Below are 57,671 nucleotides of genomic sequence, written 5' to 3' on the forward strand. Positions count from 1 at the left end.
TCGCGACCATCGCGGGCATCACGGGCGGGCTCGCCGGCCGGCGCGGGGGTCGGCATCGGGGCCGGTGCCTTGATGAGCTGCGTCGGCTGGTCGGTGGGGGACGTGTCGGAGGACGACGCGTCGGAGAGGGAGTCCTTTCCTTCACGGCCGTCCGCGGTGGACCGGGACGCGGCCCCGGAGTCGCTCCGGGACTCACCCTGTGAGTCGTCGTCCGAGTTCGCCATCCAGGCGGCGACGGCGGCCTTGAGACGGGCGTCGCCCGGCGGCACCCGGCCCGCACCGGCGGCGCCGGACTTTGCGACCGCATCGGCTTCCGCGTCCGTCTCGGGGGCCGCGTCGGAAGCGGAGTCGGTGGCTGCCTCGTCGTCGGAAGCGTCGGGCTTCGCGCCGTTCCCGGACGCGCGCCCACCGTTCACCGCCGGCCGCCCGGCCGCGGAGGCCGAGGAACCGCCGGAGACCGAAGAACTGCCGGAGGCCGAAGAACCGCCGGAGGCCGAAGCCGACGAAGCGCCGGACGGCGTGGCGGCACGCGTCTCCCCCGCGGCCCCGCCGGCGTCCCCGCTGTCGTCGCCGTCGGCGTTGCCGTCGCGATCGTCCTGCTCCGCGCGGGGACGGGTGCCGCCGGCCACGGCCACGGCCGCTCCGGACTCCTTGTGCACCCCGAGCCTCGGGTCGCGCTCACCGCCGGCCGCCTCCCCCGACGGCTTCCCCTGCTCAGACTTGTCGGGGGACTCGCCCGCCACCGATGCCTCCTCGTTCCCACGCCGTACGCCGGGGCGGAGCGCCTCGCGCTCCGCCGTTCCGGACATTCTCAACGTCTACCAGTGTGCTCTGCCCTCGGCGTGCCACCGCGCGACCGCTCGACAAGCGGCTTCCCCGGCTTCACCCATGTGCAAGACGAGACGACATACCTACCGGTTCCCGCCCGAAGCCACCACGCACTCTCGACAGACCAATGTGAGAGGGGTCACCCTGTCACTCATCCACGCGGGGAGGCATGGATGGGCAGGAGCCGCAGAACAATTCCGGAGGAGCTTCTGCTGCTCGCCTTGGACCCGGCCACCGGGACCACGGCGCAGCCGCAGTCGCTCGACCTCGGTCTCGCCGGAGCCCAGCTAGTGGAGCTGGCTCTGGCCGGACGGATAGCCCCAGACGGGGATCGTATCGCCGTGGTGATGCCACGGCCCACAGGAGATCCGACCCTGGACACCGCGCTCGAACTGCTGCGCCGCCGCGGCAGTCCGGTCCGCGCGGTCCACTGGATCGGCGGGCCCCGGCTGGGGCTGCGTCAGACGTACCTCACCCATCTGGAGCGGTGCGGCATGGTGCACGCCGTCGCCGGCCAGATGTGCGGGGTGCTGCCGACCACCCGGTACCAGGCGACGGACACGGCCATCAGCCGGGAGATCAGGGCCCGGCTGGACAGCGCGATCCGCACCGGCGTGCCGCCGGACCCGCGGACCGCGGCGCTCGCCGCCCTGGCCCACGCGGTCGGCCTGGGCAAGCACCTCTATCCGGGCAACGAGGGCCGCTCGTCGCGCTCCAGGCTCCGGGACCTCATCCGGCACGACCCGATGGGCGGGCTGGTGGCGCACGCCGTGATGGACGTCCAGAACGGCGTCGGGGCACAGCCGCGCCGGGCCGCGGCCGTCGCCGGCGGCGGGAACGGCGGCTCGGGCCGCCGGACGGCAGCCGTCCGCAGCGGCGTCGCACCTGCTGAAACCGTTCCTCAGCAAGCGGGGCACCGTGGCGGGGTCATGGCACGCGCGGCGGCCTCGTGACGCCTCGGCAGGGAGCACCGGACGGGCGACGCGCCGCGCTCCGATGACACCCGGCACGGTGAACGCGGGGCGTCGGTGAACGGCGGGTGTCAGTGAGCGGCAAACGTCGGTGAGCGGCAAACGTCGTGAGTGGCGGGTGTCAGAGCGGTGGACGTCGGTGACCGCCGGGTCCGGCCGTTGGCGGACACGTACGACCCGACGGACACGTACGGCCTGTCGGACACGTACGGCCCGACGGACACGTACGGCCCGACGGACGCGTACGACCCGACGGTCACCGTGCTCCTTGTCGCCGCACGCCGCCGTCACCCCACCCGTCGTCCGTGTCACCCGGGCCACGACCCACGTGCCACGTGCCACGCATCACCGCCGCTTCACCGGCCGCCGTCGCCACGACGACGGTGGCGGCAACGACGCCGCGCCGCCGCACCACCGGGCGGCGCGGCACCGGCGCGGCACCGGTGCGAGGCCGACGCGACACCGGCACGGCCGGAGCGGTCAACTCCGGTCACTTGTGCGCCGCTCCGGTGAGGTGACGGGCGCGGCGAGGGGCTGACCGCGCGGGCGCGGGGAACGCCGAAACGGAATCGCGCCTTACGGCGGGACCGGGCACCCCCGCGCACCCCGGGGCACAGTGGGCGCCCCGCCGGGCGCATCCGGCGGGGATGTCGCCGTCGTGACCACGGTCACCGCGAGCGGATCCTGTGTCCGCGTTTTCCAGCGCCGCCCCGGCCGGTGGTGGCAGGCTGCGTGAGCAGGAGACAGCAGCATGACGGAGCCGGAGGTGCGTCCCGTGGCGTCCAGTGTCAATCCCACCGTAAGGCGGCGCCGCTTGGGGCAGGAGCTGCGCAAGCTCCGTGAGCTCAAGGGGATGACGGCCGAGGAGGTCGCCGAACGGCTGCTGGTGTCGCAGTCGAAGATCAGCCGGCTCGAGAACGGCCGCCGCAGCATCAGCCAGCGCGACGTCCGCGATCTCTGCGGGGTGTACGGGGTCGAGGACCACCGCATCGTCGATTCGCTGATGCAGATGGCCAAGGAGTCGCGCCAGCAGGGGTGGTGGCACGCGTTCGGCGACATCCCCTACAGCGTCTACATCGGCCTCGAGACGGACGCGGCCTCACTGCGCATCTACGAGGCGTCCCTCGTGCCCGGGCTGCTCCAGACTCCCGGGTACGCCGGGGCCGTCACCGAGGGCTCCTGGCCGGAGGCCACCGCGGCGGAGGTCGAGCGCCGGGTGCAGGTGCGGATGCGGCGGCAGGAACGCATCAGCGACCCGGACAACCCGCTGCGCCTGTGGGCGGTCATCGACGAGGCGGCGCTGCGCCGGGTGGTCGGCAGCCGGGCCGTGATGTGCGAACAGCTCGAGCACCTGGTGGAGTTCAGCCTCCAGCCGCACATCACCGTGCAGGTGCTGCCGTACGACGTGGGCGCGCACCCCGGCATGTACGGCAAGTTCTGCATCCTGGAGTTCCACGACCCGCAGGACGCCAGCACGGTGTACCTGGAGGGGATCACCAGCGACCTCTACCTGGAGAAGCCGAACGACGTCCAGGCGTACAGCGTGATGTACGAACATTTGCGGATGCAGGCACTCAACGCCGAGCACTCACGGCAGTTCATGCTCCGCGTGGCCGAGGAGTACCGGTCCGTCGACGGCACCCGTCCCTGACCCCTGCCGCCGCCCTCCTGCGACGCGGAGGCGGAACGGTACACCTGCCGCGGGCTCCGGGGAAGAGGTGCCTGGAATATGCCATCCGGTCGGGTGAACAGCCAGCTCAGCATCTGATGTTGGCGCGTACCGTCGGTTCCACCTCGGGAAACCGGCGTTTCTGACCACAGGCAGCACTCACAGGCAACGGAGCAACACCATGGCCATTCAGCAGGGCAAGTCCACCTGGCGGAAGTCCTCCTACTCGCTGGCGCACGGCGACTGCGTGGAGGTCGCCTCCCCCCTCCCCCGCGCCATCGCCGTCCGCGACTCCAAGGACCCCAAGAGCCCGGTGCTCGGTTTCACCCCCGAGGCGTGGAGCGCTTTCACGTCGACCGTCGTGGATGGCGAGTGACGCTGCGAGACGACGCTACCGGCGCGCGGCGCGGCCACGCGTGACGGAGCCGCGCCCGACGCGGTGACGCACGGTGGAGCGACGCGCGCTGTGGCGGCGCGGCGCCGCGCGCCGGCCACCGGCCCGGCGTATCACGGCGGTTCGGACGTGTCCGGGCGCGATGGGGCACGATCGGGCGATCGGTGCCACCCGGGTGTCGTCAAGCGCAGCCACACGCCACCAGGAGCCGCCAGCAGCCATCAGACGGGGATCCGGGATCGGGCGGGATCGGCCGGAATCGATGCCATCGGGCGCGGCACGGTGACGCGTCTGCCGCGGCCTCGAAAGCCGCGGCTCAGCCCGGTGCACGTCACCGGCGGCAGGTCACCGGCGGCAGGTCACCGGTGGCAGTTCACCGGCGGCAGTTCGGCAGGCTGCCACTCGGGACGGCTGCTGACCGAGAGCTCCCGTCCCGGGAAGGTGCCCGGCTTCCGGGTACGTCCGCCTGCGGAAAGCCTGCCCGCGGGGATTTCCGGCGGTGGCCCCGCCGGGCCCACGCGGCAGACCCGCGGCAGGACATGCGCGGCGGGCAGCGCGCGGCGGGAGTGCCGACGGTGACCGCCCCGGCGACGGCGGCCCGGCTCGCCTCGGCGACTCCCAAGGGCCACACCCCTCCGAGCCCCTCGGGTGCCACGCCGACTGCCGACCGCTGTTCCCGGACGCCGCCGTCAGGCAGCGGCACGGTCCGGCCACCCGAGGGGTGGCACATGAACGGCCCCACCCGATGTTCCCGGGCGTCGCTGTCAGGACAGCGGCGCCCTCCACGACCGCCGGGAAGGAATGCCCACTTCGGCACTCCCCACCCATCGACCCGCAGCTCCGGTCGGCCGGTCGCTCCGGTCGGCCGGTCGCTCGGTGACGCCGGACGCCTCGGTGGCGCCGGGCAACTCCGTGACGCCGGGCGGTCGGGTGGTCGGTCGGGCGGCCCGGCGGGCGGACGGACGGACGAGGTGACGTCCGAAGCACGGACCGTGGCGTCAGTGTGCGGCGGTCGGCCGGACCGTCTTCATGATCTCGTCGATCCGCGCCTCGGACAACGCGTTCGGGACGCCCTGGTCCGCGTAGATCACCCAGCCGTGGAACGTGCCGTCCGGCAGCTTCTGCGCGATGCTCTTCACGATCGCGGTGGGCGGTACGCAGGCGCTCGGCCGGTGGGTGACCGTGACCTTGGCGGTCGCGGTGTAGCCCTCGATGCCGTTGCGCTTCCACGGCGTCGCCTGCCCGACCTCGATCTTCGGTTTGTGCGCGCCGACGCCGCCGTAGGCCATGACGCCCCAGTTCCCGGCCCAGTTACGGGCGTTGGTCCGGAGGTCGCCGTCCTTGCCGCCGCCGGTGGTGCCGACGGTGGCGAGCTGGCCCTTGCCGGCCTCGCCGAAGGTGTCGGGGTTGGGGTTCGACGAGCAGCCGCCCTCGTGGAAGTCGGATGTGCCGGACATGGCGACGATCGGCTTGCCCTTGTCGGTGTACGAGATCATCGTGTCACCGGGCAGGACCTTCCACTTGTCCTCCTTGCCGGGGACGTCGTAGGCGAAGCCGTGCCGCTCGTAGACCTGCGTCTGCCAGCCGGCGGGCGCCTTGTAGCCGCCGTCCGCCGGCTTGTCGGCGCCCGGTCCGCCCGGCGCGGACGCCGAGGCCGACGCCTGCGGGCCGGAGGGGTCCTTGGGTGCGGCGGACGCCCCCTTGGCGTCCTCCTTCTTGTCGTCGTCCCCGGTTCCGCCCTTCAGCGCGAACGCGATGCCGCCGCCGATGACAGCGAGGGCGACGACGCCGCCGACGATGGCGAGCACCTTCTTGTTGCCGCGCTGCGGCGACGGAGGCGTGGGCCCGGGCATCGGCGCCACCCCCGGCCCCGCGCCGTACGGACCGGGGGCACCGCCCCCGTACGGACCGGGGGCACCACCGGGCACCGGGCCGGGCGGCGGCGGTACGGAGCCGCGCCCCGGCGGGGGCGGCACGGAGCCGTGGCCCGGCGGCGGGGGCGGCGGTGGGACGGCCGGCTGACCGCCGACCATCGTCGGCTGGGCGTGGCCCGTCCCCTCCGGGCCCCAGGTCGGCGGCGGGCCTCCGAAGCCGCTGCCCTGCGGGGCGTGCGGGGGCTGCGGCTGCTGGGGCTGGTGGGGGTTCTGGGGTGAAGACATGCGGGACACCTTATGCGGGAGAGTGTTGCCGTCCGATCGAGTGTGTGCGACAGGTCGGCAACACGCGGGGTGCCCCTGCGGGGGGCTGTGCCCCGGTCCCTCCCCCAGAGGGGGCACCCTCACCCCTCCGCCCCCAACACCGGCAGCAGCCGCGGCAGATGCCCGTCAGAAGCCGCCGCAGCCCGCAGCCGCTCCTCCGACACCTCCCCGTAAAGCGTCGTGCGCGCCCGCGCCGGCCGCCCCGCCGCCTCCGCGATGGCGACGAGGTCGCGCACCGAGCGGTAGGAGCCGTAGGAGGAGCCCGCCATCCGCGAGATGGTTTCCTCCATCAGCGTGCCGCCCAGGTCGTTGGCGCCCGACCGCAGCATTTCGGCGGCCCCCTCGGCGCCCAGTTTCACCCAGCTCGTCTGGATGTTGGTGATGTGCGGGTGGAGCAGTACCCGGGCCATCGCCGTCACGGCCCGGTTGTCACGCATGGTCGGACCGGGACGGGCGATGCCGGCGAGGTAGACGGGAGCGTTGGTGTGGATGAAGGGCAGGGTCACGAACTCGGTGAACCCGCCCGTCTCCTTCTGGATCTCCACCAGCTTCCGGAAGTGCCCGAGCCAGTGCCGGGGCTGGTCCACGTGCCCGTACATCATCGTGGACGAGCTGCGGATACCGAGCGAGTGCGCGGTGCTGACGACCTCCACCCAGTCCTTGGTGGGCAGCTTGCCCTTGGTGAGCACCCAGCGGACCTCGTCGTCGAGGATCTCGGCGGCCGTGCCGGGGATGCTGTCGAGCCCGGCCTCCTTCGCCGCGGACAGCCAGTCACGGATCGAAAGGCCGGTCCGCGAGGCGCCGTTGACGACCTCCATGGGCGAGAAGGCGTGCACGTGCATCCCCGGCACCCGCTCCTTCACCGCCCGCGCGATGTCGAAGTAGGCACTGCCGGGCAGGTCGGGGTGGATGCCGCCCTGCATGCACACCTCGACGGCGCCGACCTCCCACGCCTGCTGGGCCCGGTCGGCGACCTGGTCCAGCGAGAGGGTGTAGGCGTCGGCGTCCGTACGGCGTTGCGCGAAGGCGCAGAAGCGGCAGCCGGTGTAGCAGACGTTGGTGAAGTTGATGTTGCGGGTGACGATGTAGGTGACGTCGTCGCCGACCGTCGCCCGCCGCAGGTCGTCGGCGATGCCGCAGAGGGCGTCCAGGGCCGGTCCGTCGGCGTGCAGGAGCGCGAGCGCCTCGGCGTCCGTCAGGCGCGTCGGGTCGTCGGCGGCCTGCCGCAGCGCGGCCCGGACGTCACCGTCCAGCCGCTCGGGGGCCATGCCGGGGGCGGCGGCTTCGCGGAGCGCCTCCCAGTCGCCGTAGACCTCGTCGAAGTCGGCCCGCCGGTCGCCGGTGCGGCCCTCGCTGTCGATGGTGCGGTGGAGGTCGGTGCGACCGGTGGGGACGAAGACCTCCTCCGGCTCCTGCCAGGGACGGCCTTCCACCACCGCGTCCTCGCGCGCCAGCCCGGTCTCCGGGTCGGCCAGCGCGCGGACGTGCGGGAGGATCCGCGGGTCCAGCCACGGTTCTCCCCGCTGGATGAACTCCGGGTAGACGGCGAGACGTTCCTTCAGCTCGAAGCCCTCGGCGGCGGACCGCGCGGCGAGCTCGTCGATCTGCGGCCAGGGCCGCTCGGGGTTGACGTGGTCCGGGGTGAGCGGCGAGACGCCGCCCCAGTCGTCGACGCCCGCCCGGATGAGCCGGCCGAACTCCTCGTCCACCAGGTTCGGCGGCGCCTGGAGGCAGGCGGACGGGCCCATGATGTGCCGGGCGACGGCGACCGTGGCGACCAGGTCGTCCAGCTCGGCGTCGGGCATGCCGCGCATCGCCGTGTCCGGCTTGGCGCGGAAGTTCTGCAGGATGAGCTCCTGGATGCCGTGGTACGCCCGGGAGACGCGGCGCAGCGCGAACAGCGACTCCGCGCGCTCCTCCACCGTCTCGCCGATCCCCAGCAGCAGCCCGCTGGTCAGCGGCACGGAGCTGCGGCCCGCGTCCTCCAGGTGCCGCAGCCGGACGGCGGGCTCCTTGTCGGGCGAGCCGTGGTGCGGGCCGCCGGGCTCGCTCCACAGTCGCTGCGACGTCGTCTCCAGCATCAGGCCCATCGACGGGGAGACGGGCTTGAGTCGCTGGAAGTCGGTCCAGGACATGACGCCCGGGTTGAGGTGGGGCAGCAGCCCGGTCTCCTCCAGGATCCGGATGGAGATCGCCCGGACGTAGGCGAGCGTGTCGTCGTAGCCGTGCGCGTCCAGCCACTCCCGCGCCTCGGGCCAGCGGTCCTCGGGCTTGTCGCCCAGGGTGATCAGGGCTTCCTTGCAGCCCATCGCCGCACCCCGGCGGGCGACGGCCAGCACCTCGTCCGGGGACATGAACATCCCCTCGCCGGCCCGGCGGAGCTTGCCGGGGACGGTGGCGAAGGTGCAGTAGTGGCAGCGGTCGCGGCAGAGGCGGGTGAGGGGGATGAAGACGCTCTTGGAGTAGGTGATGACCCCGGGCCGGCCCGCGGCCTCCAGCCCCGCGTCGCGGACGCGGGCGGCCGAGGCGCAGAGGTCCTCCAGGTCGTCCCCGCGCGCCTGGAGCAGCACGGCCGCCTCGGCGACGTCCAGCGCGACGCCGTCCCGGGCCCGTTTGAGCGCGCGTCGCATCGCGTTCGCGGTCGGCGGTGGCGAGACGGGCCGTTGTGCGCTCGAAGTCATCCCCCGAGCATACGAGGGCCAAGCAAGGACGCCAGGGGGCATTCCGCCAGGGGTGATGTGCCGATCCTCACGTCTGACGGGGCGTAAACGGAGGTATCCTCCGGTGGATTTGGGGCACTCGGTTCCGGGTACTGACGGAAGCCCCCGCGGCCCGGCGGGCCGCACCCCTACGGGCGGTCCCCGCCGCTCACAGGAACTCCGCGTGCGCGTCCAGCGCCCGCAGCACCTCGCCCTCGCCCGCCGCCGGCAGCCCGACCACGACCTCCTCGATGCCCTGCTCGGCGAGGTGCGCCAGCTTCCCCGCCGACGGGTGGACGGCGTACGGCACGACGGCCGGCTCCCCCGGCCGGCCGGCGTCGGCCCAGGCCTGCCGCAGCCGGGGCAGCGCCTCGCGCAGCCCACCGCCGCCGACGGGCAGCCAGCCGTCCGCGTACTCCGCGACGGCCGCGAACAGCGCCGGGCCGGCGGCCCCGCCGATCAGCGTCCGGGGCCCGACGAGCGGCCGCGCGCCGACCCGCTGCCGCGGGGGCGTCACCGGCTTGGGATACGCCCAACTGGCCCGGACGGACGCGAACTCGCCGTCGTACGCCGTGGGTTCCTCCTCCCACAGCGCCCGCATCAGCGCCATCCGGTCCCGGACCAACCGGCGCCGCGTCCGCCACTCGACACCGTGGTCGGCGGCCTCCTCGACGTTCCACCCGTAGCCGATGCCGAGGGTGAACCGGCCCCCGCTGAGGTGGTCCAGGGTGGCGGCCTGCTTGGCGAGGACGACCGGGTCGTGCTGGGCGACGAGGGCGACCCCCGTTCCCAGGGTGATCCGGTGCGTGACGGCGGCGGCCTGGGCCAGCGCGACGAACGGGTCGAACGCCCGGCCGTACTCGCGGGGCAGCGGGTCGCCCACGGGGGCGGGCGTCTTCCGCTCGACCGGGATGTGGGTGTGCTGGGGCAGGTAGAGCCCCGAGAAGCCGCGTTGTTCGAGCTCTCGGGCGAGCCGGACCGGGGTGATCGTCTCGTCCGTGAGGAAGACCGTGGTCGCGATCCGCATGCGGGGAAACCTCCGTCTGTCGCCTGTACCCACGGTAATCCCTGCGGGGCCGCCCGTGACCCATGTCGAACGGGCGACACACGACCGTCATCCGCCGTCCTCCGCACCGCCCGTTCCGCGAGGCGCGCCGGTGGCGTAGAACGGTGGGATCCGGTCCGCGAGGCCGCGGGGCGGGGGGCGGGGCCGGGCTGGACGGGGGCCGGGCGGCGGTAGGGGCCGGGCGGCGGTGGGGGCTGAGGGCCGGGACGGGGAGGGACGGCACGGCGCGCACGGCACGGCACGCACGCCACGGCACGCACGGCGCGCCCACCCCGCACGCCAGGGCACGCACGGCACGTACAGCGCACACGGCACAGCCCGTACGGAACAGCACGGCACGCACTGCACAGCATGCACGGCACGTACAGCACACACGGCACAGCCCGTACAGAACAGCACGCACGGCACGCACGGCACAGCACGGCACGAGACGACGGCGCCGGAGGTCCGGGTGGAGCGGCAGGTGGCACGACGCGGTGTCCTGAAAATGGCGGCTGTCGCGGGAGCGGCGGGTGCCCTTACGCTCGAGGGCGTGACGTTCGCTCACGCCGCCGGCCCGCCGGGGCGCGGCGGTGCCGGCACGACGGAGACGCGCAAGGTGACCGGCAGGCTGCCGGCCGGCGCGCCCGACTTCGTCTTCCTCCCCGTGGAAGTGCCGCGTGGCGTCCGCGAGATCGCGGTCTCGTACACCTACGACCGGCCGCCCGTCCCGCCCGGTGTGCCGGGCAACTCCTGCGACATCGGGATCTTCGACGAGCGCGGCACCGGCCCCGACGGCTTCCGGGGCTGGTCGGGCGGCGCCCGCACGGAGTTCACGGTCGGCGCCGAGCGGGCCACTCCCGGCTATCTGCCCGGGCCGGTCCGGCCGGGTACCTGGCACGTCCTCCTCGGCCCGTACACGGTCGCACCGCAGGGGATGGCATACGAGGTGACCGTGACCCTCCGGTACGGTCCGCCGGGCACGCCGCCGAAGCCGGTGTACCCGCCACGGCGGGCGAAGGGCCGCGGCCGGGCCTGGTACCGGGGCGACGGCCACCTGCACAGCGTCCACTCGGACGGCCTCCGCGCCCCGGCCGACATCGCGGCGGCGGCGCGCGCCGCCGGGCTCGACTGGATCGTCACCACCGAGCACAACACCACCTCCGGCCACGCCGCCTGGCAGGGCCTGTGGGGCGACGACCTGCTGATCCTCACCGGCGAGGAGGTCACCACCCGCAACGGCCACGTCCTGGCCCTGGGCACCGAACCCGGCACCTTCGTCGACTGGCGCTACCGTGCCCGCGACGACGTCTTCGCCCGGCACGCCCGGGCGGTCCGGCGCGCCGGCGGTCTCGTCGTCCCGGCGCACCCGTACGGGACGTGCGTCGGCTGCTCCTGGAAGTTCGGTTACGAGCACGCCGACGCGGTGGAGGTGTGGAACGGCTCGTTCACGCCGGACGACGAGGCGGCCGTCGCCACCTGGGACGCCCTGCTCGTCACCGCCGCCCGGGAGGGCGGCCGGTGGCTGCCGGCCATGGGCAACAGCGACGCCCACCGCGAGCCGCAGCCCGTGGGCCTCCCCCAGACGGTCGTCCTGGCCGACGAACTGTCCCACGACGCCGTGCTGGCGGGCATCCGCGCGGGCCGGAGCTGGATCGCCGAGTCGAAGGCGATCGGCCTGTCCTTCGCCGCCACGACCGGTACCGGCGCCCACGCGGGCATCGGGGAGCGGCTGCCGGCCGACCCCGGCACCGAGGTGACGGTCCGGCTCACGGTCACCGGTGCGCCGACGGGTTGCACGGCGGCGCTCGTGACGGACCAGGGGACGCTGTTGTCCGTACCGCTCCCGCCGGACGGGCGGGTGGAGTGGCGTACGACGCCCGGGCGTTCGGCGTACGTACGGGCCGAGGTACGTCGCCCTGCCACGGCCGCCGGGTCGCCGGGGGCGATGGCGGCGATGACGAATCCGGTGTTTCTGGGTCGAGTTGAGCGTTGAGGGGCGTTGAGACAAACGTTGACAACACCCGAAGGGCGAACAACTCACGTGACACGCAAGGGACGCACGAGACGCGTGTTACTCGTGCGGCTTGCTCCCGCCCCCGACAAGCACCGGACCCCGCCCCACCGGCGGCGATGATCACAGCACGCCCGCCGCGCCCTCCCCGCACCCGGCCTCCGAGGCAAGCGGAACGCGTCGCGCGTCACTCGGCCGGGTGAGTGCAGCGTGTTAGCGTGCACGCCACGTCAAGCGGGCGGCGCCGTCCACCTTTTCCGGAAGAGGCGGCTCCGTGCCGTGCTACGAAGGGGGATCGGTGAACGGCGACCCGTTCGCGGACTTGCATCAGGTCCGGGACCATATTCTGGGCATCCAGCGGCTCATGTCGGACATGCGGGAGCGCATACCGAGCGAGGTGACCGGCAGCGACCCGCAAGGCGCCGTCACCGTACGGCTCTCGGCGGACGGCCTGCCGGAGCGGGTCGCGCTCGTCACCGACTGGCAACGGCGGCAGACGCCGGAGGCCCTGCCCGCCGCCGTCACCGCGGCCTACGAGGCCGCCCTGCGGCAACGGCTGGAGAGCTGGTCGCGGTCGCTGGAGGAGACCGGCTGGGAGCGGCGGGCCGAACAGCTCGACGCGGCCTCGCCGTTCACCGCCGAAGCCCCCAAGGCCGGAGCGGCGGCCGCGGGCGCGACCTTCGCCGGACCGGCGTCCACCGGACCGACGCCCGCGACCGCCCCTCCCGGGATGCCGGAACTCGACCTCCGGTACGTCCTCCCGCGCCCCCTCGACGAGGTGACGGAGGAACTGCTGTCCCTCTTCGACCTCGACGCGATCGCCGGCCCCGCCCCGGCCGAACCCGAGACGTTCACCGGGAAGTCGGCCGGCGGGCAGGTGGCCGTCACCGTGGCCCAAGGGTCGCTCGTCTCCTGCTCCGTCGACCCCGCGTGGGCGGACGGCCGGTCGGCCGTGCGGTTGAACGAGGCCCTCGCCCAGGCCCTGGCCGACGCCCGCGACCGGCTCGTCGCCGACTCCTCGCGCGGGCCGTCCGGGCCTCAGCTCGACGGCCTGTTCAAGGAAGCCATGGCGATCCTCGGCGACCCCGCGCGGTTCACCGGCTGAACACCGGCTCGCCGCAGACCCGCCCGCCGCACACCGGCCGGCCGCACACCAGCCGGCCCGCACACCACCGGAGGCAGCAGCCCATGGGCGACCCCGACCTCAAGGTCATCACCGACGGCATCCGCACCGACGCGCGGATGTGGGACCGGCAGAGCGCCGCGCTCGGCGGCATCCACAACACCGTGGAGGGCCTGCGCATGACCCGCCTGGAAGCCGGTCTGTTCCAAGTCCTCGTATCGGCCTACACGGACGCGGTGAACCAGATCTCCTCCCGGACCGCCGAGGGCCGGGACCGCACGAAGGAGGTCGCGGACGCGCTGGCGGTCAACGCCCGCTCGTACGACGACCACGAAGTGGACACCACGAAGAGCGTCTCCAAGGCGTACTGACCGACGGACCGACGCCGGGGACCACGGCCCGCGCAACGCACAGCACACACCACACAGCGCACACCACACAGCGCACAGGGCACAGGGCACAGGGCACACCACGGCACCACGCCACATCACGGCACCGCGCACCACCACCGCACGGCAGCACAGAGCGACACCACGGCACAGCGCACAGGGGGAATCGTGGCATTCAACGCCGCGCAGTACACGGCGACCATCGACAAGCTGAACTCCGGCCTGACCAGCCTGACGACGAAGCTCAACCAGGTCGGCCCGAAGGCGGAGTCGACCGCCAGCAAGTGGTACGTGCCCGAGTTCATCGGCAAGGCGCTGATCTGGTGCGCCAACAAGCTCGTCGAACTCGGCAAGTGGATCCTGAACAAGATCGGCGAGCTGCTCAAGGGGGCCGCCGTCCCCGTCACCGCGTTCAAGGACGCCTGGACCTGGCAGCACGACGTGCGCGGACACGCCACCGACGTGGCCGGCAACGTCGCCGCCGACGCGCTCCGGGCCCCCAAGCAGTGGAAGGGCGACGGCGCCACCGCCTACACCGCCGCCGTGAAGCTCCAGCCCACCGCGGCGACGCAGATCGCCACCAGCGCCGACAAGATCGCGACGGCGCTCACCCTCTGCGCCGTGGCGGGCCTCGCCTTCTATGTGGCCCTCGGCGTCATCCTGGTCAAGTTCATCGCCGCCATCGTCGCCGCCATCGCCGCGCTGGGCTCGGTGGTGTTCTCTTGGGCCGGCGCGGCCATCGTCGTGGAGGAGGCCGGCGTCAACACCGCCCTCGTCATCACCGCCGTCACCACGCTCGTCGCCGCGCTCGGCGCCCAGGCGCAGCAGATGACGGCCGTGGAGGGCGAGGCGAAGGACAACCGGGCGTTCCCCGGCGGGCAGTGGCCGGTCGCCACGGCCTGATCCGCCTGCGGGCCGTCGAACCGCCGCCGGTCCCGGCGGGCACGCCAAGAGGCCGCCGCCGGACCGGTACCGGACGCCGGACAGGCCACCGCCGGACCGGCACCGGACGTCGCACAGGCCACCGCCGGAGAGGCGCCGGACGTCGGAGAGACCACCGCCGCCGCCGCACGAGACCGGACATCGGAGAGACCACCGCCGCACAGGGCCGGACGCCGGAGAGACCACTTTGGAGAACCGGCTCCGCGCGTCGGTCAGCACAGGAGGCATGCCGCTCATGACCATCCCCCGCCTGGCCCTGTGGTGCGGCGCGGCCGTCGCCTTCGTCCTGGCCGTCCTGGCCTACGCCGGCCGGAACCTCTGGGCGCTCGCCCTCTGCGCCGCGCTCGGGACCGTCCTCGCCGGAGCGGCGGAGGTGTACGCGGACCGCAGGAGGAAGCGGGACTGGTACGCCCGGACCTTCGCCTCCTTCGACGAGCTGCGCGCCGCCGTGGACGTGCCCGCCCTGCGCCGGGTCCGCGACGAGCGGGGCGTGCCCGAGGCGGTGCGGGCGCTCCGGAGCACGTACCCGTCGCTGCCGCTTGCGGTGGCGGCGAAGCTGGTCAGAACGTTGTGAGCAGACCCCGGCCGGGGCTCAGGACGTCCGCCGGGCACGGGTGGCGCGCGGGAGGCGGAGGAAGCCGCGCAGCCACAGCACGGCCAGGGCCACCGGCAGGGCGACGGCGGGCACGGGCCAGGGCAGGGCGCCGAACGCCGCCAGGGCGCAGCAGGCGGGGAGGGCCGTGAGGAGGAGCGGGAGCAGCGGGGTCAGGGCGCGGGCGGCACGGGCGCGGGCGGTCATGTGCGAAGTCCTTTCTCTCGCGGTGGGGTTGACGTCCTCGTGGCGATGCGCGTTCAGCCGGCGCCCGCCCGGCGGGCCGCGTCCAGGTAGGCGGAGAGGTCGCGCCAGTCGTCCGCCGGGGCGTCGGGAGTGCCGGAGAGGGCGGCGGGGTCCTCGTCCCACGCCTTCCGCACCGCCGCCGAGGTCTTCCGGTCGCCGCCGGTGAACAGCGTGCCCAGTTCGTCCATCCGGGCCGCCAGCCGCCGTACCCGCGGGTCGCCGGGCGGCACGCCGTCCGTGCGCAGCCATTCCGCCCGGCGGTAGAGCTCGGGCCACTCGACCTCCAGGAGGTAGGGCGCGGCGGGACCGAGTGCGGCGCCGCGGGCGCGCAGCGCCCCGACGGCGTCGGCGTCCAGGTGGCGGCGCAGCTCGCGCTCGCCGTGGGCGGCGACACCGCCCGTCGCGCGCAGGGCGTCGAGCAGCGGGGCGATCGTGGAGGGGGCGGGGAGCGGGTTGGGTGCGGCCGGGGCGGGGCGGGGAGCGGGTTCGGGTGCGGCCGGGGTGGGGGCGGGCCGGGCGGCCGGTTCGGGCGCGGTCCCGGCCGCGTCCGAAGCAGCCTCATCGGGCGGCCCCGCATCCGTTCCACCGGCCGAGCGCCCACCCGCCCCAGCAGCCGAGCTCCCGCCCACCCCACCGGTCGAGCGCCCACCCGCCCCACCGGCGGAGCTCCCACTCGCCCCACCCGACGGCTCCGGCCCGTCCGCCCCGTCCAGCGCGTCCCGCAGCCGGACGAGCCGGTCCCGCAGGGTGCCGAGGCGGGTGAGCGACGCCTCCACCTCGGCCAAGTGGTCGCGGACGACGCGGGCGGGGTCGACGCCGGAGCCGAGGCAGAGTCCGATGGTCTCCAGGCCGAGTCCCAGCCCGCGCAGCGCGAGCACCTGGTACAGCCGGACGACGTCGGCCTCCGTGTACTCCCGGTGCCCGCCGGCGGTACGCCGGGACGGGCTGAGCAGCCCGATGTCGTCCCAGTGGTGCAGGGTGCGCACGGTCAGTCCGGCGGCCTCGGCCAGCGGGCCCACACGCCAGGTCGTGGAAGCGGTCATGGCACCACGGTGCATCCTCACGCGGCGTGAGGTTCAAGTCGGCCCCGTCCGGGAGACCTCCGCGGCCTCGCCGGCCGCCCTGCCGGAGCCTGACGGAACCTGCCTGGGCCTGTCAGGACCTGTCAGGACCTGTCAGGACCTGTCAGGACCTGTCGCGACTTTTGCGACCTGTTGCGACCAGCCGAGGCCTGTTGCGGCCGCCGGGGCCTGTTGCGACCTGCCGGGGCCTGCCGAACGGGAGAGCCGCGCGCCTCCCCGGCCTGGCGGATCCGCCGATCGGCAGATGGTGGCGCCGCCGCGCCGCCGGAAGAGTGGTGATCACCAGCGAGGGACCGGCCGGGCCGGGACGAGGGGAGTTCACCATGTGGGGCAGCAGAGGACGCGGGCACGGCGGGGGATCCCGGCACGGCGGTACCGCGGGCCGGCGGCGCGGGACGGTGGCGGCGGCGCTCGCGGTGGCCGCGGCCTGCGCCGCAGTCTCCGGCCTCGGCCCCACCGCCACGGCCACCGCGTCCGGCTCCCCGACGGCCGGGACCGCCGCCACGGCGGCCAAACCCTCCCCGACGGCCCGCGTGACCGGATCGGCGCGCATCGACTTCTCCTACGCGCCCCGGGACGTCATCCGCTTCTCGGTCGACGCGCGGGCCGTGCCGTTCAGCCGCCCGCTGCCCGGACCCGACCTGCGGCACGGCCTGCCGACCGACGCGCGCGGCACGGTCACCTGGTCGCACTGGCGTGCCGACAACCACGAGACCCGCCGGGCCGAGGCCTCCGTGGACTGCCTGGTCACGGGCGGGGACACGGCGACGTTCACCGCCGTCGTCACCAAGTCCGCCGACCGCTCGGAGATCGGCAAGCGGTACGGGTTCAGCGCCAGGACCGGAGGGCCCGGCAAGGGGCGGTTCGGCTTCCACTGGCCGGTGAGCAACGTGGACGTCGTCAAGGGCGTTCCCGTCGCGGCACGCGTCGGTACCTGCATGGCGCCCGCCCCGTTCACACCCGTGAAGTCGGGCGGCTTCACCGTCCGCCACACGGAACTGCCCCCGCTGCCCCCGCCGGACAACGGGCGGGAGCGGGGCTGAGACCACCGCCCGGTCCCGGATCCGCGCACCTGACGCGACGGACCGGCAGGACCGGTGGACCGGTGGGACCGGCAGGACCGGTGGGACCGGCAGGACCGGGCGGCCGGAGGGCGCGGGACCCGGGGCGCGGAGGGGGAGCCCCGGGCCCGGCGCCACCGCCTTCCACCGAGCCTGCCTGCCGGCAGAGGCAGTCCTGGGCGTCACCCGGCCTTCCGGCGCCACCGCTTCCGGCACCAACGCCCCCGCCGGCGCGGTGGACTGATAACGCGCTCCCGGACACCACCCCCCGCCGGCATCGTCCGGCGGCACGGACAGGTGACGGCGGCGATGCCACCCCTCCGCCCCCACTCGCGACGGTCGATGCCACCCCTCCGCCCCCCACTCGCGACGGTCGCTGTCCCCCGTCCCCCCTCACGCGCGGTCAACGTCTCCCGTCCACCCCCGCTCGCCGGCCGATGTCACCCCTCCGCCCCCGCCACCGCCCGCTCGCCGGTGTCACCCGTCCGGCCCCCACCGCTCGCCGCCCGCCCGCGCCCCGTCTACGGTCGAGACGGCCGGCGGCCCTCGCACGGCAGGCCGCCGCGCCCGCCCGTCCGCCCTCCGTCCGTCCCGTCCGTCTCCCCGGAGCGGCGAGGACGAAGACCCCGAAACCGGAGCCGGAACAGCAACCGGAGCATCAACCGGAATATCAATCGGAACCGGAAAACCCGCATCCGCGCACCAGGAGCCGGGAAGCCGGAACCCGGAAGCGGAAGCCCGAGGACGCGAGGAGAGCGCCATGGCCGGTCTGACGCGGAAGAGCTTCGACGCCCCGGAGGAGGTCCGGCCGTTCGAGGACGGCAAGGGGCGGCTGGAACTGGTCGACCTGACCACCGGACCGGTGGGCCGGGCGATCTTCGAGCCGGGGTGGCGGTGGTCCACCCACGTCGGCCCGATCGCCGGCACCGGCAGTTGCCAGGCGGCGCACACGTCGTACGTCGTGTCGGGCCGCCTCAAGGTCGTGATGGACGACGGGCAGGAGGAGGAGTTCGGCCCCGGCGACGTCATGTCCTGCCCGCCCGGGCACGACGCGTGGGTGGTGGGCGACGAGCCGTGCGTGATCGTCGACTGGCAGGGGTTCGCGGAGTACGCGAAGCGCTGAGGCCACTGCGACTCTCGTCACCCTCCGGCCCCGCCCCCTGGAGCATCCGACGGCGACATCCGGCCGTGTGGCGCACCCGGCGAACGCCCCCGGAACGGCCGGCACCCCCCGCCACGGCGCCCGCCGGCTCCCCGCGCCCCTCGTCCCGGCGGCCCGAGGAGCGCATCCCCCACCCGCGTGACACCCCTCCCCGCCAAGCGAGTTGAGGGCGGTCACCCGCCGCATCTCCCTGCTCACGTCGCTGCCGGCGCGCGTCCCGCCGCCCGTACCACCCCCCGCCGGAGCGGCCGTGGGGCGGACGCCGCACCTCCGCCGGGCCGCCGCGCCGGCCCTCCCGCGCCCCGGCGGCGGCCCGTTCACAGCCTTTGAAGGCCCTGTGGAGAGGGCCGGACCGGTGCTGACGCCGGGGCCCGGGACAGGGCAGACTGGCCGGTGCCACCGAGCAGGACGAGCAGGGGGTCACGATGGCCGGCGACACAGGGCACGGACAGCGACTGCGCTTCGCCGTGCTCGGGCCCGTCCGCGCCTGGCGCGGCGGCGAGGAACTGCGGACCGGTTCGCCCCAGCAACGGGCCCTGCTCGCCGCGCTGCTGCTGCGCGGCGGTCGCACGGCCACCGCCGCCGAGCTCGTGGACGCGCTGTGGGGCGACGATCCACCGCACGCGGCGCTCGCCGCGCTGCGCACGTACGCGTCCCGGCTGCGCAAGGCGTTCGGCCCGGACGCGGACGTCCTCGCCAGTGAGGCGGGCGGGTACGCGCTCCGGGCGGGCGTCGGCTGCCTGGACATCGACTCCGCCGAACGCCTCGCGGCCGAGGCGGAGAAGGCCCGCGCGGCGGGCAACGGCACCCGGGCCCGGGCCCTCATCAACGAGGCCCTGGCCGTCTGGGACGGCGAGCCGCTCGCCCACGTCCCCGGCCCGTACGCCGACACCCAGCGTGCCCGGCTCGAGGAGTGGCGGCTCGGCCTGCTGGAGACCCGCCTCGACCTCGACCTGGAGCTCGGCCACCACGCGGAGGCGGTCTCCGAGCTCACCGCGCTCACCGCCGCGCACCCGCTCCGCGAGCGGCTGCGCGAGCTGCTGATGCTCGCCCTCTACCGCAGCGGCCGGCAGGCCGAGGCACTGGCCGTGTACACCGACACCCGGCGGCTGCTCGACGACGAACTGGGCGTCGAGCCGTGCGCCGAGCTGTCCGACCTCCAGCAGCGCATCCTCCGCGGCGACGCCGACCTCGCGCCCCACCCGTCCGGCGACCGCGCCGGCGCGGGCCCGGCGTTCGTCCGCCCCGCCCAGTTGCCCGCGACCGTCCCTGACTTCACGGGGCGGGACGCGTTCGTCCAGGAGCTCAGCCACCAGTTGGCGACCGCCGAAGGCCGGGTGATGGCGGTGTCCGCGGTGGCCGGCATCGGCGGCGTCGGCAAGACGACGCTCGCCGTGCACGTCGCGCACGCGGCCCGCGACCTCTTCCCCGACGGCCAGTTGTACGTCGACCTGCAGGGCACCGGACCGGTCGTCGCCGAACCCGAGGCCGTACTCGGCGCGTTCCTGCGCGCCCTCGGCATCGCCGACTCCGCGATACCCGAGGGCCTCCAGGAGCGCTCCGCCCTCTTCCGCTCCACCCTCGACGGCCGCCGCGTCCTCACCCTCCTCGACAACGCCCGCGACGCCGCCCAGATCCGCCCGCTGCTCCCGGGCACGGAGGGCTGCGCGGCCCTGGTCACCAGCCGCACCCGCATGGTCGACCTGGCCGGCGCGCACCTGGTCGACCTGGACGTGATGAGCCCCGAGGAAGCCCTGGTCCTCTTCACCCGCATCGTCGGCGGCGAACGCGTCGCCGCCGAGCGCGACGCGGCCATGGACACCGTCGCCGCCTGCGGCTTCCTGCCGCTCGCCATCCGCATCGCGGCGTCCCGCCTCGCCGCCCGCCGCACCTGGACGGTGTCCGTCCTCGCCCGCAAACTCGGCGACGAACGCCGCCGCCTGGACGAACTCCGCGCCGGCGACCTCGCCGTCAAGGCCACCTTCGAACTCGGCTACGGCCAACTCGAACCGGCCCAGGCCCGCGCCTTCCGCCTGCTCGGCCTCCCCGACGGCCCGGACATCTCCCTCCCGGCCGCGGCGGCCGTCCTCGACCTCGACACCGACACCACGGAGGAACTCCTCGAAACCCTCGTCGACGCCTCCCTCCTCGAATCCGCCGCCCCCGGCCGCTACCGCTTCCACGACCTCCTCCGCCTCTACGCCCGCTCCTGCGCCGAACGCGACGAACAGCCCCCGGCGGAACGCGAGGCGGCGATGTCCCGGCTGCTGGACTTCTACCTGTCGACGGCGGCGGGGGTGTACGTCCTGGAGCGGCCGGGGGAGCAGTTACTGAAGCACATGACCCCCACTCGTCACCCGGGCCTGGTGTTCACCGACAGCGAGGCGGCCAGCGACTGGCTGTACGCCGAGGCGCCTTCCCTGCTGGCATGCGCATGGCAGCACGCCGACAGCAGCGGTGACGTGCTGCGCCGCGCGGTCGACCTCCTGCGCGCCGCCAAAGACCTAACCGAGTCGGGAGCGCACTCGCGGCAGTACCGGCAGGTCGCCACCGCCCTGCTGGCGGCGACACAGGCGGCCGGCGACACCCGGGCCGAGGGGCGGGCGCGGACCGTACTGGCCCACGTCCACAGCCTGGCCGGACAGTTCGACGCCGCGGAGGAACAAGCCCGGCACGCCGTCCGGCTGGGTCTCGCCAACGACGATCCGCTGCCCTGCTGCTACGCCTCGAACATCCGCGGCATCGCGGCCTTCTACCAGCATCGGCTGGAGGACGCCGAGCGGTACATCGAGCAGGCCTTGGAATGGTTCCGCAAGGACGGCAACCGGCCCGGTGAGGCCAGCGCCCTGAGCAACCTCTCACGGATACACGCCGACACGGGACGCACCCGCTCGGCCGTCGCGCTCGCCGAGCAGAGCCTGACCATCTACCGGGAGACCAACAGCACCTGGCGCGTCGCGAACTCGCTCTACACCTACGCCCTGATCCTCGCCACCGCGCGCGACCACACGCACGCCCTCCGCGTGTACGAGGAAGCGCTCAGGATCTTCCGCACCCACCGCCAGCGCATGTGGGAGGCCTGGACGCTGTACCGCGTGGCCGAGCTCTACTGCGAGATCGGGGAAGCCGCGCAGGGCGCGTCCCACGCCGAGCAGGCGCTGATCCAGGTGCGGGGCATCGGGGGCGAGTGGCGCCGGGGCAGCATCCTGACGGTGCTCGGCCGGTGCCTCGCCGCGCTGGGACAGCCGGAACGCGCCCGGGCATGCTGGACGGAAGCGCTGTCCGTCTTCAGGCAGCAAGGCGCCCGGACGGAAGCGTCGGAGGTCCATCGGCTGCTCGACTCCGTATCCGCCTGAGGCCCTCGCTTCCTCGGACAGCGGCTGCCGGCTCACCGGTCGAACGACCTTTGAGCTGGCCGTTCATCGATCGTTTATCCGGGTACGGCATGCTTCATTGCATCGATCCGTCGCGTCGGGGGGCAGGCGGGTCGGAGCAAGGCCTCATTCGGGAGACACCCGAAACCGCCCGTCCGGCAGCCCTCGGGGGAGTTGCCGGGCGGGCTGTTCAGTCCTCCGTCGCACCGTACGACTCGCATCCACAACGGAGTTGAGAACCATGAACGAACAGAACAACCTCGCGCCCGTCACGCCCGCCCCACAGGACGAGCAGGCAACCGGCCCGGCCGCCATGTCCGCGCCCGTCACCGCCAAGGGGGACAAGGGCAAGGTTGCGCCGGTCGTCGTGCAGGACGAGCACATCGGTTCCGAGCCCGTCTGAGTCCGGCCTGTGACACAGCGCCGGACCCGGGCATCCGGTCGGCCGGCACAGGGGTTCCCACTCCGAAGGGGACGGAACCCCCACTCCTGAAAGAAATCGGGTCTGCGGCTCCTCGGGGGACAAGGGGGAGCCGCGGCCACGGCCGAGGAGCCGGTGTCGACGGCGCGGAGGGGGCCCCGTCGGCGACCGGCTCCCGGTCCGGGCGGGTCGGCGACCTGACACCGCCCCCCCCCAGGCGACGCGGGCCCTGCCCGCTGTCGTAATTCCCACCACACCACAGGAGCCACGATGACCCGATCCCTACCGCACCGCCTCCGTGCGGCCGCGATCGTCCTCACGGTCGCGGGTGCCCTCAGCGCGATGGGGACGCTCACCGCCTCAGCCGACGAGCACATAGCCAGCACGACGAGCGTCGGATACGGGTGGATGGCGAAGTCCGGCGACGTCCCGCAGGGCGAGCAGCCGGGAAACAGCGGGGCCTGAACCGGCCCCGTCACTTCCGCCGGCCGGGTTGTCCGATGTCGTCGTGTACGCCCTGCGACCGCTGGTCCGACAGGGAAGCCGCCTCCGCGCGGCAGGCACGTGCCCGCCCGGGGTGCCCCATTCGGTCCAGGGCGTCGGCCAAGAGGAGAAGCAGTTCTTCTTCCGTCCGGTCGACGCCCAGGGACCTCACCAAGGACAGGGCCAGCTCCGCATCGCGCGCGGCCTGCGCGGGCAGCCCGTCGGCGAGGTGGACCTGGGCCAGGCGCCAAAGAGACCAGGCCTGCCAGCGGGTCTTCCGGCAGTCCCGGAAAATCTCCAGGGCATGGCTGTAGTCCCGGACGGCCTCTTGGTACCGGCCGAGCTCCGCCAGCGCACGGCCGCGCGTGTAAAAGCTGTTCGCCCGACGCCACGAGGGACTTCCCGGCTCACTGTGAATGGCCAGAGCCTGCTCGGCGAGGACCAACGCACGGGCACCGTCTCCGTATTTCGCATCGTTCATCGCGAGATTGTTGAGCACACTCGCCTCGCCGGGGCGGTCCCCCTCCGCCCGGAATGCCTCCAAGGCCGTCGAGAACCATCGCGTGGTCTCCTTCGGGTCCCCCTGGTAAAGGCTGATGATGCCGCGCACATTCGCCCCGCGGGACCGGGTCAGCATGTCGTTCTCCGACAGGGACAAGGCAATGGTCCGGTCCGCGTGTTCCACCGCGGCGACGAGGTCGCCCACCACGGCGAAATGCCCCGCCAGCACCAGGTGTGCCCGCCCCTCGGCGAAAACGTCCCGCTCCGCGAGGGCGGATTCCAGCGCCACCGTGGCCGTGTCCAGGTAATCGCGCTGCCCTGGCCCGGACTCGGATATGTCCCGCGCCGTGTACAACAGATCGACCGCTCTCCTCAGAGTGTCCCCCCGGGCCCGCGACCGGACGCAGGCCAGGACGCAGTCCGTCTCGGTGACGAGCCATTCGGCCGCGGTCGTCATGTCCGTGGGCGCGGAGTCGGGGACCGGAACCGCGGTCACGTGGTCCGCCAGGCGGTCGCCCGGCCGTCCCAGCAGGTACCCGTGCAGGACCATCCCCTGGTAGAAGTCCAGCAGGCGGGAGAGGGCCGCCTCGCGGTCGGCGGCCGTTTCGTCCTGCTCGGCGCGGGTCCGGGCGTAGAGCCGTACCAGGTCGTGGAAGTGGTACCGCCCGGCCTTGACGGACACCAGGAGGGAAGCGTCCACGAGGGACTCCAGCAAGCGTTCCACGACGTGTGGCCGTTCTCCCAGCAGGGCCGCGGCCGCGTCGAGGGAGATGTCCGGGCCCTCGGCCAGGGAGAGCAGGCGGAAGGCGCGGGCCTGGGCCGGGTCGAGGTGGCCGTATCCCATGTGGAAGGCGGCGGTCACCGTCAGCTCGCCCACGTGCAGTTCGTCCAGCCGGCGGTGTTCGTCGCGCAGGCGGCTGGCGAGGGTGCCGATGTCCCAGCCGGAGCGGGCCACCAGCCGGGAAGCGGCGATGCGCAGGGCGAGCGGCAGCCGGCCGCAGGCCGCGACCACCTCTCGCGCGGCGTCGCGCTCCGCCGCTGCCCGCTCCTCGCCGACGACGCGCGCGAAGAGGTCGAACGCCTCGTCACCCGGCATGAGGTCCAGGTCGACGAGGTGCGCGTCCTCCAGGTCGACGAGCCGGGCACGGCTGGTCACGAGCACCGCGCTCCCCTCGCCGGTCGGCAGCAGCGGCCGCACCTGGGCGGCGTCCCGGGCGTTGTCGAGGACGACCAGCACGCGCCGCCGGGCCAGCAGGGACCGGTAGAGGGCCGTCCGCTCCTCGGTGCCGCCGGGGACTGCCGCGTCAGGTGTCCCCAGGGCGCGGAGGAAGACCCCGAGCACCGTGTGGGGGTCCGCCGGCTCGTTCCCGGCGCCACGGAGATCGACGTGGAGCTGCCCGTCGGGAAAACGGTCCCGTACGCCCCGCGCGGCGTAGAGCGCCAACGTCGTCTTCCCGACGCCTCCGACGCCGGAGACGACACACACGCCGGTCCTGTCCGCGGCCGTCAGATGGGTCGTGATCTCGGCCGCCACCGCTTCACGGCCGGTGAAGTGGGCGGTGACGGACGGGAGCTGGCAGGGCCGGACATGCGGTACGCCGTCGGCGGTTTCCCTGGGTCCGGCAGTGGTCAGCCGGGGGTCGGCGGCCAGCACGCGGCGGTGCAGCTCCGCCAGCTCCGGCCCCGGCTCGACGCCGAGGTGCCCGACGAGGAAGCGCCGGGCGTCGGAGAAGACCGCCAACGCCTCGCCCCTGCGGCCGCTGCGGTGCAGGGCGAGCATCAGCAGCTCGCGGAGACGCTCGCGGTACGGGTGTTCCGCCACGAGGAGTGTCAGCTCGGGGACGGTGTCGGCGCACCGGTCCGAACCGACGTCCAGTTCCAGGCGGGCCTCCAGGAGACCGAGCCGCCACTCCTCCAGCCGGCCGCGCTGGGCCTCGGCGTACGGGCCGGGCACGCCCGCCAGCGTCTCGCCCGTCCATGCGGACAGGGCGGTGGCGTACAACTCGCGGGCCTCGGCGGGCGATCCGGCCCGGTACGCGCGCTGGGCGGCGGCGGCCGCCTCCTCGGCGCGGTGGAGGTCGACGAGTCCTCGGCGGACGGGGAGCGCGTAGCCGCCCGAGTCGCTCAGCAGCACGGATCTGCCGCCCAGGACCTTGCGGAGTCCCGACGCGTGGGTCCGCAGGGCCGCGATGGCGGACGGAGGCGGGTGCGCGCCCCAGAGATCCCCGACGAGCTGCGCCGGAGTGGCGCCGCGGCCGTCCCGCAGCAGGAGCGCGGCCAGCAGGGCGCACCGCTGCGGCGGGCCGACGGGCGCCCACTCGGCTCCCCGCCGGTAACGGACCGGGCCGAGCACCGTCAGCAGGGGCCCGTCCTCCGGCCTGTCCCTCCGGCAGTCCCCCCGGGCGTCCTTCGAGCCATACGCCGTGCCATCGGCCGCGAGCAGCGCCCGGGAATCGTGCGGCGCCGCGGACGAGGCGGTATCGCCCCCTCGTACGGCTCCGGCGTACAGTGCTCTCGCTCTCCGCCACAGTCTGTCCCTGGCCCGGGTATCGGGCACCATGTCGTCGAGCACCTTCCGCAGGAGCGGGAGGGGAATCGTCCGCGCCCCCGAACGGTACTCGCTCCACGCGGTCTTACCGGGCGCGTACCGGGCCGCTAATTGGCGGACGGTCAGGTTTGCCGTCACTGTCCTTAACAGTGCGGCGAGTTCATTGGCTTCCGCGCTCCTCCCCTTCGCACCTTCCTGCGGACGCCCGGGTTTTCCCACTTTCCGCCTCCCTTGGGGCGACTCTCCTGGGGCATGTGTGCATTGTCCGCCAATCAAGCCGCGCTGACGTGCGAACGAACGGAAACGCGGTGGCGGACAAACGCCGTTCGGGCGAGAGTCCTGCTCGTCCGTCCACCGAAGTGGAAAGGAGCTACGCCGTGCGGTACTCCACGGAGCACTTCCCGGCCGACGCCACGGTGTTCGCCATTCTGCTCACCCTCTGTTCCAGGGCGAGCGGAGGCCGGCGCCGTACCCTCAGGACGTTGCGCCGGGCCCCGCGATGGTTATGAACCGCACCGTACTACTGGCTTGTTGACGTTTCTCTCTCATTTTGCGGACGGTCCCGGACTCAGGCGCCCCGGGGCCACCGGTAACCGGCTCGGAGACATACCGAGCCACCCATTTGCTCGCCATCGCCCCATACGCGTACGGTCGCGCACCGCACCCGAGCGCTCCGGGCGGCACCTCCCGCCCGGAGCGCGCATCACGCGCCCGCTCGGACCCACCGCTTCCCCGCGGTCCGAGTGGCTCCCCGCCGACGGCCGTCGACGGGGGTTCCACCGGCCGCGCCGGACCGCCGCGCAGGCCGCGCCGGCGCGGCCCTCACCTCACCGCGGGATCACCGCCGGATCACCACGGACTCCGCCGCCTCACCGCGGGATCACCGCCGGATCACCACGGGATCACCGCCGCGCCTGTCCCGTCCCCTTCGCCGCGTCCAGGGCGTACACGCAGCGGTCCTTGCTGCACGCGTAGACCACGCCGCCGGACGCCAGCGGGGTGCCGGTGATCTCGCCGCCGGTGGCGAGTTTCCAGCGGAGTTGGCCGCCGGTGGCGTCGAGGGCGTAGAGGCAGTGGTCGGCGGAGCCGAAGTGGACGCGGCCGTCGGCGACGACGGGGGAGCCGACGATGTCGCCGCCGGCGGCGAAGCGCCAGCGGGGGGTGCCGGTGACGGCGTCGAGGGTGTAGAGGGCGCCGCCGCTGCCGAGGTGGACCAGGCCGTTGGAGACGAGCACGGGCTCGGTGGACTGGCGGGCCTCGGTGGCGATGCGCCAGCGCTCCTGTCCGCCGGCGGCGTCGAGGGCGTAGACGGTGCCGAGGTAGTCGGCCGCGTAGACGCCGCCGTTGCCGACGGCGGGCGGGCTGAGGAAGACCGCGGGGGCCTCGAAGCGCCAGCGGACGTCGCCGCGGGCGGTGTCGAGGGCGAGCAGGCGGGTGCCGGCGGCGACGTAGACGACGCCGTCGGGGGCGGCGTGCAGGCGGACGGGGACGCCGCCGCAGGAACCGGTGTCACCGACCGGGTAGGACCAGCGCTCGGTGCCGGAGCGGGCGTCGAGGGCGCGCAGCCGGGCGTCGGACCAGAGGAAGACCGTGCCGTCCTGGACGACCGGTCCGCAGTCGGGGGTCTCGAAGTCGGTCTGGAGGCCGGCGGTCTCCCAGAGGAGTTCGCCGGTGGCCGCCTCCCACGCCTGGGCGCCGCCGCCGCGGGTGCCGGTGACGACCGTGCCGCGGTCGACGCCGAGCGAGTACACCCAGCCGTCGGTGGACAGCCGCCAGCGCTCACCGCCGTCGGCGGCGTCGAGGGCGTAGAGGGTCGGGCCGTCGGAGGCGTGTATGCGTCCGTCGGCGAGGGCCATGGCCCAGGCGACGTCGCGGGTCTTGAACTGCCGCCGCCCGCTGGCCACGTCGAGCGCGTGGACCTCGAAGGAGGTGACGTAGACCAGGTCGCCGGCGACGACCGGCGTGCCCCAGACGTCGTTGGACATCCGGAACCGCCAGGGGCGCCAACGGGCCGGATCCACGGTCGAGTTGGGGGCCGGCTCGGGCACCACCGGAGCGACGGGCGCCACGGGGGCCGTCGTGCCGCCGGGCGGGCGGACCCAGCCGGTGGCGGGGCCGGCCGCCGAGGGCGCGTACGGCTCGCGGGCGTCGGCGACGCGCGGCCCGGGACCGATCGGCAACTGCGCGCCGGAGAGCCGTACCGAACCGTCGTCCGCGTAGGCGGGCGCGGGCGCGGCGGCGTGCCGGCCCTGCGCCGGTGCGGGGACGGGGGCCGGGGCGGAGGCCACGGCCGACGCCCCGCGCGGGTCGGGCGCGCCGGCGGACCGGGCGTGGTGCGGGCCGGCCGCCCGGGCGTCGCTCCAGCTCGGCGGCGGGGCGGCGCGGGAGGGGTCGTACGGGGGCTCGGCCGGGGGCCGCGCCGGCGGCGGGGCGGCCGAGCGGCCGGCGCGGCCCCGGGCGGGGGGCGCGGCGGGCCGCTGCCCGGCCCGGCGCCGCTCGATGAGCGAGACGGCGTCGGGCGGCAGCCAGGCCGAGGCCGTGCCGCTGTCGTCGCCGCCGGAGGCGAACAGGTGCGGGCCGAGCTGGGTCTGGAGGTCGGCCGGGCTGGGCCGGTGTTCGGCGGCCATCTGCATGCAGGAGTCGATGAGCGGGCGCAGCTCGTCGGGCAAACCGGACAGGTCCGGGCCCTCGCGCAGCAGCATGAAGACCGTCTCGACCGGGTTGGCGCCGTGGAAGGGCGCGTGGCCGGTGGCGGCGAAGACGAGGGTGGAGCCGAGCGAGAAGACGTCGCTGGCGCCGGTGACGCTGCGGGAGTCCCTGGCCTGCTCGGGGGACATGTAGGCGGGCGTGCCGACGGCCACGTTGGTCATGGTCAGCCGGGTGTTGGAGACGCCGGAGGCGATGCCGAAGTCGATGACGCGCGGCCCGTCCTCCACCACCAGCACGTTGGACGGCTTGAGGTCGCGGTGGACGAGGCCGGCGCCGTGGATCGACTGGAGCGCCTCGGCGATGCCGGCCGCCAGCCAGCGCACGGCCTGGGCGGGGAGCGGCCCGCACTCGTTGATGATCTCTTCGAGGGAGGGCGCGGGGACGTACGCGGTGGCCAGCCAGGGCACGGCGGCCCGCGGGTCGGCGTCCACGACGGCGGCCGTGTAGAAGCCGCTGACCGCCCGGGCCGCTTCCACCTCACGGGTGAAGCGGACACGGAAGAGCTGGTCCTCGGCCAGTTCCGTGCGGACCGTCTTGATCGCGACCCGTCGGCCCGACGCCGAGCGGGCGAGATAGACCAGGCCCATGCCGCCGGCCCCGAGCCGGCCGAGCACCTCGAACGGGCCGATCCGTCTCGGGTCGTGCTGTGTGAGCTGCTCCAACTGGCCTGCCACCTCCCCGTGGGGGCTCGAAAGGATTGTTCCGGCCCCGTGCAGCGTCTCACCGCGAATTATCCCGGGGTACGCCTTCTGATTCTCCCTGGCCGGGGCGGTGGTTGCGAACCCGGGTCGTGCTTCGGCGTGTCCATGCCGAAAGCGGAAGTTCCGCCCCCGCACCGGGGGACTTTCCCGGCCGTCACAGCAGGCTGTTCAGCCTCATCCCGCACAGAAGCAACAGACGTTCCGCCGGCCCGTTCGCGCGCGCCCCGGGCGGCCGGAGCCCCTGCTCAGCCCTCCCCCGCCCCCGCCCCCGCGGCCAGCGGGTCGACGACGGCGAAGTCCGCCCCTTGGTCGTCCGTCAGCACCGCGAACCGCCCGTACGGGGAGTCCCGCGCCTCCCGCCGAATCCGGCCGCCGAGCCGCCGGGCCGTACGGCACGCCTCGTCGCAGTCGGCGACGACGAAGTAGACGAGAAAGTGGGCGGGCATCGCCGCCGGGAAGGACGTCTCGTCCATGACGGCCCGTCCGCCGACCGCGTTCTCCGGTGCGAGCGGCTCCCCGGCGGGCGTCCATACGGCGTAGTCGAACCCGGCGCCCTCCCCTGACTCCCCCGGCTCCCCCGGTTCCCCCAGGTCGTGCGCCGTGAGCGCGAAGACCCGCTCGTAGAAGGCGTCGACGGCCTCCGGCCGCCGCGTGTACACCTCCGCCCAGCCGTACGCGCCGGGGGTTCCGCGCTTGCCGAACCCCCGGTGCGCGGCGGCCTGCCAGACCCCGAACACGGCCCCGCCCGGGTCGGCGGCGAGCAGCAGCGTCCCGTGTCCGTCCACCCGGGCGGGGCCGGTGACGATCTGTCCGCCCGCCGCCCGGATCCCGTCGGCGGTGGCCCCGGCGTCGGGCGAGGAGAAGTAGACGCACCAGGCCGTCGGCATCCGCCCGTCCGGCTTGGGCGCGAGGGCCGCGACCTCCGCGCCCTCGTGCAGGGCCCGGACGTACGTCCCCCGCTCGGCGTCGCCCTCCTCGAAGGTCCAGCCGAAGAGGCCACCGTAAAAGCGTTTGCCCGCCTCGACGTCGGGCAGGGCCGCGTCCGCCCAGCACGGCGTGGTCCGCGGGGCTCCGTCCGTCGCTGCGCCCATGGCGCCCGCTCCCTTCGTTCCGCACCGCACCGGTCCGGCCCGCGCGGGCCGGCCGACCGCGCGGGGTGTCGCACCGGCCACGGTAGCGACGGACGCCCGGTCCCGCGCGGTCGCCGGACGACCCCGGACGTCCCCGGGCACCCCCGGACGGACCAGCGGGCCAGCCCGGACCGCCGGCCCTGCCCGTCGGAACCGGCCGCTCCGGACGGGCCGCACCCCGGCCCGGCGCGGGCTCGGCGCGAGCCGGGAGCGGGTCCGGAGCGCACTCGTCACGGCCTCGCGAGCGGCTCGGCGGAAGATCCGCCGACGCGTCCGTCCGGGGTGCCGCGCCGTCCCCCGCCGGACCCGTCCCCACAGGTGGATCCGCGACTTGTCGATAAGACAATTCACCGGTACGGGCCAATCCGCGAACGTCCGGAAATTGCCCCCGGGAAACCCCTCTGACCTGCTTATCCACCCCTATTCGCACCCCCGCCCCCATTTGCATGCGACCGAATCGCGCTCCGATCACCCCTCGGTAAGCTGACGGCATGACAGGACAAGTACGCACCGTCGACGGCCGGGTGGCCGGCCGCCGAGGACAGGCGACGCGACAGAAGCTGCTCGACTGCCTCGGGGAAATGCTCAGCTCCCACCCCTATCGCGACGTCAAGGTCATCGACGTCGCCCGGCGGGCCGGCACCTCGCCCGCGACCTTCTACCAGTACTTCCCGGACGTCGAAGGCGCCGTTCTGGAACTCGCCGAGGAAGTGGCGAAGGAAGGGACGAGCCTGCGGGAACTCGTCGCCGGCCGTTCCTGGGTGGGCAAGGCGGGCCGCCAGGCAGCCGAGGAACTGGTGGACGGATTCCTCGTCTTCTGGCGGCGGAACGACGCGATCCTGCGCGTGATCGACCTGGGCGCGGCCGAGGGGGACAAGCGGTTCGCCAAGATCCGCATGCGGATCCTCAACGCCGTGACCGACTCCCTCACGGAATCCGTGAAGGAACTCCAGGCCAAGAACAAGGTGGACAAGGACGTCAGCGCCGCCGCCGTGGCCGGTTCGCTGGTCGTGATGCTGGCGGGCGTCGCCTCCCACCAGAAGGGCTTCCAGGGCTGGGGCGTCAAGCAGGCCGACCTCAAGCCGAACCTGGCGCTCCTGGTGCACCTGGGCATCACCGGCAAGAAGCCCGCGCGGTAGGCCGCGCGGCACACACCCGTCCTGTCAGCAACGGCGGCGGGTCACCGGGGGCACCGACAGCCCGCCCGGTGACCCGCCGTTCGCGCGTTCGGGGCCGGTCCGGTGAAAGCGCGGGTGAAGTCCGGTACGAGGCGGGCCCCGCCCGGCGACGGCCTCGGCCCTGCAAAGACCCCTGCCCGACGAAAACCCGACGAAGACCCCTGCCCGCCCGAAACCCCTGGGCCCCGGAGTCCCTGGAGCCCCCCCCCGGCACGTCAGCCCTTGGTTCCCGAGCCGCGCAGCTTCTTCAGCATGTAGCGCTTGCCCGACCCCTGCTTGCCGATCTCGTGGTAGATCCGCGGCTCCTTCGCCGTGCCGCCGACGCTCCAGTTCTTCTCGTACCGCCCGCAGGCGTCGAACCGCAGCCCGACGCCGACGACCCTGCCGCCTTCCTTGACCGGCGTCCAACTGCCGGACGCCTTGCAGTCCTGGATCCGGTCGTGCCCCATGCCGTCCCACTCGAACTTGTCGAGCCCGTCGGCGACCGCGCTGCCGTCCCGCTCCAGCCTGACCACGCCGCCCCGGCCGTCGTTCCAGACGCCCGCGATGTCGGAGCGGTGGAGTTTCGGCGGCTGGTAGACGGTGGCGAGCCCCGTCCCGTACGCGGTCGCGCCGACCGCGCCGACGAGCAGCCACGCCAGGGCGCCGTTCCTGACCACCCGCCGGGCCACGCTCCCGGGACGGTCCTCCCGCACCCGGCGCGCGGCGCGGCGCGCCGCGAGGACCGGCGGCAGCAGGACGACGGTGAGCGCGCCCCACCAGATCAGGTACGTGAGAGGGTGGGCCGGCGCGAGGGCGCCGAGCGCCGCCACCGCGCCGAAGACGAATACCAGTCCGGCGGCCACCGCCGGCACCGCGCCGACCGTCCACCAGCGGCCCTCGGGCCGGCCCGCGCGCGCGGCCGCGCGGCGGGAGAGCTCCAGTGCGGGCATCACGGCCGCGGCCGTGACGAATCCGCTGAGCAGCACGGTGAGCAGCAGCGCGCCGAGCGCCACGGCGACGGCCAGGGCGGGGGCGGTGGGCAGGCCCTGGTGCTCCCGCGACAGCAGGACGAGCACCCCGGCGCTGGCCGCGACGACGACCTCGGCGCAGAGCGTGGCCATCGAGGCGCAGAAGGCGGCGCCGAAGCCGTCCGGATGACGCGGCGCACGCGGCCGGTCCGCACCGTCCGTCCCGCCCGCCCCGCCCGTCGGAACCGTCCCGTCCGCCCCTGTGGAGTCGTCGGGTGCGGCCGTCGGCGCCTCGTCCGGTATCGAGCCCGGCTCAGCTTGCTGTGTCATATCCGCCCCTCTCTCCAAGAAAGATTCCCCCGGAGGCCGGGAGGTTCCGTGGCGAAAGGCCGGAGTGACGTGATCGACCAGGGAATCGTTCCGCCCGGAAGGACCGCACCGGGGTCCCTCCGGACGGCAATCCGCCCGAATCTGTGACGCACTTCACCGAGGGGGGTTTGGACGGGCGGTTACGGGCCATCCGTGGGACGAGCCGGCGGCGGCGCATCGATGCGCACCCCGAGCACGGCACCGCACGCCGCCGCCGCCCAGCTCCGGCGCCCGAGCCCTGCCGTCGCGCCGGACCGCGACCCGTACTCGCCAAGTCGTCCGGGGTCACCTGGACGTCTCGACGTCCCCTCGCAACGAATCGCTTCATCCAAGGGTGATCAGGTGAACACTTCCCGTCAACACCTGGTCTGGACTTTGCCTCCTACGCCCCATTTGTGATGGCGTGTTGTGGCTCGAAAACGCCGTTCCAACGCGTCAGCGTCCGCACCGGGACGGATGAGGCGGGAGGCGCGGGCGGGACGGCCCCGCTGTCGATCTCGCACCAGATGCGCTTGCCCGAGCCTTCCCGCTGCCAGCCCCAGCGGTCCGCCAGGCCGTCCACCAGCTCCAGGCCCCGGCCGCCCGTCTCGTCCCCCCTGGCGCACCGGCGGCGCGGCGGCCGGGCGCTGATGTCGGCGACCTCGACGCGGACCGTGCCGGTCCCGCCCCCCGCCGCCGGGCCCGCGGCGCCGGGGAAGAACATCCGCAGCACGGCCGGACAGCCCGTGTGCACCACGGCGTTGGTCACCAGCTCGGAGATCAGCAGGATCAGCGTCTCGGCCAGCGGCTCGTCGACCCCTATCCCGGACCCCGCCAGCCGCGACCGCGCCCATCTTCGGGCCCGCCCCACCTCCGCGGGGTCGACCCCGACCTCCATCTGCATTTGAAGCACCTGCACCGCTCACACCATCCGAACCGGCGGACACAACGCCTCGCGTCTCCAGGGTTTCACGCAGAGTGACTCCCTTCCCGCACAGCATGGTTGACCCACAGTTACCCCAACAACCACTTCAGGGATATTCCGACGCAAAGGAGTATCTGCGCCACAAGCTGTGCGAAGCACACTGCGTGGACTCGAACACGGGGGAATCGCGACCTCCATGCCGATACGAGCACCGGACATTCAAGGGAGAGTACCCGAGGCGAACCCTACTCCGATGCGTGACGACTTCCACGCAGAACACAACTCGATATCAACACAGCGTGATCATTCCAAACCCGTCACCCGGGTATTTCCGCTTCCCGATTACGGTACGCATTTCGGTCGCTCAGAATTTCGCCCGAGCGAATTTCCGGAGGGTTACCACCCGTGTTCGGCCCATGGCCCCTTCCGCGCGGATCCGCGCCTTCCGAGGACGGGTGGGCGACCTGGCCGACGTTCGATTCCCTCACCGCCGGAGCACCGCCGGGTCCGGCCCGGAACCGTCCCGCCGGCCGGTCGGCGGCCTTGGCTTTCGCCCACGCGAAATCCGCTGCGCGCTACGGGGTGTGACGCCAGGTCAGCTCGTACCCGCACGGTACGTGGCGGTCGCCTGGTCGAAGAAGCTGTCCACCGAGCGCTGCCCGTCCATCGGCCCCAGCACCTGGAGCACGTGGTAGCGCCCGTCGAGGATGACGGCCGAGTTGCGGACGTACACCTGACGCCCGCTGTCGTCGTTCCAGTTGAACGTGCCCTCGGCGCCGGCCCTCCGCCCCACGTCCACCCGCCGCAGCCCGGAGGAACCGGACCAGGAGGAGGACCGGAAGGCGGCCAGCTCGGGCTCTTTCTCCTGCTGGTAGGCCATCGGATCGGCGCCGAACTCGGACACCTTGTCCCGGCCCGGCACCACGATGAGCTCGAAGTCCCCGCCGGCGTAGACGACCTGGCCGCGCTCGTTGTCCCCCCGGCGCTGCCACTCCCGGGCCACGGCCACCGTGAAGCCCTTGGGGTCGCGGCGCAGCGTGAAGCCCTTGGCCACGCCGCCGGCCTCGGCGGTCGCCTCGTCCTCGCGGGGCCCGCCCGAGCGGCCGGCCGTGCCGCCGGCGCCGGGCCCCGCGCTCAGCGCGTCCGCCGTCCGCCGCGTCCCCTGCCCGGCGCCCGCGCTCTCCGAAGCGCGCGGCATGAACAGCAGCGCGTAGAGCACCGCGCCGACGAGCAGCAGCAGGACCGCGCCCAGCAGCAGCCGGCCCAGCCGGTGGGCGGGCTGGGCGCCGTAGACGTGCTGCTCCTGGAGGTGTCCCGTGGCGGCGACGCCGCCCGGCACCGGCGGCCGGACCGGCGACCCGCCGCCGGCCCTCTTGTGCCGGCCGTGCGCCACCGGCCCGGTGGCCGCCGCGGCCCCGCGTCCGCGGCGGCGGCGCACCAGTTCGCCGCGCCGGCGGACGATCGGCAGCCGGGCCGTGCCCTTGGCGGCCGGTGCCGCCGCCGGGTCGCCGGGCGCCGGCGGCGGGACGGTGACCGTACGGCTGCCGACGTCCGGCTCCGGGGCGGACCGGATCAGGGAGCGCAGCCAGCCGCGCAGTTCCTCGAAGTCCGGCCGCTCCTCGGGGTCCTTGCGCATCAGGGACTCGACCACCGGGCGCAGTGCGCCGCACTCCTCGGCGTAGGCCGGGGGTTCGGAGCAGACGAGCCGGACGAGTTCGGCGGCGCTCTCCTCGGGGTACGGCGCGTGGCCCTGCACGGCACGGAACAGCAGGGCGCCCAGCGCCCACAGGTCGGCGGCCGGACCCACGGGCGGGGCCAACTGCCAGTCCTCGCGCACCGGCCAGGCCTGTTCGGGCGCCCAGCGCTCGGTGACGGGGCCGACGACGAGCATCCTCGCCTGCCGGGCCCGCTCCGCGGCGAGCGCGCCGGCGGCGTCGGCGGGACGCCCCCAGGCGGCGTGGGCGTCGGAGCCCCTGGGGGCGTCCGAGCCCCCGGCGGCGGAGTCGGAGCTTCCGGTGGCGGGGTCGTCCGCCGCCGTTCCCGGCCGTTCCGGTGCCGGGCCGCCCACCAGCGCGTCGGCGCTCCAGGGCGCGGCGGTGCCGGGGGCCGGGGCGGTACCGCTGGCGGCGCTGCCGCCGCCCCAGGTCGAGGCGCTCGTCGGCGGGCGCCCGGCGCGGGCGGCGGCGAGGGTGCCGGCCCGGTACGCGGCGATGGCGTCGGCGCGCGGCCCCCGCCGGGGCCCGTGCGGGGCGGGGGCCCCACCGCCCGCGAGGCCGTCCCCGGGATGCCCGCCGCCCGCCGTACCGCCCCCGGGACGCCCGCCGCCGGCGAATCCGTCTCCCGGACGCCCGCCACCGGCGAACCCCCCACCGACGGGCCCGCCTCCCGGCCGCCCGCCCGTCGGCGCGCCTCCCGCCGGCCCGTTCGCACCTGGCCGGCCGCCGAGTTCCTCCCGCGGCCTCGCTCCGCCGGCCGTGCCCTCCGTCCCGTCTCCGGCCGGTGCCCCGGCGGCGTCCCGTCCGGCGTCCGCCGCCGGGACCGGGTCGTAGCCGCAGAGCGCCTCCTCCGCCGCGCCCGCCGCCAGGCCGGTCAGGACGGCCCGGCCGTCCTCGCAGATGAGCACCGTACGGGTGGTGATGTTCCGGTGGGTCCAGCCCTGGGCGTGCAGGGCGCGGAGGGCCGTGAGCACGTCGGCCGCGACCTCCGCCGCCCGGTGCGGGGAGAGGGTGCGCTCGGCGAGCACGGCGGCGAGCGGGCGGGCGGGGACCAGCTCGCTGACGATCCAGAGGCTGCCCGCCTCGGCGAAGACGTGGAAGACCTGGTCGAGGCGCGGGTGGTCGGGGATCCGGGCGGCGGCCGTCGCGGCGTCCAGCGCGCGGCGCACCGCCGGGTCCGAGGCCCCGGCGACCGTCCGTCCCGGCGGCCGGCCCCGGCCGGGCCCGCTCGCCCCGCCGGGCGCGGGGGCGCCGGGCCCGGTCTCGACGAGCTCGGCGTCGACCACCTCCGGCAGCGGGATCTGCCGGACCAGGACCTCCTGCCCGCTGTACGTGTCGAACGCCCGCGTCTCGACCAGCTCGAAGGCGTCGGACGGGGGCAACGGCAGGCGATACCGGTCGGCGAGCACCCGGCCCGCGTAGTCGTCCACGACGCCTCCCCTAAGCGCGCGATCCCTGCATCCGACGCCCGACCGACCGCCGTCGGCGGCCGGTTGGCGGGCCGTGCACGGCTGCGTTCCGTCCCCGACCCTTCACGATACGTGCCGAACGCGCCGCGGCGGGCGCGTACCGCTCAGATCGTCGGACCCGGTGGCCTCCCGACGACCGCGGCGCAACGACGGGTGCCCAACCGGCTGTTCGGGCTCCGTACACAACACCGTCCGCGGGTGCGAATCTTCCCGCCGCCGACGCCTCGTCAGCCCGGCGGCGGCAGCGGGCGCGGCCCGGCCGGCCGTCAGGCCGCCGGACCGGCGGGCACCTGCCCGGCGACCGTCCGCGTCACGGCCGTGCCGCCACCGGAACCGGGCCGTCCGAGGCTGCCGTCGTCCTTGTTCCCATTGGTGACGACGAGGGCGACGACCGTCCCGATCACCGCCAGGACGACCACGGCCACCACCAGGAGCAGCACACGCTTCTGCACCGGGGGACGCATCCGTACCAGCGTCTCGGTGTAGGCCCCGCCCAGCGGTTCCGGTTCGGTCCGCGCCGCGGCGGCGGATCCGGAGGGCATCGCGTCGCGCAGCGGCCGGAAGGCGCTGCCGGAGGTCTCGCCGCTCCCCTGCGACCCGCCGCCGCCCCGGGACCCGACGGCCCCGCCGGCACGTCCACCGCTCCCGCCGGGCCGCCCGGCGGCCGGGGCGGCGACGGGCTTCCGCGGCGTCTTCGCCTGCTCGGGGCGCGCGGTCCGTTCGGTCCGCTCACCGCCGGCCGCGCGGCCGTCGTTCTTCACGGGGCTTGAGAGGCCCTTGGGCACGGCGATGGCCTGCGTGGCGTCGGTGGCGGGCGTCCGGGCGGGCAGGCGCTCGTCGGGGGCGTTGACCGCCTCGGTCAGCAGCGCCCGCGCGCCCGCCTCGTCCAGCCGCTTCTGCGGGTCCTTGGCGAGCAGCCCGTACATGACACCCTCTAGCGGACCCGCGTTCTTCGGCGGACCCAGCGGTTCGGTCATCACGGCGGTGAGGGTGGCGATCGCCGATCCCTTGTCGTACGGCGGGGCGCCCTCGACGGCCGCGTAGAGCAGGCCGCCCAGCGACCACAGGTCGGCCGGCGGACCTGGCTTCTGCCCACGCGCCCGCTCCGGGGATATGTACGAGGGGGCGCCGACGAGCATGCCCGTCGAGGTGACGGAGGGGTCGCCCTCGACCTGGGCGATGCCGAAGTCGGTGAGGACGACGCGGCCGTCGTCGGCGATGAGCACGTTGGACGGCTTCACGTCGCGGTGCAGGATGCCCTGGAGGTGCGCCGCGCGCAGCACGTCGAGCACGGCGAGGCCGACCTCGGCGGCGCGCCGCCACTTCAGCGGGCCGTCCTCGCGGATGACGTCGGCGAGCGAACGGCCCTCGATGAGCTCCATGACGATCCAGGGGCGGTCGTCCTCGTGCACCACGTCGTAGACGGTGACGGCGCCGGCGCTGCGGATCCGGGCGATGGCCTTGGCCTCGCGGAGGGTGCGGGTGATGAGGCGGCGCTTCTCGTCCTCGTCGATGTTGGCGGGGAAACGCAGTTCCTTGACGGCGACGACGCGTCCCAGCGTCTCGTCGGTGGCCCGCCAGACCGTGCCCATGCCGCCCCGGCCGAGCACGTCGCCGAGGCGGTAGCGCCCGGCGAGGAGGCGCCCGGTCGTGCCCTGCGTCTGCTCCGCGTCCGACATGCGTCCCCTCTGGCATTCAGCTCTGCGACCAACCGACCCCGGCCGAGGGACCATTGTCTCTCATCCGCCGACCAGAGGAAGGCCAGGGTCCGGGCGACCATGGATGATGAGCGCATGCCGACGCGCAGTGCCTTCTCGCGCCTCACGGCGGCCATGACCGCGCTGTGCTGCACCGTCACGGCCCTGACGACGGCGTGCGATGGCGACCCTGCCCGCTCCCCTGTACAGGACATCGTTGCACGAGGACCGGTTCCCGGTGCCGCCGAGCTGTCACAAGATGCTCACGGTGTCTCCCGGTTCACCGCGGCCGGGGTGGCGGACCTGCGCACCGGGCGGCGCATCCGCCGCACGGACCGCTTCCGGGCCGGCAGCATCACCAAGACGGTCGTCGCGACGGTCGTCCTGCAACTGGCTGCGGAGGGCCGGCTGCGTCTCGACGAGCCGGCGGCCGGGCGGCTGCCCCGGCGGGCCGCGGCCTGGCTGCGCCGGGCGGAAAACCGGGCGGGAAACGGACGGAACGTCACGATCCGCCAACTCCTCACCCATACCAGCGGACTGTTCTCCTACACCGAGGACGCGGCGCTGCTCCGGTCCTCGTTCGGCGCGGGGTTCGCGGGTCACCGTTTCGAGACCCACCCGCCCGAGGCATTGGTACGGACCGCACTGGGCCACCGCCCGTACGCCCCGCCCGGCACCCGCTACCACTACTCGAACACGGACTACGTCCTGCTGGGCATGGCCATCCGTCAGGTGACGGGCCGTCCGTACGCCGCCGAGGTACGCCGTCGCGTCATCCGCCGCCTGGGCCTCACCGGCACCAGTTTCCCCGGCACCCGCGTCACCCTGCCCGAGCCGCACGGCCGCGCCTACTCCACGGCACCCGGGGGCGCGCCGGCCGACGTCACCGACCTCAACCCGTCGGTCGCGGGCGCGGCGGGCGAACTGGTCTCCACCCTCCCCGACCTCAACCGCTTCCTCTCCGCCCTGCTGCGCGGCGAGCTCCTCCCCGCGGGCGCCCTCCGCCTGATGCGCGACACGGGCGCCTCGCGCGGGCGCTACGGGATGGGCCTCTTCCCGGTGCGGCTGCCGTGCGGGGTCACGCTGTGGGGCCACAACGGCGAGATCAACGGCTCGTACGCGGGCACGCTGGGGACGGCGGACGGGCGGCACGTCCTGAGCTACCGGGCCAACTCGGACGCGGGCGTCGACGCGGCGGCGGAGGACCGGCTGCTGCGGGCGGAGTTCTGCTGACACACCCCCGCGTCCGCCGGTCCGCCCGCCCCCTCACGCCAGCGGCTGGATGTCGGGCGCCCCCAGCCGCGCCGCGTCCGCCGTCCGGTCGTCGGGCTGGAGCTGCGACTCCCGCTCCGCCTCCACCCGCTTCTCGTAGTGCGCGATCTCCTTCTCCACCTGCTCCTCGTCCCAGCCCAGCACCGGCGCCATCAGCCCGGCCGCCTCCCGGGCGCACCGCGTGCCCCGGTCGAAGGTCTCGATGGAGATGCGGGTACGGCGGGTGAGGACGTCGTCGAGGTGGCGCGCGCCCTCGTGGGAGGCGGCGTAGACGACCTCGGCCCGCAGATAGTCCTCGGCACCGCCGAGTGGCCGGCCGAGGGAGGGGTCGGCGGTCACCAGGTCCAGGACCTCGCCGACCAGCGAGCCGTACCGGTTGAGCAGGTGCTCGACCCGGGCGACGTGCAGACCCGTGCGCCGGGCGAGCTGCGCGCGGCCGTTCCACAGCGCCCGGTAGCCCTCGGCGCCGGCGAGCGGGACGTCCTCGGTGACGCAGTCCGCGACCTTCTGCGCGAGCCCGTGCACCGCCTCGTCCACGGCGTCCTTGGCCATCACCCGGTAGGTGGTGTACTTGCCGCCCGCCACGACCACCAGCCCCGGCACGGGATGCGCCACGGTGTGCTCGCGGGAGAGCTTGCTGGTCGCGTCCGACTCCCCGGCCAGCAGCGGGCGCAGCCCGGCGTAGACACCCTGCACGTCGTCCCGGGTCAGGGGGACGGCGAGCACCGAGTTGACGTGCTCCAGCAGGTAGTCGATGTCGGCGCTGGACGCGGCGGGGTGGGCCTTGTCGAGGTCCCAGTCGGTGTCCGTGGTGCCGATGATCCAGTGGCGTCCCCAGGGGATGACGAACAGGACGCTCTTCTCGGTGCGCAGGATGAGCCCGGTGGTGGAGTGGATGCGGTCCTTGGGGACGACGAGGTGGATGCCCTTGGACGCCCGGACGTGGAACTGCCCGCGCTCGGCGATCAACTGCTGCGTGTCGTCCGTCCACACCCCGGTCGCGTTGACGACCTGCCGGGCCCGCACCTCGTACTCGCCGCCCTGCTCCAGGTCGCGCACCCGCGCCCCGACGACCCGTTCGCCCTCGCGCAGGAAGCCGACCACCCGGGCCCGGTTGGCGACGGCGGCGCCGTACGCGGCGGCGGTGCGCACCAGGGTGGTGACGAACCGGGCGTCGTCCATCTGCGCGTCGTAGTACTGGAGGGCGCCGACGAGCGCGTCCTTGCGCAGGCAGGGCGCCACGCGCAGGGCGTGCTTGCGGGTGAGGTGCCGGTGGACGGGCAGCCCCCGCCCGTGGCCGGACGAGACGGACATCGCGTCGTACAGCGCCACGCCGGAGCCCGCGTAGAGCCGCTCCCAGGCACGGTGCTGGAGGGGATAGAGGAACGGCACGGGCTTGACGAGGTGCGGGGCCAGCCGCTGGAGCAGCAGGCCGCGCTCCTTGAGCGCCTCGCGGACGAGGGCGAAGTCGAGCATCTCCAGATAGCGCAGGCCGCCGTGGATGAGCTTGCTGGACCGGCTGGAGGTGCCGGCGGCCCAGTCCCGGGCCTCGACGAGGCCGGTGGACAGGCCGCGTGTGGCGGCGTCCAGCGCGGTGCCCGCGCCGACGACGCCGGCGCCGACCACCAGGATGTCGAGTTCCCGTTCGGCCATCCGGGCGAGTGCCTCGCCCCGTTCGGCCGGCCCGAGTGTCGCTGTCCTCACCGCTGCCTCCCGCTTGCCGCGTCCGCCGCGTGTCCTCCGCGCCCCGGGGCCGCCCTGGGCCTCCCGGGCGGGGTACGGCGTCTCCTCCGATGCTGCACCAGATCCGCCGCCCCGGCCGCGCCGGATCCCGGCGGACCCGGATCCCGACAGGCCGGAGGCGACTCCCGCCCCACACACCACGCCTGCCCGCTCCCACCGCGCCCATGACACGAATGGCGACGTCTGGGACGACAATGCCCGGAATATGTCGTATATCCCCTTAACCTGATCTACGACATTCGGGGATCGGTCCGGCGTCCCCGCCCGCAGGACCCCACGGCTCCTCACCGGGAAGGACCGCTCGCATATGCCCGCAGACCTCGCCGTCATCGGCCTGGGCCACCTCGGCCTCCCCCTCGCCCAGGCCGCCACCGCCGCCTCCCTGGTCACCGTCGGCTACGACCCCGACCCGCACACCGTCGCCGAGCTGCGCGCCGGCCGGCTGCCCACCGAGGACGGCGGCACCCTCACCGCCGCCGAGCTCCGGCGGATGCTCGCCTCGGGCTTCCGCGCCACGACGGAGGCCGCCGAGCTCGGCAGGGTCCGCACGGCCGTCATCTGCGCCCCCACCCGGCTCGGCGAGAACCGGGCCCTGGACCTCGGGGCCGTGGAGGACGCGGCCCGCACCCTCGCCCCCCGCCTCCGGCCGCACACCACCGTCCTCCTGGAGTCCGCCGTCCACCCCGGCGCCACCGAGGAGGTCCTGCGCCCCCTGCTGGAGGAGGGCTCCGGCCTGCGCGCCGGCCGCGACTTCCACCTCGCCTACTGCCCCGGCCGCGCCGACCCCGGCAACCGCGACCGGGGCGTCACCCGCGTCCCCAAGGTCGTCGGCGGCCTCACCCCCGCCTGCACCGAGGCCGCCGCCGCCTTCTACGGCCGCTTCTGCGAGAAGATCGTCCGCGCCCGGGGCCCCCGCGAGGCCGAGACCGTCCGCATGTGGGAGACCAACTACCGGCACGTCAACATCGCGTTCGCCAACGAGATGGCCGTCTTCTGCCACGACATCGGCGTCGACCTCTGGGACGTCGTCCGCTGCGCCGAGACCAAGCCCTTCGGCTTCCAGGCCTTCCGCCCCGGCCCCGGCGTCGGCGGCCACGGCACCCCCGTCGACCCCAACTACCTCTCCTACCAGGGCCGCAGCCTCGGCTACCCGCTCCGCATGGTCGAACTCGCCCAAGAGGTCAACGGCCGCATGCCCCGCTACATCACCCAGCGCTGCGCCGCCCTCCTCAACGAACACGGCAAGTCCGCCCGCGGCGCCCGCGTCCTCCTCCTCGGCGTCGGCTACAAGGCCGACATCGGCGACCAGGAGGGCTCCCCCGCCCGCGAGATCGCCTGCCGCCTGATGGAACTGGGCGCCCAGATCGGCTTCCACGACCCGTACGTCCCCCAGTGGCGCGTCCTCGGACGCCCGGTGCCGCGCGTGGACTGCCTGTACGAGGCGGCGGCCGTGGCGGACCTGACGGTGCTTCTGCAGCACCACCGCACGTACGACCTGCAGGGCCTGGCCGTGAAGGCACAGCTCCTGCTGGACACACGGGGGGCGAGCCCGGCGGGGGCGGCGCACCGGCTGTGAGGGTGCCCCGGGTCCCCCGGGGGGGTGCCCTCAACGGGCTCTAGCAGCCCGTCCGGCGTTTGAGGACAGCGCGCTTCGGGGGCGCGGAGGCGCGGCCCCCGCGAGAACCGGCGAAGGGGCGGGGCCGGGGCCTCCTACAGCCGGCCGCTGGCCGGCAGCCGCGGCTGCGCGTCGAGCAGCGTCCGCAGCTTGGCGAAGTCCTCGACACACCGCCCGGTCCCGACCGCGACGCAGTCGAGAGGCTCGTCCGCGACCAACACGGGAATGTCGAGCTCCCGGCTCAACCGCACATCCAGCCCCCGCAGCAACGCGCCCCCACCCGTCAGCACGATCCCCCGGTCCATGATGTCCCCGGACAGCTCCGGCGGCGTCTCGTCCAGCGTCTGCCGCACCGCCATCACGATCGCGTCCACCGGCTCCGTCAGAGCGTGCCGGATCTCGTCGGCCGTCAGCTCCAGCGTCTTCGGCAGGCCACTGACCTGGTCCCGTCCCCGGATGGTGAACCGGTCGGGCGGCAGCAGCCCCTGCGTCTCCTCGGGATCCCCACCCCCGTCGGCCTCGGGGTGCTTCTCCAACTGCCGTGCGACGGCGGCGAGTCCGGCGGCCGTCCACTTCCCCGTGGGCGCCGCCGAGCCGATGCTCAGCTTGATCTCCTCGGCGGTGCGCTCCCCGATGGCGAGGGCGTACTCCTTCTTCACGTAGGAGATGATCGCCGCGTCCATCGCGTCGCCGGCCGTCCGCACGGACCGCGCGGTGACGATGCCGCCCAGGGAGATCACGGCGACCTCCGTCGTGCCGCCGCCGATGTCGACGACCATGCAGCCGGTCGGCTCGCTGACCGGCAGCCCCGCGCCGATCGCCGCCGCCATCGGCTCCTCGACCAGGTGCACGGCGCGCGCCCCGGCCTGCGAGGCGGCCTCGATGACGGCTCGCCGCTCCACGCCGGTGATGCCCGAGGGCACGCACACCACGACCCGCGGCCGGGAGAACCGCCGGTTCCCGGTGACCTTCTTGATGAAGTGCCGCAGCATCCGCTCGGCTATCTCGAAGTCGGCTATGACGCCGTCGCGCATCGGGCGGATGGCCACGATGTTCGAGGGGGTGCGCCCGATGGTCTCCTTGGCCTCGGAACCCACGGACAGCACACTGCCGTCATCAGCGTTGACGGCCACGACCGAGGGCTCGTTGAGCACCACTCCCTTCCCCCGCACGTACACCAGCGTGTTGGCGGTGCCGAGGTCGATGCCCATGTCCCTGCCGCTGAACGACTTACTTTGCGCCATAAGTCGCCAGTATTCACCATCCCCGAACCTTTATACGGAGTTGACGACGCAGACCGGCCGCTCCCGACGACACCGGAAGGCGCCGGGAGGCACCGGAAGGCGCCCGAACACGCCGGAGGGCCCGGCCGCCGAAGCGATCCGGGCCCTCCCGCCACAGACGTGACGGCGAAGCGTCAGCGGTTGTCGTGCTGCGACGGCGCGACCGTCACCTCGACCCGCTGGAACTCCTTGAGCTCGCTGTAGCCCGTGGTCGCCATCGCCCGGCGCAGCGCGCCGAAGAAGTTCATCGACCCGTCGGGGGTGTGCGAGGGGCCGAGGAGGATCTCCTCGGTGGTGCCGACGGCACCCAGGTTCATGCGCTTGCCGCGCGGCACGTCCTCGTGGACGGCCTCCATGCCCCAGTGGTGGCCGCGGCCCGGCGCGTCGGTGGCGCGGGCGAGCGGGGAGCCCATCATCACGGCGTCGGCGCCGCAGGCGATGGCCTTGGGCAGGTCGCCGGACCAGCCCACGCCGCCGTCGGCGATGACGTGCACGTACCGGCCGCCGGACTCGTCCATGTAGTCGCGGCGGGCGGCGGCCACGTCGGCGACCGCGGTCGCCATCGGAACCTGGATGCCCAGCACGTTGCGGGTGGTGTGCGCGGCGCCGCCGCCGAAGCCGACGAGGACGCCCGCCGCGCCGGTGCGCATCAGGTGCAGGGCGGCGGTGTACGTGGCGCAGCCGCCGACGATCACCGGCACGTCGAGCTCGTAGATGAACTGCTTGAGGTTCAGCGGCTCGGCGGCGCCGGAGACGTGCTCGGCGGAGACGGTGGTGCCGCGGATGACGAAGATGTCGACACCGGCGTCGACGACGGCCTTGGAGAACTGCGCGGTGCGCTGCGGGGAGAGCGCGGCGGCGGTCACGACACCGGAGTCGCGGACCTCCTTGATGCGCTGCCCGATCAGCTCCTCCTTGATCGGAGCGGCGTAGATCTCCTGCATGCGCTTGGTCGCGGCGTGCTCGTCCAGCTCGGCGATCTCCGCGAGCAGCGGCTCCGGGTCCTCGTACCGGGTCCACAGGCCCTCGAGGTTGAGCACGCCGAGGCCGCCCAGCTCGCCGATGCGGATGGCCGTCTCGGGGGAGACGACGGAGTCCATCGGCGCGGCCAGGAACGGCAGCTCGAACCGGTAGGCGTCGATCTGCCAGGCGATCGAGACCTCCTTCGGGTCACGGGTCCGCCGGCTGGGGACGACGGCGATGTCGTCGAACGCGTACGCCCGGCGCCCGCGCTTGCCGCGCCCGATCTCGATCTCAGTCACGTGTGTGGCCTTTCCTTCTACGACTGCCGCACTCCAGTATCACCGACGCGGCGTGGCAGGGCGGCGTGCCCGGGGGTCGCGGGGTACTCCCCCGCGGAAACGGCGAAAGGGCGGGGCGGGGACAGAACCCCACCCCGCCCCCTACGAGATCACCGCCGCGAGTAGTTCGGCGCCTCGACCGTCATCTGGATGTCGTGCGGGTGGCTCTCCTTGAGCCCCGCCGAGGTGATTCGCACGAACGTGCCCTTGTCCTTGAGCTCCTGCACATTGGCGGATCCCACATAGCCCATGGACGCCCGGAGACCGCCGATGAGCTGGTGCGCCACCGACGCCAGCGGACCGCGGTAGGGCACCTGGCCCTCGATGCCCTCGGGTACGAGCTTGTCCTCGGAGAGGACGTTGTCCTGGAAGTAGCGGTCCTTGGAGAAGGAGCGCGCCTGGCCGCGGGACTGCATCGCGCCGAGCGAGCCCATGCCCCGGTAGGACTTGAACTGCTTGCCGTTGATGAAGACCATCTCGCCCGGCGACTCCTCGCAGCCCGCGAGCAGCGAGCCGAGCATCACCGTGTCGGCACCGGCCGCGATGGCCTTGGCGATGTCGCCGGAGTACTGGAGGCCGCCGTCGCCGATCAGCGGGACGCCCGCCGCGTGGCACGCCTGCGCGGCCTCGTAGATGGCGGTGACCTGCGGGACGCCGATGCCGGCGACCACGCGGGTGGTGCAGATGGAGCCGGGGCCGACGCCGACCTTGACGCCGTCCACACCGGCGTCGATCAGCGCCTGGGCGCCGTCGCGGGTGGCGACGTTGCCGCCGACGACGTCCACGTCGATGTTGGACTTCACCTTGGAGATCATGTCGAGGATGCCGCGACTGTGGCCGTGCGCGCTGTCCACGACGAGGAAGTCGGCACCGGCCTCGACGAGCGCCTGAGCCCGCTCGTACGCCTCGGCACCGACACCGACCGCCGCGCCGACGACCAGCCGGCCCTCGGCGTCCTTGGCGGCGTTGGGGTACTGCTCGGCCTTGACGAAGTCCTTGACGGTGATGAGGCCCTTGAGCACCCCGGCGTCGTCCACCAGCGGCAGCTTCTCGATCTTGTGACGGCGGAGCAACTGCATGGCGTCCTCGCCGGAGATGCCCACCTTGCCGGTGACCAGCGGCATCGGCGTCATGACCTCGCGCACGGCGCGGCTGCGGTCCGTCTCGAAGGCCATGTCGCGGTTGGTGACGATGCCGAGCAGCTTGCCCGCCGGGTCGGTGACCGGGACGCCGCTGATCCGGAAGCGGGCGCACAGCGCGTCGGCCTCGGCCAGCGTGGCGTCCGGGCGCACGGTGATCGGGTCGGTCACCATGCCGGACTCGGAGCGCTTGACCAGATCGACCTGGTTGGCCTGGTCCTCGATGGACAGGTTGCGGTGGAGCACGCCCGCACCGCCCTGGCGGGCCATGGCGATGGCCATCCGCGCCTCGGTGACCTTGTCCATGGCGGCGGAGAGCAGCGGGATGTTCACCCGGACGTTGCGGGAGACGCGGGAGGAGGTGTCGACGGCGTTCGGCAGCACCTCGGAGGCGCCCGGCAGCAGCAGGACGTCGTCGTAGGTCAGACCGAGCATCGCGAACTTCGCGGGCATCCCGGCGGCGTGGTCAGTCATGACACCTTCCCAAATACGGAGTTCTGCGGGCGGGGCCGGGCCGGGCCGTCACCACCGGCGGCTGCCGCCGCGGGACCCGGAACCCCCTTGCCTCAGCGAGGACTCCCATGCTAACGGCCGCCGCAGGTGTCCCATTCCACGATCGGTGAGGATCACGTCACTTGGACGTTCCTACGAGCCGTTCGGGAAGGTGCCCGCGCTCACTGTTCGGCGAGCGCCCGCAGTCTGCTCAGCGCCCGGTGCTGGGCGACCCGGACCGCGCCCGGCGACATGCCCAGCATCTGCCCGGTCTCCTCCGCCGTCAGCCCCACGGCCACCCGCAGCAGGACCAGCTCGCGCTGGTTCTCCGGGAGGTTGGCGAGCAGCTTCTTGGCCCACTCCGCGTCGCTGCTGAGCAGCGCCCGCTCCTCCGGGCCGAGGGAGTCGTCCGGCTGCTCGGGCATCTCGTCGGAGGGGACGGCCGTGCTGCCGGGGTGGCGCATGGCGGCCCGCTGGAGGTCGGCGACCTTGTGCGCGGCGATGGCCACGACGAACGCCTCGAAGGGCCGGCCGGTGTCCCGGTAGCGGGGCAGCGCGCAGAGCACGGCGAGGCAGACCTCCTGGGCGAGGTCGTCCACGAAGTGCCGGGCGTCGCCGGGCAGCCGCGACAGCCGGGTGCGGCAGTAGCGCAGCGCCAGCGGGTGCACCAGGGCGAGCAGGTCGTGGGTGGCGCGCCGGTCGCCCTCGACGGCCCGGGTGACGAGCGCGCCGATCTCCCCCGGGGCCGTCGTCACACCGGCGTTCGCGCCGGCGGGCGCTCCCGCGGGTGTGCCGGTGGCCGGGCCCGCGCCGGGGCCCGTCGCGGGGGCTGCGGCCGGACCCGTGGCGAGGAGCGGCCCCGGGGTCTCGTCGTCGCGCATCGGTCCATGGTGCCTCGGCGTCCGACGATCCACGGCACCACCTTCATAGTTGTGCGTCGAACCGTTACGCGTCGGTGTCCTCGCACTCACGTCTCGCGTCGCCCCCTTCCGGGTATACCCGCCCCGCGCCCACGACTCCCCCGATAGCTTGGGCCCGTGCCGTATGACGTCCGGCCGTACGACAACGAGCTGTGCCTGCCCGTCATGAGGTCTCTTCTGGCCGAGCGAGAAGGTTCGGCCTCTGCCGGGGAGGAGTCACACCTCAAGGATGCGGCATCCGTCGGGCTTTCGGCGCCGGGCGTCGGCGCGGCGGGGTCGCCGAGCGCGTCACCCGGCTCCGCGCCGGTCCCGGACCGCCCCCGCCCGCGCGGGGTCCGATGCCCGTCCGCCCGGTGCCGGCCCCTCCCGGCGACGACCCCGCCGACGGCGGCCGTCGACGCCCGAGGTGCGACCACGCGCCGCGACCGCGCGGCACCGCGTACCCGCTCCGCCGCTAGCGGACCAGGCCCCAGCGGAAGCCGAGCGCCACGGCGTGCGCCCGGTCGGAGGCGCCCAGCTTCTTGAACAGCCGCCGGGCGTGCGTCTTCACCGTGTCCTCGGAGAGGAAGAGCTCGCGGCCGATCTCGGCGTTGGACCGTCCGTGGCTCATGCCCTCCAGCACCTGGATCTCGCGCGCGGTGAGGGTGGGCGCCGCGCCCATCTCGGCCGAGCGCAGCCGGCGCGGGGCGAGCCGCCAGGTGGGGTCCGCGAGGGCCTGGGTCACCGTGGCCCGCAGCTCGGCGCGCGAGGCGTCCTTGTGCAGGTAGCCGCGGGCTCCGGCGGCGACCGCGAGCGCCACCCCGTCCAGGTCCTCGGCGACCGTGAGCATGATGATGCGGGCGCCGGGGTCGGCGGAGAGCAGCCGGCGCACCGTCTCGACGCCGCCCAGTCCGGGCATGCGTACGTCCATCAGAATGAGGTCCGAACGATCGGCGCCCCAGCGGCGGAGGACTTCCTCGCCGTTGGCCGCCGTCGTCACGCGCTCGACGCCGGGCACGGTCGCCACCGCACGCCGGAGCGCCTCTCGGGCAAGCGGGGAGTCGTCGCAGACGAGGACGGATGTCATGGCCGTCCTCCGCAGCTCTTGCGCGTCACCTTGAGCCTCCAGGCTGGTACTGATCGTCACCTGCGCGATTGGCGAGACACCTGCTGAGCAGACCGTCGCGGACCATCTCGGACACCTGCCCGACCGCTGCATTCGCCAACCGCCTCCGCACTCTCAACGACGGTCACCCGAAAGAGTTACGGGCTTGGTCGGCCGTGTTCGGCACTCTACGTGAGGGCCCGGATACGGAGCAGGGCGCACGGGGGGCGCTCGCCAGATCGTTCGAGTCGTGCCCCATTTGCCCGCTTGGAGCCGTTTTTCTTCACATTCGTGGACAACTGTGGCTAGATTCGCAATGAGTCATATTTTCATCTGCTCATAAGGATCCTGACGGGCCCGCCGGTTCCACCGCGGTCCCACCACCGTCGCATCGATGCGCTTCGATCCGTTTCGAGGGGACACGCAATGGCAGATTTCTCCCGGCTCCCCGGCCCCAACGCCGACCTGTGGGACTGGCAGCTCCTGGCCGCCTGCCGCGGCGTCGACAGCTCGCTGTTCTTCCACCCCGAGGGCGAGCGCGGCGCAGCCCGCAGTGCCCGCGAGGCCTCGGCGAAAGAGGTCTGCATGCGCTGCCCGGTCCGCGCGGAGTGCGCGGCGCACGCGCTGGCGGTCCGGGAGCCCTACGGCGTGTGGGGCGGACTCACCGAGGACGAACGCGAGGAACTCATGGGCCGCGCCCGGCAGCGCCCGGTACCCGCGGCCGGCTCGAGTCACCTGAGCGCCTGAGGCGGACGGCCGGCGTCCGCGCCCACCCTCCGGAACCCCCGGCGCCCCGGACGCCCCACCGCGCGGGGCCGGGCGCGCCCGCCACCGGTCACGCTCGGTGACCGCCTCGCGGCCGGGCAGGGCTCAGCGGCGCGCGGCCGTCGCCAGCCGGTCGAGCATCTCCGCGACGGCGGGCACCCGCGCCAGGTCCGGCAGCGTCAGCGCCACCACCTCGCGCTCCACGGCCGGCTCCACCGGCACCGTGCGCGCGCCCTTGTGGCGGACCGACTCCACCGCGAGCTCCGGCATCACGGCCACCCCGAGACCCGCCCCGACCAGGCCGAACACCGCCGGGTAGTCGTCCGTCGCGAAGTCGATGCGCGGCGTGAAGCCCGCGCTCTCACAGATGTCCACCAGATGCCGGCGGCAGCGCGGGCAGCCCGCGATCCACGGCTCGCCGGCCAGCTCGTCGATGCGGATCCGCTCCGCGCCCGCCAGCGGGTGCCCCTCGGGGACGACGCCGACGAGCCGGTCGGTCAGCAGCGGCCGGACGACGAGGTCGTCCTTGCCGCAGCGGCCGTCGCCCCACCCCCCGTCGGTCTGCGCCGCGTCCCCGCCGGACACCGGGCCGGAACCGCGCGCGTCGGGGTAGCGGAAGGCCAGCGCGATCTCGCAGTCACCGGCCCGCAGCATCTCCACCGAGCGCGGCGGCTCGGCCTCCTCCAGGGAGATCTGGATGCCCGGGTGGGCGGCGCGCATCCCGGCGAGCGCGGTGGGGACCAGCGTGGAGCTGCCGCTGGGGAAGGAGACCAGCCGGACCCGGCCGGCGCGCAGCCCGGCGATGGCGGCGATCTCCTCCTCGGCCGCGGTGAGCCCGGCGAGGATGCCGGCGGCGTGCCGGACGAGGGCCCGGCCCGCCTCGGTGAGCCGCGTCTCACGGCCGGTACGGACGAGCAGCGGGGTGCCCGCGGACTGCTCCAGCGCCTTCATCTGCTGGCTGACGGCGGGCTGGGTGCAGCCCAGCTCCCGGGCGGCGGCGGAGAACGAACCGGTGGTGGCCACGGCGCGCAGGACGCGCAGGTGGCGGGCCTCGATCATAGGGAAAGTATAAGCGACGCTTGGATACGGCCGGAAATACCGCCTCACGCCTTTGGGAAGGCCCACGCCCCGGGCGCCGTCCGCCCCGCCTTTCCCTGAACGACCGCTCCGCTTCCCCCTGACGGCCGCCCCGCCTCCCCCTAACCTCGTCGGATGCGCATCCTCTCCGTCAACGTGGGACGTCCCCGTACCGCCGCCGACCGCTCCCTGCCCGGCGGTCCCTTCACGGCCGGTCTCGCCTCCGGCATCGACAAACGGCCCGTGGCCGGGCCGGTGGCGGTGGCCGCGCCCGGGCCCAAGGGCGAGGCGGGCGGCGGGCTCGCCGGGGACGCGGTCGTCTCGTGGAAGCACCACGGCGGGAACGACCAGGCGGTCTACGCCTTCGCCCGCGAGGACCTCGACCGCTGGGAGCGGGTGCTGGGCCGGGCGCTGCCGGACGGCTCGTTCGGCGAGAACCTCACCACGTCCGGGGTGGACGTGAGCGGCGCCCGGATCGGGGAGCGCTGGCGGATCGGCGACCGGCTGCTGCTGGAGGTCACCTCGCCGCGCATCCCCTGCCGGACGTTCGCCGACTGGCTGGGCGAGCGGGGCTGGATACGGCGGTTCACCGAGGAGGCCGCCCCGGGCGCGTACCTGCGGGTGCTCGAACCGGGGGAGGTCCGTGCGGGTGATCCCGTCAGCGTCGTCCACCGCCCCGGCCACGAGGTCAGCGTCTCCTTCGCCTTCCGCGCGGAGACCACGGAACGGACCCTGCTGCCCCGCGTTCTGGCGGCCGGCGACGGGCTGCACCCCGAAGTACGGCGGAAGGCCGAGCGGTACGTGGCGTCGTCGCGGGCCGCCGAGGACGTACCGGCCTGACGGAAGGCAAGCCGCCACGCGGTGTCGCCGGGCACTAACGTTCCCGTATGACGACTGCACTGATCACGGGAGCGACGGCCGGCATCGGCGCGGCCTTCGCGCGACGGCTGGCCGCCGAGGGTCACCACCTGGTGCTCGTGGCCCGCGACGAGAAGCGGCTGGGCGAACAGGCGACCGAACTCCACGACCGGCACCGGGTGGAGGTGGAGGTACTGCGGGCCGACCTTTCGACGGAGGAGGGGATCGCCGCCGTCGAGGAACGGCTCTCGGACCGGAAGCAGCCCGTGGATCTGCTGGTCAACAACGCCGGCTTCGGCAACAAGGGCCGCTTCCTGGAGGTCACCGTCCAGGACGAGCTGACCATGCTCAAGGTGCACTGCGAGGCGGTGCTGCGGCTGACCATGGCCGCCACGCGCGGAATGCGGGAGCGGCGGCGGGGCGGCGTGGTCAACGTCGCGTCCGTCGCCGCGTTCGTGCCGCGCGGGACGTACGGGGCGAGCAAGGCGTGGGTGGTGCAGTTCACCCAGGGCGCGGCGCGGGACCTGGCGGGCAGTGGGGTGCGGCTGATGGCGCTGTGCCCGGGCTTCGTCCGGACCGAGTTCCACGCGCGGGCCGGGATGGGGACGGACAACATCCCGGGCTGGATGTGGCTGGACGCGGACCGGCTGGTCGACGCGGCACTGAAGGACCTGGCGCGCGGCAAGTCGCTGTCGGTGCCCGATCCCCGGTACAAGGCGCTGACGGGACTGTCGAAGCTGGTGCCGCGCGGGGCGATGGCCCGGGTGTCGTCCACGACGGGGCGCAAGTACGGCCCCAACTGACGCGCCGCCGACGAGACGCGCGTCCATGCCGGAGGCCCGGCACCCCCGCGGACGGGGGTGCCGGGCCTCGGCGGCTTCAGGGCCGGAGCTCCCCGGAAGCCATGACCTCAGGACGAGGTTCAGTGCGCGTGGCCGTGACCGTGGCCGTGGCCGGCGTCGGCCTCCTCTTCCTTCTTCTCGACGACCAGGGTCTCGGTCGTGAGCAGCAGGGAGGCGATGGAGGCGGCGTTCTCCAGGGCGGAGCGGGTGACCTTCACCGGGTCGATGACGCCGGCGGCGACCAGGTCGCCGTACTCGCCGGTCGCGGCGTTGAAGCCCTGGCCCTTGTCGAGCTCGGCGACCTTGGAGGTGATGACGTAGCCCTCGAGGCCGGCGTTCTCGGCGATCCAGCGCAGCGGCTCGACGGCGGCGCGGCGGACGACCGCGACACCGGTGGCCTCGTCGCCGGTCTTGCCCAGGTTGTCGTCCAGCACCTTGACGGCGTGGACCAGGGCGGAGCCACCACCGGAGACGATGCCCTCCTCGACCGCGGCGCGGGTCGCGGAGATGGCGTCCTCCAGACGGTGCTTCTTCTCCTTGAGCTCGACCTCGGTGGCCGCGCCGACGCGGATGACGCAGACGCCACCGGCGAGCTTGGCGAGGCGCTCCTGGAGCTTCTCGCGGTCCCAGTCCGAGTCGGTGGTCTCGATCTCGGCCTTGATCTGGGCCACGCGGCCGGCGACCTCGGAGGAGTCGCCCTTGCCGTCGACGATGGTGGTGTCGTCCTTGGTGACGGTCACGCGGCGGGCGGAACCGAGCACCTCGAGGCCGACCTGGTCGAGCTTGAGGCCGACCTCCTCGGCGACGACGGTGGCACCGGTGAGGGTGGCCATGTCGCCCAGCATCGCCTTGCGGCGGTCGCCGAAGCCGGGGGCCTTGACGGCGACGGCGTTGAACGTGCCGCGGATCTTGTTGACGACGAGGGTGGAGAGCGCCTCGCCCTCGACGTCCTCGGCGATGATCAGCAGCGGCTTGGAGCCACCGGCCTGGATGACCTTCTCCAGCAGCGGGAGCAGGTCGGCGATGGCGGAGATCTTGCCCTGGTGGATCAGGATGTACGGGTCGTCGAGGACGGCCTCCATACGCTCCTGGTCGGTGACCATGTACGGCGAGAGGTAGCCCTTGTCGAAGGCCATGCCCTCGGTGAAGTCGAGCTCCAGGCCGAAGGTGTTGGACTCCTCGACGGTGATGACACCGTCCTTGCCGACCTTGTCCATCGCCTCGGCGATGAGCTCGCCGACCTGCTTGTCCTGGGCGGACAGCGCGGCCACGGCGGCGATGTCGGACTTGGAGTCGATCGGGCGGGAGGTCGCGAGCAGCTCGTCGGAGACGGCCTTGACCGCGGCGTCGATGCCCTTCTTCAGGGCGGCCGGGGAGGCGCCGGCGGCGACGTTGCGCAGACCCTCGCGGACCAGGGCCTGGGCCAGCACGGTCGCGGTGGTGGTGCCGTCACCCGCGATGTCGTTGGTCTTGGTCGCCACCTCCTTGACGAGCTGGGCGCCCAGGTTCTCGTACGCGTCCTCCAGCTCGACCTCGCGCGCGATGGTGACGCCGTCGTTGGTGATGGTGGGGGCGCCGAACTTCTTGTCGATGACGACGTTGCGGCCCTTGGGGCCGATCGTCACCTTGACCGTGTCGGCAAGCTTGTTGACGCCGCGCTCGAGGGCGCGACGGGCGTCCTCGTCGAACTTCAGGGTCTTCGCCATGGGTTACGTATCCTTCGCCGTGTCTCTCAAACGAACTGCGCCCCCGGCGCCCGGTTGTTGGACGCGGGTACCAGGGGCACAGAACAAAAGCCTCGAGAATTCGAAAGCTTCGGGGTGAATTACTTCTCGATGATCGCGAGCACGTCGCGGGCCGAGAGGACGAGGTACTCGTCGCCGTTGTACTTCACCTCGGTGCCGCCGTACTTGCTGTAGAGCACGACGTCGCCGACCTTGACGTCGAGCGGCAGGCGCTCGCCGTTCTCGAATCGGCCCGGGCCCACGGCGAGGACGGCGCCCTCCTGGGGCTTCTCCTTCGCGGTGTCCGGGATGACCAGGCCAGAGGCCGTGGTCTGCTCGGCGTCCAGCGGCTGGACCACGATGCGGTCCTCGAGCGGCTTGATGGCAACCTTGGAGCTGGCGGTCGTCACGATCCGACCTCCCCCTTCGGAGATCTCACGGGGTCAATTGTCTGAGGTGGCGACCAGGTGGATCCGTCGTCGCGGGTGCCGGACCTGCCCGTCGCTGTGTTTGGCACTCACCGGTGGAGAGTGCCAACGGAGCCGAGACTATGACGCGCTTAGCACTCGGTCAAGCGGAGTGCCAATCTGCGGCCGCGCGCCGGGCGCTCCCGGCGCGTCGCGCGCCCCTCCGCCCGGCGCGCCGGTCAGACGTAGTCCTCCAGCCGCGCCACCGTGAAACCCTGCCGCTGGACGCTGCGCACCATGTTGGCGACCATCCGCGTCATGGTCGTGCCCTTGAGCTCGGCGGGACCGCGGAAGTGCGCGAGCACGATGTCACCGGGACGAAGCTTCCCCGCTTCCGCGTACCTCATGTCATTGATCTGCATCGTGGCCTGCCACAGCACGACGGCCTTCACCCCGCACGAGCCGGCCGCCGCCAGGGTGGCGTCGTTGTAGTTGCCGTACGGCGGACGGAACAGCTCCGGCCGCTTGCCGAACCGCTTCCTCAGCGTCTCCTGCTGCCCGCAGATCTCCCGCTTCTGGGCCTCGGCGGAGAGGGTGCGCAGGTTGGGGTGGGTGAGCGTGTGGTTGTGCACCCCGTTGCCGAGGGCGCGCAGCCTGTCGAAGTAGCCGTAGCCGCGCCCGGCGCGCGCGGCGCTGTCGGTGAGGAACATGCTGAACGGCAGCTTCAGGTCCTCGGCCATCCGGAGGAACGCCGGGTCCTTCTCGGCGCCGTCGTCGAAGGTCAGGAAGACGACCTTGTCCTTGGTCGGCACCCGGCGGACGATCTGCGGCACCGCGCCCTTGTGGTGCTCGGTGAGCCGGGAGGCGGGCGGGGCCGGGGGCGGGGCGAGCGGCTTGTCGAGCCCCCAGCGGCGGTACGCGGCGGGGTCGGCGGTGGTCCGCTTCTCCTTGGGCCGCTCCGTGGGCTTCGGCACCCCGGAGGCCGTACCGCCGCCTTCGTCCTTCTTGCCGTCCGATCCGGACGAGCACCCGGAGAGCAGCAGGGCGGCAGCGCAGAGCGGGACGAGGGCGAGACGGGCGGAGCCGCGTATTCGGCTTCGGAGGCGGTGTCGGCCGGTTCCAGACGGAGTCACAGGAACGATTCTTGTTCATCCGTTCGGTGGGCCGCACCGCGGAGGAGCCCGACGGGCGTGTGGTGCACGAGACCGCGGAGGAGCCCGACGGGTGTGCGGTGCACGAGAATGGAACCGTGCCCGCCCCGAACACCGACACCAGCGCCCCCGCCGCCGTCGACGCCTTCGCCGCGCTCCTCACCGACGAGGGCCGCCGGCTCCTGGAGGAGCTGCGCGACCACGACCCGGCCCGGGAGCTGGCCGTCGCGACGCGACTGCGCCGCGACCACCCCGCCGGACTGGTCTCCGCCGCCCTCGGGCAGGCGCGGCTGCGCCAGCGGGCGGTGGCGAAGTTCGGTACCGAGGACGCGTACCGCATGTACTTCACGCCCAACGGCGTCGAACAGGCCACCCGCACCTCCGTCGCCACGTACCGGGCCCGCCGCTTCGCGGACCTCGGCGTCCGCCGCCTGGCCGACCTCTGCTGCGGCGTCGGCGGCGACGCCATCGCCCTGGCCCGGGTCGGCATCGCCGTCCTCGCCGTCGACCGCGACCCGCTGACCTGCGCGGTGGCCCGGGCCAACGCGGCGGCCCTGGGCCTGTCGGACCTGATCGAGGTGCGCTGCGCGGACGTGACCGAGGTGGACGTCTCCGGGTACGACGCGGTCTTCGTCGACCCGGCGCGGCGGGGAGGCCGCGGCCGGATCTTCGATCCGGAGGCGTACTCCCCGCCCCTGTCCTGGGCGGTGGAGGCGGCCCGCACGGCCCCGCACGCCGCCCTGAAGATCGCTCCGGGCGTCCCGCACGAGGCGGTCCCCGAGGACGCCGAGGCGGAGTGGATCTCGGACGGCGGCGACGTGAAGGAAGCCGTCCTGTGGTTCGGCACCGCCCCGGGCGCCCGCCGCGCGACCCTCCTGCCGGCCGGCACCACCCTGACCGGCACCGGCCTCCCCGACCCCGCCGTCCGCCCGGTCGGCCGCTACCTCTACGAGCCGGACGGCGCGGTGATCCGCGCCCACCTCGTCGCGGACGTGGCGGACCGGCTCTCGGGCGGCCTGATCGACGAGACGATCGCCTACGTCACCTCCGACGAGCTCCGCCCCACCCCGTACGCGTCCGCCTACGAGATCACCGACGTCCTCCCCTTCAACCTCAAGAAGCTCAAGGCCCTCGTCCGGGAGCGCGGCGTCGGCGTGGCCGTCATCAAGAAGCGCGGCTCGGCGGTGGAGCCGGAGGAGCTCCGCAAGAAGCTGAAACTCGAGGGAGTGAACTCTTGTGTGATCGTCCTTACGCGGGTGGCGGGCGCCCCGACGATGCTGCTGGGGCAGCCGGTCCGGGCGTAGCCCCCGTGTGAGCGGCGAGCCGACGAAGGCGTAGGGGGCGCGATGGACGCCGATTCCCGCATCGAGCCGGTGGGCGAGTCGTGGGGGCAGGACCCCGTCGACCTGCTGATCGCGTTCGAGGAGGCGTCGG

Annotated in this window: 43 protein-coding genes and 1 pseudogene (2 of these 44 only partly in view); 21 read left to right on the forward strand and 23 right to left on the reverse strand. The window is 73.8% G+C overall.

Annotation, left to right across the window (positions count from 1 at the left end; translation table 11 throughout):
* On the reverse strand, nt 1–809 hold the 5' portion of the coding sequence (locus ACZ6X9_RS20400) for a D-alanyl-D-alanine carboxypeptidase family protein (RefSeq protein ID WP_469779403.1). The gene continues 1,840 nt to the left of window position 1, outside the view; 809 of the gene's 2,649 nt are visible here — the first part of the coding sequence; its start codon is at nt 807–809; its stop codon lies beyond the left edge, outside the window.
* 192 nt (nt 810–1,001) lie between these two features.
* Between ACZ6X9_RS20400 and ACZ6X9_RS20405 the strand changes: the two genes are divergently transcribed.
* From ACZ6X9_RS20405 to ACZ6X9_RS20415, 3 genes are all read left to right on the forward strand, one after another.
* Nucleotides 1,002–1,781 carry a GOLPH3/VPS74 family protein gene (locus ACZ6X9_RS20405; protein WP_469779404.1) on the forward strand — a complete coding sequence of 260 codons (780 nt, stop codon included), beginning with the start codon at nt 1,002–1,004 and terminating at the stop codon, nt 1,779–1,781.
* 793 nt (nt 1,782–2,574) lie between these two features.
* Nucleotides 2,575–3,450, forward strand: coding sequence for a helix-turn-helix domain-containing protein (locus ACZ6X9_RS20410; protein WP_469779631.1), 876 nt, complete (start codon nt 2,575–2,577; stop codon nt 3,448–3,450).
* A gap of 199 nt (nt 3,451–3,649) precedes the next feature.
* Nucleotides 3,650–3,844 carry a DUF397 domain-containing protein gene (locus ACZ6X9_RS20415; protein WP_469779405.1) on the forward strand — a complete coding sequence of 65 codons (195 nt, stop codon included), beginning with the start codon at nt 3,650–3,652 and terminating at the stop codon, nt 3,842–3,844.
* Between the two features lie 1,016 nt (nt 3,845–4,860).
* On the opposite strand, the gene ACZ6X9_RS20420 is transcribed toward ACZ6X9_RS20415, so the two are convergent.
* The 3 genes from ACZ6X9_RS20420 to ACZ6X9_RS20430 all read right to left on the reverse strand — a co-directional run bounded on the left by ACZ6X9_RS20420 (nt 4,861) and on the right by ACZ6X9_RS20430 (nt 9,786).
* Nucleotides 4,861–6,021: a DUF8017 domain-containing protein gene (locus ACZ6X9_RS20420; RefSeq protein WP_469779406.1), complete on the reverse strand. Its 1,161-nt coding sequence runs from the start codon at nt 6,019–6,021 to the stop codon at nt 4,861–4,863.
* 119 nt (nt 6,022–6,140) lie between these two features.
* Nucleotides 6,141–8,741 (reverse strand): bifunctional FO biosynthesis protein CofGH, encoded by a 2,601-nt coding sequence (locus ACZ6X9_RS20425; RefSeq protein WP_469779407.1) that lies wholly within the window; start codon nt 8,739–8,741, stop codon nt 6,141–6,143.
* Nucleotides 8,742–8,928: 187 nt separating this feature from the next.
* Complete coding sequence (locus ACZ6X9_RS20430) at nt 8,929–9,786, reverse strand: TIGR03619 family F420-dependent LLM class oxidoreductase (protein WP_469779408.1); 858 nt, start codon at nt 9,784–9,786, stop codon at nt 8,929–8,931.
* Between the two features lie 526 nt (nt 9,787–10,312).
* Between ACZ6X9_RS20430 and ACZ6X9_RS20435 the strand changes: the two genes are divergently transcribed.
* From ACZ6X9_RS20435 to ACZ6X9_RS20455, 5 genes are all read left to right on the forward strand, one after another.
* Nucleotides 10,313–11,800 carry a CehA/McbA family metallohydrolase gene (locus ACZ6X9_RS20435; RefSeq protein WP_469779409.1) on the forward strand — a complete coding sequence of 496 codons (1,488 nt, stop codon included), beginning with the start codon at nt 10,313–10,315 and terminating at the stop codon, nt 11,798–11,800.
* A 316-nt stretch (nt 11,801–12,116) separates the two neighbouring features.
* A complete protein-coding gene (locus tag ACZ6X9_RS20440; RefSeq protein WP_469779410.1) occupies nt 12,117–12,923 on the forward strand; it encodes a hypothetical protein in 807 nt (268 codons plus the stop codon).
* An 83-nt stretch (nt 12,924–13,006) separates the two neighbouring features.
* On the forward strand, nt 13,007–13,312 hold the full coding sequence (locus tag ACZ6X9_RS20445) for a hypothetical protein (RefSeq protein WP_469779411.1): 306 nt from the start codon (nt 13,007–13,009) through the stop codon (nt 13,310–13,312).
* Nucleotides 13,313–13,498: 186 nt separating this feature from the next.
* Nucleotides 13,499–14,233, forward strand: coding sequence for a hypothetical protein (locus ACZ6X9_RS20450; protein WP_469779412.1), 735 nt, complete (start codon nt 13,499–13,501; stop codon nt 14,231–14,233).
* Between the two features lie 274 nt (nt 14,234–14,507).
* Nucleotides 14,508–14,846 carry a hypothetical protein gene (locus ACZ6X9_RS20455; protein WP_469779413.1) on the forward strand — a complete coding sequence of 113 codons (339 nt, stop codon included), beginning with the start codon at nt 14,508–14,510 and terminating at the stop codon, nt 14,844–14,846.
* 18 nt (nt 14,847–14,864) lie between these two features.
* Here ACZ6X9_RS20455 and ACZ6X9_RS20460 read toward each other — a convergent pair whose 3' ends face one another.
* Both ACZ6X9_RS20460 and ACZ6X9_RS20465 read right to left on the reverse strand, forming a co-directional pair.
* Nucleotides 14,865–15,071, reverse strand: coding sequence for a hypothetical protein (locus tag ACZ6X9_RS20460; protein WP_469779414.1), 207 nt, complete (start codon nt 15,069–15,071; stop codon nt 14,865–14,867).
* Nucleotides 15,072–15,124: 53 nt separating this feature from the next.
* Entirely contained in the window at nt 15,125–16,153 is a 1,029-nt protein-coding gene (locus ACZ6X9_RS20465) for a MerR family transcriptional regulator (protein WP_469779415.1), read from the reverse strand.
* Between the two features lie 362 nt (nt 16,154–16,515).
* On the opposite strand from ACZ6X9_RS20465, the gene ACZ6X9_RS20470 reads away from it, so the two are divergent.
* The 5 genes from ACZ6X9_RS20470 to ACZ6X9_RS20490 all read left to right on the forward strand — a co-directional run bounded on the left by ACZ6X9_RS20470 (nt 16,516) and on the right by ACZ6X9_RS20490 (nt 22,675).
* Nucleotides 16,516–17,235, forward strand: a complete 720-nt coding sequence (locus ACZ6X9_RS20470; protein ID WP_469779416.1) for a hypothetical protein — start codon at nt 16,516–16,518, stop codon at nt 17,233–17,235.
* Between the two features lie 778 nt (nt 17,236–18,013).
* The gene (locus tag ACZ6X9_RS20475) at nt 18,014–18,376 is read left to right on the forward strand and encodes a cupin domain-containing protein (RefSeq protein ID WP_469779417.1); all 363 of its coding nucleotides are present in this window, start codon (nt 18,014–18,016) and stop codon (nt 18,374–18,376) included.
* A 464-nt stretch (nt 18,377–18,840) separates the two neighbouring features.
* Nucleotides 18,841–21,771, forward strand: a complete 2,931-nt coding sequence (gene afsR, locus ACZ6X9_RS20480) for an SARP-family global regulator AfsR (protein WP_469779418.1) — start codon at nt 18,841–18,843, stop codon at nt 21,769–21,771.
* A 259-nt stretch (nt 21,772–22,030) separates the two neighbouring features.
* A complete protein-coding gene (locus ACZ6X9_RS20485) occupies nt 22,031–22,192 on the forward strand; it encodes a hypothetical protein (protein ID WP_469779419.1) in 162 nt (53 codons plus the stop codon).
* Between the two features lie 288 nt (nt 22,193–22,480).
* Nucleotides 22,481–22,675: a hypothetical protein gene (locus ACZ6X9_RS20490; protein WP_469779420.1), complete on the forward strand. Its 195-nt coding sequence runs from the start codon at nt 22,481–22,483 to the stop codon at nt 22,673–22,675.
* A 10-nt stretch (nt 22,676–22,685) separates the two neighbouring features.
* On the opposite strand, the gene ACZ6X9_RS20495 is transcribed toward ACZ6X9_RS20490, so the two are convergent.
* From ACZ6X9_RS20495 to ACZ6X9_RS20505, 3 genes are all read right to left on the reverse strand, one after another.
* Entirely contained in the window at nt 22,686–25,547 is a 2,862-nt protein-coding gene (locus ACZ6X9_RS20495; RefSeq protein WP_469779421.1) for an AfsR/SARP family transcriptional regulator, read from the reverse strand.
* A 1,097-nt stretch (nt 25,548–26,644) separates the two neighbouring features.
* Entirely contained in the window at nt 26,645–29,113 is a 2,469-nt protein-coding gene (afsK, locus tag ACZ6X9_RS20500) for a protein serine/threonine kinase AfsK (RefSeq protein ID WP_469779422.1), read from the reverse strand.
* A 284-nt stretch (nt 29,114–29,397) separates the two neighbouring features.
* Nucleotides 29,398–30,243, reverse strand: a complete 846-nt coding sequence (locus ACZ6X9_RS20505; protein ID WP_469779423.1) for a VOC family protein — start codon at nt 30,241–30,243, stop codon at nt 29,398–29,400.
* Nucleotides 30,244–30,773: 530 nt separating this feature from the next.
* Here ACZ6X9_RS20505 and ACZ6X9_RS20510 point away from each other — a divergent pair.
* The gene (locus ACZ6X9_RS20510) at nt 30,774–31,421 is read left to right on the forward strand and encodes a TetR/AcrR family transcriptional regulator (RefSeq protein ID WP_469779424.1); all 648 of its coding nucleotides are present in this window, start codon (nt 30,774–30,776) and stop codon (nt 31,419–31,421) included.
* A 254-nt stretch (nt 31,422–31,675) separates the two neighbouring features.
* Here ACZ6X9_RS20510 and ACZ6X9_RS20515 read toward each other — a convergent pair whose 3' ends face one another.
* The 4 genes and pseudogenes from ACZ6X9_RS20515 to ACZ6X9_RS20530 all read right to left on the reverse strand — a co-directional run.
* On the reverse strand, nt 31,676–32,740 hold the full coding sequence (locus ACZ6X9_RS20515; protein ID WP_469779425.1) for a hypothetical protein: 1,065 nt from the start codon (nt 32,738–32,740) through the stop codon (nt 31,676–31,678).
* 421 nt (nt 32,741–33,161) lie between these two features.
* Nucleotides 33,162–33,677, reverse strand: a complete 516-nt coding sequence (locus tag ACZ6X9_RS20520; protein ID WP_469779426.1) for an ATP-binding protein — start codon at nt 33,675–33,677, stop codon at nt 33,162–33,164.
* Between the two features lie 601 nt (nt 33,678–34,278).
* Nucleotides 34,279–36,828, reverse strand: coding sequence for a protein kinase (locus ACZ6X9_RS20525; RefSeq protein ID WP_469779427.1), 2,550 nt, complete (start codon nt 36,826–36,828; stop codon nt 34,279–34,281).
* 401 nt (nt 36,829–37,229) lie between these two features.
* Nucleotides 37,230–38,546 (reverse strand): annotated as a pseudogene (locus tag ACZ6X9_RS20530) (serine/threonine-protein kinase); the annotation flags it as partial.
* A 114-nt stretch (nt 38,547–38,660) separates the two neighbouring features.
* On the opposite strand from ACZ6X9_RS20530, the gene ACZ6X9_RS20535 reads away from it, so the two are divergent.
* Complete coding sequence (locus ACZ6X9_RS20535; protein WP_469779428.1) at nt 38,661–39,797, forward strand: serine hydrolase domain-containing protein; 1,137 nt, start codon at nt 38,661–38,663, stop codon at nt 39,795–39,797.
* A gap of 33 nt (nt 39,798–39,830) precedes the next feature.
* Here ACZ6X9_RS20535 and ACZ6X9_RS20540 read toward each other — a convergent pair whose 3' ends face one another.
* Nucleotides 39,831–41,540: a glycerol-3-phosphate dehydrogenase/oxidase gene (locus ACZ6X9_RS20540; protein ID WP_469779429.1), complete on the reverse strand. Its 1,710-nt coding sequence runs from the start codon at nt 41,538–41,540 to the stop codon at nt 39,831–39,833.
* A 346-nt stretch (nt 41,541–41,886) separates the two neighbouring features.
* On the opposite strand from ACZ6X9_RS20540, the gene ACZ6X9_RS20545 reads away from it, so the two are divergent.
* Nucleotides 41,887–43,155 carry a nucleotide sugar dehydrogenase gene (locus ACZ6X9_RS20545; protein WP_469779430.1) on the forward strand — a complete coding sequence of 423 codons (1,269 nt, stop codon included), beginning with the start codon at nt 41,887–41,889 and terminating at the stop codon, nt 43,153–43,155.
* A 134-nt stretch (nt 43,156–43,289) separates the two neighbouring features.
* On the opposite strand, the gene ACZ6X9_RS20550 is transcribed toward ACZ6X9_RS20545, so the two are convergent.
* The 5 genes from ACZ6X9_RS20550 to ACZ6X9_RS20570 all read right to left on the reverse strand — a co-directional run bounded on the left by ACZ6X9_RS20550 (nt 43,290) and on the right by ACZ6X9_RS20570 (nt 49,395).
* Nucleotides 43,290–44,438 carry a rod shape-determining protein gene (locus ACZ6X9_RS20550; protein WP_469779431.1) on the reverse strand — a complete coding sequence of 383 codons (1,149 nt, stop codon included), beginning with the start codon at nt 44,436–44,438 and terminating at the stop codon, nt 43,290–43,292.
* A gap of 173 nt (nt 44,439–44,611) precedes the next feature.
* Nucleotides 44,612–45,739 carry a GuaB3 family IMP dehydrogenase-related protein gene (locus tag ACZ6X9_RS20555; RefSeq protein WP_004955655.1) on the reverse strand — a complete coding sequence of 376 codons (1,128 nt, stop codon included), beginning with the start codon at nt 45,737–45,739 and terminating at the stop codon, nt 44,612–44,614.
* A gap of 149 nt (nt 45,740–45,888) precedes the next feature.
* A complete protein-coding gene (guaB, locus tag ACZ6X9_RS20560) occupies nt 45,889–47,391 on the reverse strand; it encodes an IMP dehydrogenase (RefSeq protein ID WP_469779432.1) in 1,503 nt (500 codons plus the stop codon).
* Between the two features lie 200 nt (nt 47,392–47,591).
* Complete coding sequence (locus ACZ6X9_RS20565; protein ID WP_469779433.1) at nt 47,592–48,290, reverse strand: sigma-70 family RNA polymerase sigma factor; 699 nt, start codon at nt 48,288–48,290, stop codon at nt 47,592–47,594.
* A 493-nt stretch (nt 48,291–48,783) separates the two neighbouring features.
* Nucleotides 48,784–49,395 (reverse strand): response regulator transcription factor, encoded by a 612-nt coding sequence (locus tag ACZ6X9_RS20570; protein ID WP_003948568.1) that lies wholly within the window; start codon nt 49,393–49,395, stop codon nt 48,784–48,786.
* Between the two features lie 444 nt (nt 49,396–49,839).
* Here ACZ6X9_RS20570 and ACZ6X9_RS20575 point away from each other — a divergent pair, with 444 nt between their 5' ends.
* Nucleotides 49,840–50,160: a WhiB family transcriptional regulator gene (locus ACZ6X9_RS20575; protein WP_469779434.1), complete on the forward strand. Its 321-nt coding sequence runs from the start codon at nt 49,840–49,842 to the stop codon at nt 50,158–50,160.
* A 123-nt stretch (nt 50,161–50,283) separates the two neighbouring features.
* Here the strand turns inward: ACZ6X9_RS20575 and ACZ6X9_RS20580 are convergent, their stop codons facing one another.
* The gene (locus ACZ6X9_RS20580; RefSeq protein WP_469779435.1) at nt 50,284–51,237 is read right to left on the reverse strand and encodes a LysR family transcriptional regulator; all 954 of its coding nucleotides are present in this window, start codon (nt 51,235–51,237) and stop codon (nt 50,284–50,286) included.
* A gap of 153 nt (nt 51,238–51,390) precedes the next feature.
* Between ACZ6X9_RS20580 and ACZ6X9_RS20585 the strand changes: the two genes are divergently transcribed.
* Both ACZ6X9_RS20585 and ACZ6X9_RS20590 read left to right on the forward strand, forming a co-directional pair.
* Nucleotides 51,391–52,095: an MOSC domain-containing protein gene (locus ACZ6X9_RS20585; protein ID WP_469779436.1), complete on the forward strand. Its 705-nt coding sequence runs from the start codon at nt 51,391–51,393 to the stop codon at nt 52,093–52,095.
* A gap of 47 nt (nt 52,096–52,142) precedes the next feature.
* Nucleotides 52,143–52,916, forward strand: coding sequence for an SDR family NAD(P)-dependent oxidoreductase (locus tag ACZ6X9_RS20590; RefSeq protein WP_469779437.1), 774 nt, complete (start codon nt 52,143–52,145; stop codon nt 52,914–52,916).
* A 119-nt stretch (nt 52,917–53,035) separates the two neighbouring features.
* Here ACZ6X9_RS20590 and groL read toward each other — a convergent pair whose 3' ends face one another.
* From groL to ACZ6X9_RS20605, 3 genes are all read right to left on the reverse strand, one after another.
* Nucleotides 53,036–54,661, reverse strand: a complete 1,626-nt coding sequence (gene groL, locus ACZ6X9_RS20595; RefSeq protein WP_469779438.1) for a chaperonin GroEL — start codon at nt 54,659–54,661, stop codon at nt 53,036–53,038.
* Between the two features lie 119 nt (nt 54,662–54,780).
* Nucleotides 54,781–55,089: a co-chaperone GroES gene (gene groES / locus ACZ6X9_RS20600; RefSeq protein WP_004955293.1), complete on the reverse strand. Its 309-nt coding sequence runs from the start codon at nt 55,087–55,089 to the stop codon at nt 54,781–54,783.
* A 236-nt stretch (nt 55,090–55,325) separates the two neighbouring features.
* Nucleotides 55,326–56,219 carry a polysaccharide deacetylase family protein gene (locus ACZ6X9_RS20605; protein WP_469779439.1) on the reverse strand — a complete coding sequence of 298 codons (894 nt, stop codon included), beginning with the start codon at nt 56,217–56,219 and terminating at the stop codon, nt 55,326–55,328.
* Nucleotides 56,220–56,335: 116 nt separating this feature from the next.
* On the opposite strand from ACZ6X9_RS20605, the gene ACZ6X9_RS20610 reads away from it, so the two are divergent.
* Together ACZ6X9_RS20610 and ACZ6X9_RS20615 are read left to right on the forward strand one after the other, a co-directional pair.
* Nucleotides 56,336–57,541, forward strand: coding sequence for a THUMP-like domain-containing protein (locus ACZ6X9_RS20610; protein WP_469779440.1), 1,206 nt, complete (start codon nt 56,336–56,338; stop codon nt 57,539–57,541).
* 42 nt (nt 57,542–57,583) lie between these two features.
* Nucleotides 57,584–57,671 carry the 5' end (the start) of a Uma2 family endonuclease gene (locus ACZ6X9_RS20615; protein ID WP_469779441.1) on the forward strand. It continues 545 nt past the right edge of the window, so the window shows 88 of its 633 coding nt (coding positions 1–88); the start codon lies at nt 57,584–57,586; its stop codon lies off the right edge, out of view.

Source organism: Streptomyces sp. NPDC052910 (assembly GCF_055585605.1).

Bases quoted from the DNA above. Each gene is read 5' to 3' on its own strand.
- ACZ6X9_RS20405 (WP_469779404.1), top strand. From the start codon at position 1,002: ATGGGCAGGAGCCGCAGAACAATTCCGGAGGAGCTTCTGCTGCTCGCC.
- ACZ6X9_RS20415 (WP_469779405.1), top strand. From the start codon at position 3,650: ATGGCCATTCAGCAGGGCAAGTCCACCTGGCGGAAGTCCTCCTACTCG.
- ACZ6X9_RS20420 (WP_469779406.1), bottom strand. From the start codon at position 6,021: ATGTCTTCACCCCAGAACCCCCACCAGCCCCAGCAGCCGCAGCCCCCG.
- ACZ6X9_RS20425 (WP_469779407.1), bottom strand. From the start codon at position 8,741: ATGACTTCGAGCGCACAACGGCCCGTCTCGCCACCGCCGACCGCGAAC.
- ACZ6X9_RS20430 (WP_469779408.1), bottom strand. From the start codon at position 9,786: ATGCGGATCGCGACCACGGTCTTCCTCACGGACGAGACGATCACCCCG.
- ACZ6X9_RS20435 (WP_469779409.1), top strand. From the start codon at position 10,313: ATGGCGGCTGTCGCGGGAGCGGCGGGTGCCCTTACGCTCGAGGGCGTG.
- ACZ6X9_RS20445 (WP_469779411.1), top strand. From the start codon at position 13,007: ATGGGCGACCCCGACCTCAAGGTCATCACCGACGGCATCCGCACCGAC.
- ACZ6X9_RS20455 (WP_469779413.1), top strand. From the start codon at position 14,508: ATGACCATCCCCCGCCTGGCCCTGTGGTGCGGCGCGGCCGTCGCCTTC.
- ACZ6X9_RS20460 (WP_469779414.1), bottom strand. From the start codon at position 15,071: ATGACCGCCCGCGCCCGTGCCGCCCGCGCCCTGACCCCGCTGCTCCCG.
- ACZ6X9_RS20465 (WP_469779415.1), bottom strand. From the start codon at position 16,153: ATGACCGCTTCCACGACCTGGCGTGTGGGCCCGCTGGCCGAGGCCGCC.
- ACZ6X9_RS20470 (WP_469779416.1), top strand. From the start codon at position 16,516: ATGTGGGGCAGCAGAGGACGCGGGCACGGCGGGGGATCCCGGCACGGC.
- ACZ6X9_RS20475 (WP_469779417.1), top strand. From the start codon at position 18,014: ATGGCCGGTCTGACGCGGAAGAGCTTCGACGCCCCGGAGGAGGTCCGG.
- afsR (WP_469779418.1), top strand. From the start codon at position 18,841: ATGGCCGGCGACACAGGGCACGGACAGCGACTGCGCTTCGCCGTGCTC.
- ACZ6X9_RS20485 (WP_469779419.1), top strand. From the start codon at position 22,031: ATGAACGAACAGAACAACCTCGCGCCCGTCACGCCCGCCCCACAGGAC.
- ACZ6X9_RS20490 (WP_469779420.1), top strand. From the start codon at position 22,481: ATGACCCGATCCCTACCGCACCGCCTCCGTGCGGCCGCGATCGTCCTC.
- ACZ6X9_RS20505 (WP_469779423.1), bottom strand. From the start codon at position 30,243: ATGGGCGCAGCGACGGACGGAGCCCCGCGGACCACGCCGTGCTGGGCG.
- ACZ6X9_RS20510 (WP_469779424.1), top strand. From the start codon at position 30,774: ATGACAGGACAAGTACGCACCGTCGACGGCCGGGTGGCCGGCCGCCGA.
- ACZ6X9_RS20515 (WP_469779425.1), bottom strand. From the start codon at position 32,740: ATGACACAGCAAGCTGAGCCGGGCTCGATACCGGACGAGGCGCCGACG.
- ACZ6X9_RS20535 (WP_469779428.1), top strand. From the start codon at position 38,661: ATGCCGACGCGCAGTGCCTTCTCGCGCCTCACGGCGGCCATGACCGCG.
- ACZ6X9_RS20545 (WP_469779430.1), top strand. From the start codon at position 41,887: ATGCCCGCAGACCTCGCCGTCATCGGCCTGGGCCACCTCGGCCTCCCC.
- ACZ6X9_RS20550 (WP_469779431.1), bottom strand. From the start codon at position 44,438: ATGGCGCAAAGTAAGTCGTTCAGCGGCAGGGACATGGGCATCGACCTC.
- guaB (WP_469779432.1), bottom strand. From the start codon at position 47,391: ATGACTGACCACGCCGCCGGGATGCCCGCGAAGTTCGCGATGCTCGGT.
- ACZ6X9_RS20565 (WP_469779433.1), bottom strand. From the start codon at position 48,290: ATGCGCGACGACGAGACCCCGGGGCCGCTCCTCGCCACGGGTCCGGCC.
- ACZ6X9_RS20570 (WP_003948568.1), bottom strand. From the start codon at position 49,395: ATGACATCCGTCCTCGTCTGCGACGACTCCCCGCTTGCCCGAGAGGCG.
- ACZ6X9_RS20575 (WP_469779434.1), top strand. From the start codon at position 49,840: ATGGCAGATTTCTCCCGGCTCCCCGGCCCCAACGCCGACCTGTGGGAC.
- ACZ6X9_RS20580 (WP_469779435.1), bottom strand. From the start codon at position 51,237: ATGATCGAGGCCCGCCACCTGCGCGTCCTGCGCGCCGTGGCCACCACC.
- ACZ6X9_RS20585 (WP_469779436.1), top strand. From the start codon at position 51,391: ATGCGCATCCTCTCCGTCAACGTGGGACGTCCCCGTACCGCCGCCGAC.
- ACZ6X9_RS20590 (WP_469779437.1), top strand. From the start codon at position 52,143: ATGACGACTGCACTGATCACGGGAGCGACGGCCGGCATCGGCGCGGCC.
- groL (WP_469779438.1), bottom strand. From the start codon at position 54,661: ATGGCGAAGACCCTGAAGTTCGACGAGGACGCCCGTCGCGCCCTCGAG.